This is a genomic window from Erwinia sp. AnSW2-5, assembly GCF_045107195.1.
Taxonomy (GTDB): Bacteria; Pseudomonadota; Gammaproteobacteria; order Enterobacterales; family Enterobacteriaceae; genus Erwinia.
In genome coordinates this window covers 286,700-344,370 of the sequence record NZ_JBJGXA010000002.1, presented here as the reverse complement: position 1 = coordinate 344,370, position 57,671 = coordinate 286,700, and the positions used below count along the sequence as shown (strand labels likewise).

Here is a 57,671-nt window from a genome sequence, read left to right as displayed (position 1 = left end):
TGCGACAGGTCAACATTGGAAGCATCTTCCATCGCCTGAACGAAGTCATCACAGGTCGCTGCGCTGCCATCATGGCGCTCGAAGTAGAGCTGCATGCCTTTCTGGAAGTTTTCTTCGCCAAGCAAGGTGTGCAGCATACGGATGACTTCAGAACCCTTCTCATACACCGTCAGGGTGTAGAAGTTGTTCATCTCGATCACCTGCTCCGGGCGGATCGGGTGTGCCATCGGGCTGGCATCTTCTGAGAACTGCGAACCGCGCATCACGCGCACGTTATCAATGCGGTTGACCGCACGCGAGCCGAGGTCAGAGCTGAACTCCTGATCGCGGAAGACTGTCAGTCCCTCTTTCAGGCTGAGCTGGAACCAGTCGCGGCAGGTGACGCGGTTACCGGTCCAGTTGTGGAAATATTCGTGGCCGATAACCGCTTCAATACCGAGATAATCTTTATCCGTGGCGGTTTCCGCTTTCGCCAGCACATATTTAGAGTTAAAGACGTTCAGTCCTTTATTCTCCATTGCGCCCATGTTGAAGAAGTCGACGGCGACAATCATAAAGATATCGAGATCGTACTCCAGGCCGAAACGCTCTTCATCCCACTTCATACTGTTTTTCAGCGAGGTCATCGCCCAGTCAGCACGGTCGAGGTTGCCCCGATCCACGAAGATTTCCAGCGCAACATCACGGCCAGAACGGGTAGTGAAGCTGTCGCGCAGCACGTCGAAATCACCCGCCACCACGGCAAACAGGTAGCAAGGTTTCGGGAACGGATCCTGCCACTTCATCCAGTGGCGGCCATCCTCCATCTGCCCGGCATCAATGCGGTTACCGTTAGAGAGCAGGAAGGGATAGAGCGTCTGCTCAGCAATAATGGTCGTGGTAAAACGCGCCAGCACGTCTGGGCGGTCGAGGTACCAGGTGATATGACGGAAGCCTTCTGCCTCACACTGGGTACACAATGCTTCGCCTGACTTGTACAAACCTTCCAGCGCGGTGTTTTTATCCGGGTGAATGTCGTTGACGATTTTCAACGTGAAAGACTCAGGCAGCTGTTGTAATACCAGCGCCCCTTCTTCCAGGCGGTAATGCGGCCAGGGCTGATCGTCAACATGCAGTGAGATCAGCGTCAAGTCTTCGCCGTCCAGGCGCAGGTCGGCATGACTGGCGCCCAACCGTTTAATCTGGCTGATGGCGGTAACCTGGGTGGTACTGGCATCGAGATTAAACGTCAGGTCGATGTCGGTAATAGTGTAATCAGGCGCACGATAATCATGGCGATTTTTGGCTTGTGGCAGTTGCGTCATAAGTCCTTCTCACGTCGATAATTAGTTAACCTTTTCAAGTCTATTCCTGTTATCACCAGGTTGCCACGTTGAATCACTGTCAATCGCTGCCTTTGCCATAAAAGAATACATTTCATTAACAATCGCACAGATTTACCTCGACCACCTGGTCTGAATTGTGCTGTGATCGGGTTCACTAAATATGTATTCGGGTTATACTCCTGCGACTTTTTCTTCATTTGAACCAGGGATAACGCTCTTCGCCAGAGGATGCTGAAACGCACCATGACACGACACGCTTCCCCGATTTTGACTACGCTTCTCGATACCGATGCCTACAAACTCCATATGCAGCAGGCGGTATTCCATCGTTATTACGATGTGACTGTTGCCGCCGAGTTCCGCTGCCGTGGTGACGATATGCTGGGTATTTATGTTGATGAAATACAGCAACAAATCGACACTATGTCTGCATTAACGCTGACCGAAGATGAATTCACTTATCTCTCTGGCCTGCCGTTTTTCACCGCGGATTACCTCAACTGGCTGCGCAGTTATCGCTATGACCCCGCTCATGTTCGCGTGCGCAATCACCAGGGAAAACTGGATATCCGCATCAGCGGGCCGTGGCGTGAAGTGATCATGTGGGAAGTGCCGCTGCTGGCACTGATCAGCGAAGTGGTGCATCGCCATCGCTCACCGCAGGTCACGCCGGAAATGGCGGTCAGCCAGTTGAAGAGTAAGCTGGCGCAGTTTACAGCGCTGACCGCCGATCTCGATATGTCGCGTTTTCGCCTGATGGATTTCGGCACGCGTCGTCGTTTCTCACACGATGTTCAGCTGGCGATTGTCACGACGCTGAAACAGGACTTCCCGTGGCTGGTCGGTTCCAGTAACTACGAAATGGCGCGTCAACTGGATATCATGCCGGTGGGTACCCAGGCTCATGAGTGGTTCCAGGCCCATCAGCAGATTAGCCCGGTGCTGGCCAACTGCCAGCGCGCCGCACTCCAATCCTGGCTGGAGGAGTACCCGGACCAGTTAGGTATCGCCCTGACAGACTGCATTACTATGGATGCCTTCCTGCGTGATTTCGGCCTAGAGCTTGCCAGCGCCTATCAAGGGCTGCGCCATGATTCTGGCGATCCGCTGGAATGGGGTGAAAAAGCCATCGCACATTATCAACAGTTGGGTATCGACCCGCTGAGTAAAACACTGGTATTTTCCGACAACCTCGATCTGGATAAGGCGGTGGAGCTTTACCGTCAGTTCGGTCAGCGTATTAATGTTATTTTCGGCATTGGTACTCGCCTGACCTGCGATATTCCGCAGGTTAAGCCGCTTAATATTGTGATTAAGCTGGTGGAGTGTAACGGCAAACCCGTTGCTAAACTGTCGGACAGTCCGGGTAAAACGATTTGCCAGGATAAAGCCTTTGTTCGCGCCCTGCGTAAAGCCTTCGACCTGCCGCTGGTTAAAAAAGCCAGTTAGCCGTTCAACAGGGGCCGGACCCGAATCGGCCCCTGATTCCCTTCCCTTCCAAGAAATCTGCCTTTATTGCCGGAATTTCGCTTGTTTATCATCGCCCGGCAAGTAACATAGCAAGACCCTAAATTCGGGGTAATTCATTCAGTTTAATAGTGAGAGACTTATATGAGCGTTGTGCCTGTAGCGGATGTACTGCACGGCCGGGTCGCGGTTGACAGTGAAGTCACCGTACGTGGTTGGGTGCGTACACGAAGAGATTCAAAAGCTGGTATTTCATTTATCGCCGTTTATGACGGTTCCTGCTTTAATCCCGTTCAGGCTGTCGTCAATAATTCTCTGAATAATTATCAGGAAGAAGTATTGCGCCTGACCACCGGTTGCTCGGTGGTGATTACCGGTAAAGTGGTTGAATCTCCTGGTGAAGGTCAGAGTTTTGAAATTCAGGCTACCCACGTTGAAGTCGCGGGTTGGGTCGATGACCCGGACACTTACCCGATGGCCGCTAAACGCCACAGTATTGAATACCTGCGTGAAGTGGCCCACTTGCGCCCGCGCACTAACCTGATTGGCGCCGTTGCCCGCGTACGTCATACGCTGGCACAGGCACTGCATCGTTTCTTCGATGAGCAGGGTTTCTTCTGGGTGTCCACGCCGCTTATCACTGCGTCCGATACCGAAGGTGCGGGCGAAATGTTCCGCGTATCCACCCTGGATCTGGAGAACCTGCCGCGTACACCGGAAGGCAAAGTCAATTTCGACGAAGACTTCTTCGGTAAAGAAGCGTTCCTGACCGTTTCAGGCCAGCTTAATGGTGAAACCTACGCCAGCGCGATTTCTAAAATCTACACCTTTGGCCCAACCTTCCGTGCTGAAAACTCCCACACCAGCCGTCACCTGGCGGAATTCTGGATGCTGGAGCCGGAAATGGCATTCGCCAACCTGGAAGATAACGCCGCCCTGGCAGAAGCCATGCTGAAGTACGCGTTTAAAGCCGTACTTGAAGAGCGTGCTGATGATATGGCCTTCTTCGCCGAGCGCGTAGACAAAGATGCCATTTCGCGCCTTGAGCGTTTTGTGACTACCGATTTCGCCCAGGTGGATTACACCGAAGCCGTTGAGATCCTGCTGGCGTCCGGCCAGACGTTTGAAAACGCCGTATCCTGGGGTATTGACCTCTCCTCTGAGCACGAGCGCTATCTGGCAGAGAAACACTTCAAAGCGCCTGTGGTGGTGAAGAACTACCCGAAAGATATCAAAGCTTTCTATATGCGTTTGAACGACGATGGCAAAACCGTCGCGGCAATGGATGTTCTTGCCCCGGGAATTGGTGAGATCATTGGCGGTTCACAACGTGAAGAGCGCCTGGATGTGCTGGATGCTCGCCTGGCAGAAATGGGCCTGAATAAAGAAGATTACTGGTGGTACCGCGACCTGCGTCGTTACGGTACTGTCCCACATTCAGGTTTTGGTTTAGGTTTCGAACGATTAATCGCCTATGTCACCGGCGTACAAAATGTAAGGGATGTTATCGCCTTCCCACGTACTCCACGTAACGCGACCTTCTGATTTCTGCATTAAATATAAGAAATTCATATATATACTAAGGCCAGCCTCGCTGGCCTTTTTTTATTTTTGTAAATTTAGAGATGTCTCACAAAGTTCCGTAAAATTTACATTTTGTAATACATATTTTCCTCTTGTTACCAGAATAAGAGATTAGTAGCATTTTCGGGCTAGATTAACCAGGCTGTGAATGGAAAGATGCGTGCAGACACAGGAAGACACCAAACTCTCATCTTGGTTCTGTAAAGAATTATTGACGGCAGTGGCAGGTGTCCAAATAACTCCAATGAGGGTAATAACAAAATGATGAAGCGCAACATTCTTGCATTAGTGATCCCAGCACTGTTGGCTGCCGGTGCCGCTAACGCAGCAGAAATCTATAACAAAGATGGCAATAAACTGGACCTGTACGGTAAAGTTGATGCGCGTCACACTTTCTCTGACAACGCTGGCGATGACGGCGATGCCACCTATGTTCGTTTTGGTTTCAAAGGTGAAACTCAGATTAACGACCAGCTGACCGGTTACGGTCAGTGGGAATACAACGTTCAGGCTAACGTTGCTGAAGCACAAGGCACTGAAGGTTCTAAAACTCGTGTTGGCTTCGCTGGTCTGAAATTTGCTGAGTTCGGTTCATTCGACTACGGCCGTAACTACGGTGTAGGTTATGATCCACTGGCATGGACTGATATTCTGCCGGTATTTGGTGGTGATTCAGGCTACAACGATAACGGCATGGTTGGTCGTTCTAACGGTCTGGCTACTTACCGTAACACCAACTTCTTCGGTCTGGTTGATGGTCTGGACTTCGCTCTTCAATACCAGGGCAAAAACGACGACAACGCAACAAAGCGTGACACCGCTCAAGCAAATGGCGACGGTTGGGGTTCTTCTGTAACTTACACCTCTCCAGTAGGCGTTGCGGTAACTGCAGCTTACACCAAATCTGACCGTACTAACGGCCAGCAGGCAGAATTCTTCGGTAACGACAGCAAAACTGCTGAAACCTGGTCTACCGCTGTTAAGTACGATGCGAACAACGTTTACCTGGCAGCAATGTACGGTGAAACTCGCAACTCGACTAACATCTCCGTGCCAATCCCTGACTCAGAAGATTCACTGAACGGTACAGTTAATAAAGAGCAGAAGTTTGAAGTTGTTGCTCAGTACCAGTTCGATTTCGGTCTGCGCCCATCCCTGGCTTATGTTCAGTCTAAAGGCAAGGACATTGAGGGTGGCTTTGGTGACCAGGATCTGTACAAATATGTTGAAGTCGGTACTTACTACTACTTCAACAAAAACATGTCCACCTATGTTGATTACAAAATCAACCTGCTGGACGAGAACGACTACACCCGTGCTACCGGCACGTCTACCGACGACGTTGTTGGTGTTGGCCTGGTGTACCAGTTCTAATTGCCATTTAATCGCGACTCCGGTCGCGATTAAAAGTGCATCAAAAAGGGGCCTTGGCCCCTTTTTTGTTTTTCTCCCTTCCCCGCTCTCTTTCTGCTGTTTTTTTGATGCAAACGGTTGGTAATTTGCCACTTGTGGCGGTAACCTGAGTCCTCACTTCGCTTTAGACTAAGCTAACGGACTTCGACTATGTTTGAACGTATTGCAGCTGCACCCGCCGACCCTATTCTTGGTTTAGCCGATCTGTTCCGCGCTGATGACCGCACAAATAAGATCAACCTCGGTATTGGCGTGTATAAAGATGAAACCGGCAAAACGCCGGTACTGACCAGCGTAAAAAAAGCTGAGCAGTATCTGCTGGAAAACGAAACCACCAAAAACTATCTCAGCATTGATGGTATTGCCGATTTTGGCCGCTGCACTCAGGAGCTGCTGTTTGGCGCAGACAGCGCGCTGATCAGCCACCACCGTGCACGCACCGCACAAACGCCTGGCGGTACTGGCGCACTGCGCGTAGCCGCCGATTTCATCGCCACGCAGACCAGCGCCAAACGCATCTGGGTGAGCAACCCAAGCTGGCCTAACCACAAAAACGTCTTTGCCGCTGCCGGCCTGGAAGTGTGTGAATACGACTACTACGATGCTGCACAGCATGCGCTGGACTTCGACGGCCTGCTGGACAGCCTGAGCGCCGCGCAGGCGGGTGATATCGTGTTGTTCCATGGTTGCTGCCACAACCCTACCGGCATTGACCCAACGGCCGCTCAGTGGGCCAGGCTGGCTGAATTGTCACTGGCGAAAGGCTGGTTGCCGCTGTTCGACTTTGCCTATCAGGGCTTTGCCCGTGGTCTGGAAGAAGATGCCGAAGGCCTGCGCGCTTTCGCCGCCAGCCATCAGGAGCTGATTGTTTGCAGCTCTTACTCTAAGAACTTCGGTCTGTACAATGAACGCGTTGGCGCTTTCACCCTGGTCGCTGCTGATGCAGCCATTGTGGATACGGCCTTCAGCCAGGTGAAAGCCACCATTCGTGCTAACTACTCTAACCCCCCTGCACACGGTGCAGCCGTGGTCGCCACGATTCTCGGCAACAGCGCCCTGCGTGCATTGTGGGAGCAGGAACTGACCAGCATGCGCGAACGTATCCAGCGTATGCGTCAGCTGTTTGTGAATACCCTGCAAGAGAAAGGCGCGAAAGGCGATTTCAGCTTTATCATCGATCAGAATGGGATGTTCTCATTCAGCGGCCTGACGAAAGATCAGGTGGTGCGTCTGCGTGATGAGTTTGGCGTGTACGCGGTGAATTCGGGCCGTGTGAACGTAGCGGGGATGACCCCGGACAATATGTCTCCACTGTGTGAGGCGATTGTCGCGGTACTGTAATCAGTCAGAGGCGGACCGGAAAAGAGGGTCCGCCACTGCAAAAGGGGTGACCATTTTTGTGGTCGCCCCTTTTTATTTGAGCTATTGCAAGAACGGGTTACTGATACGCTCACGCCCCAGCGTCGACATCGGTCCGTGACCGGGGATGAAGGTGACATCATCACCCAGCGGCAACAGTTTGTTATGAATAGAGGCTATCAGGTCGCTGTGGCTGCCCTGAGGGAAATCAGAACGCCCAACACCACCACTGAAAATAACATCGCCAGAGACCAGCAGGCGGCCTGCGCGGTCAAAGAACACAATGTGCCCCGGCGTATGCCCAGGGCAAAGCAGAACGTCCAGAGTCGTTTGCCCAACCTGCACCGTTTCCCCCTCTTCCAGCCAGCGATCGGGCGCCAGAGGAGGACATTCGGCAAAGCCGAACATCTGACTTTGCGTCGGCAGGCTATCTAGCCAGAATTTATCGGCTTTGTGTGGACCAACGACTGGCACAGCATAATGCACAGCCAGTTCGGCGGCAGCCCCCACATGATCAAGGTGGCCGTGCGTCAGCAATATTTGCGTCAGCGTAATACCTAAAGCTGCCACCTCATGCTTAATCGTCTCTGCGTCGCCACCCGGATCCACCAGCGCGGCCTCATTCGTTTCCGTACACCAAATCACCGAGCAATTCTGCGAGAACGCGGTGACCGGGATAATCTGATAATCCATAACTCTCCGTTACCGGTCACCACTGGGTGCCGGAATGTCGTTTTACCAGTTCCGAACCGGCCCGGTATCAATATGCACAAAGTTACTACTTGGGTAGTATCCTACACCACCCGCCCGCAGCGAAAGTGCGGCCTTGCGAATATTGCTTAACGAAATTCCTTCGATGTGGAAATCCATCGCCTGCCCCAGCGTGTGGTAGCTGTGTTTCGCTACGCCGCGAGTATGTGACCGCAATGAGTTGTTGGTACCCAGAGAACGGTAGCCAGAGATCAGCTGTATCGGTTTACGGCTGTCGAGTAGCGATTGCAGACGGAAAAGTTGGTCGAACAGATGGGGGTCGATGCTTTTACTTTTATTTGCCCGGTAGTCGCGGAAAAAATGATTCAGTCGTGCCAGTTCATCCCTGTCATAGCTTTTACCGTTAAAAAATTCCGTTTTGAGGTTTTCGCCGGTATTGAGATTGTTAAGCGTCAATACACGTGGGCGTGAGGTTGAAAGCGAGGCGAAAGCCTGCCCGGGGAGCAATGCCACACCGAGCGCCGCGCCGCCTAACGTCAGCCACTTACGGCGATGAGAGTCGAATTTATCCATGAATCAGTATTACCTAGCTAAAGAATTCGGAACAGTGCATTAATTACACCGTTTCGAACCTTACCGGGGGAGGATACCTACGTCAACCCAACAAAAGAAAAGCCGACGCAAAGAGTGGCAGAACACCCTTTGCGCCGGCTTTTACGCATCACCATTCCCTGCACGGGAACTGCTGATTAATCAACCATTAGAGCAATAACTGACCAGCCTGCGTTAGCGCCTGTGCGCCAGAACGCGCGGTACTGTCATAATTGTAAATATCTGTACGAAATTGCGGCTGACCGTCATCTGCCACCCAGGCAGTCAGATAATAGAGGTTAACCGGGATACGATGGCGGATGGATACATAGCGTGTATCTCCCTCTTTCAGGGTGCTGGAAATCCGCGTGTCGTTCCAGCCCACGTCCTGCAACAGCAGATTAGCCAGATCGGATGCACGATTCACACGCACGCAACCGGAACTGAGGGCGCGGATGTCTTTCTGGAACAGACCGTGATTCGGCGTGTCATGCAGATAGATCGCATCAGAACTCGGCATATTGAATTTATAGCGCCCCAGTGAATTTGTCGGGCCAGGAGCCTGACGAATACGGTACGGGAACGAGGCAGCAGAAACCATACTCCAGTCAATCATCGACGGATCAACCACCTGAGCATCACTGCTCCAACCCGACAGCAACGTATAGTTATGCTTGTACAGGTACATTGGGTCCTGCTTGACCTTCGGCACAATATCCTTGCGCACCAGCGTGGTCGGCACATTCCACGGCGGGTTGAGCACAACGTTATTGAGCGCACTGCGCATCAACGGCGTTTTACGGTCAGGACGGCCGACAATCACTCGGGAAGAGAGGATTTCATTACCGTTGACATAGTAGGCCAGTGAATAATTAGGAATGTTCACCATAATGCCATTATGCATATCATCCGGCAGCAGTCGCAGACGCTGGATATTCAATGCCAGCAGCGATGCACGACGTTGTGGGGAAACATTTAACCATTCACGCGTTCGGGCACCTATTGCGCCATCGGCTTCTAATCCCTGCCAGGTCTGGAAGCGTTTCAGCGCGGCGACCAGGTCCGGGGTATAAACATTGTCAGTATTGATGGGAGCGACAGTCCCCTGCACATTGCCGACATTTTGCGGAACAGAAGACTCGGGACGATTTTCTGACGGCATTGCAGACGGGCTGACCACGACATTGTTATCAACACTCGCCTGCACAGTAGCATCGGGCTGTGCGTTATCATCATCATGCACCAGCGGTGCATCAACAGGACCCACCACTTCTTCCGTAGGTTTTGGCTGCTCGATGTCTGCCGACATCATACCGGTACGTTGCAGAATATCGCGCAGCACAGGCATATCATTGCTGATCTGCCCAGGGCGCAGAGTCTGCTTGTCAATAAGCTGTGGCCAGGGGCGATTTTCTGCCAGAAGCGTTTTTAATGCCTGATGCATACGTACATACTGCGGATGCTGCGGTGCCAGTGAGAGAACAAAGCCATTGAGGCGGTTCTGTACTAACGCGTTTTGCCACAGGTTAATCACCGCGACAGACGGGGCTTCCATTTTATACGGCACATTGCTGTACAGCCAGGTTTCACCTTTGCTGGGGACGCCAGAAGTAAACTGCAGGTAACCCAGCATCGCATCAGACAACACCACATCACGCGCAAGGCCAGTAATACCCGGATCCGTCAGCTGTTTTACCCAGTGGACGAACTGCGGCTGAACACCGGAAATCGCGACTTCAGCCAGCTGTTGCTGGAACTGTTTTACCGCCTGCTCATCCTGCCACATCGGCTGCATACCACGACTGGCGTACAACGGAGCAAGATTTTTCAGATAGAACGGTGCTATCCCCTGCGGGAATAAGGCACTGATATGCGACGCACTCTGCGAAACACTGGTAGTTTGCACAATCGGAGCAGAGACGGGTGGAATACCCGCCACAGAAGAAGACACCGGCACCAGCCAGCACAAAAGACTACAACCCAATGCGACAGCGTGGGTGGAAAACGATTTCTGCAGCAACATCCCTTGCTCCCTGTTAAGACTGCCGGATGGGTAATCCGCAGCAATTAGTCGTTGTTATAAGTATAGAAACAGAAAACGGCATTTGCCTCTTACGTTGCAAATGCCGTTATGCAGAGTAATCTGGACACAGAAATTTTACCACTGCGTACCATTATTTTTTACAGAATTTCGTTAATCAGGCTCCCGCCTCAACATCTTTTGCCGTTATCGTCGGTTCCGCAGCAAAACCGCGCAGGCCAACAACGTGAACATGTTCCGTATTATTGAATACCTTACGAACCAGTTTGTAAGTGGTGCCTTTCTCAGGACTGATGTTTTCCGGTGCCGCGATAATCAGCTGCATTTCCAGACGATCGCAGAGTTCGAACAGCGTAGCGATAGATTTTGCATCCAGACGCGCGGCTTCATCAAGGAACAGCAGACGGCAAGGGGAAATATCTTTCCCGCGCAGACGACGCGACTCTTCCTCCCAGCTTTGCACCACCATCACCAGAATCGACATCCCGGTACCAATCGCTTCCCCTGTCGATAACGCGCCACTTTCCGCACGCAACCAGCCGTCAGAGCCACGATTAACTTCCACTTCCATCTCAAGATAGTTGCGGTAATCCAGCAGCTCCTCACCAATGGTTTGCGGTGTACGCTGGCCCATATCGATTTGCGGGTTCAGGCGCTGATAGAGTTTTGCCAGTGCTTCAGAGAAGGTCAGGCGATTGCTTTTAAACAGATCCTGATGCTGTTCATGCTGCTCAGAGAGCACATCGAGCAGCGTAGAGTGAGCTTCACGCACGTTAACGTTAAGGCGCACGCTCTTCACCTGGCCGAAACTCACGGCCTGTAAGCCCTGGTTCAACTGGCGAATACGATTCTGTTCGCGCTGAATGGTTTTACGAATAATGTTCGACACACTGCGTGAGCTGATGGCCAGCATATGCTCACGGGCGGTCAGCTCTTCCGTCAGGCGATTCAGCTCAATTTCCATCTGTTCGATGGCTTCAACCGGATCATCGGTGCGAATAATATCCTGACGGATACGCTCACGCAGATGCTGATAAACCGCAATGAAGAACTGGATTTTACGTTCTGGCCGCTTCGGATCTTCCGACAAACGCAGCACATCGCGCAGATGTTCGTTATCCGCCACCGCCAAACGCAGCGCGCCTAATGCCTTATCCGACATGGAACGCAGTTCATCACCACCGAGATACGCCAGCTCACGACGGTGCAGACGGCGCTCAACGCCATTGTCTTTCACCAGACGCAGCACAGCAACCCAGCCAGCCTTGGCACTCACCACCTGCTCGCGGCCGACCTGATACTCGCGCTCCAGACGGCGTAGTTTTTTCTGCAACGCATCAATTTCGGCTTCGCAGAAGGTCAGCTGTTTTTCCAGCTGATTGCGACGCAGACGGTTGTTGCTCAGGGCACTGTAAAGTTCGTCACGACGCAGTCGCGCTCGCTCTTCAGCGGAGGCATCCGCCTGCACGCCGATATCCAGCATCTCCTGCTGAAGCTCTTTCAACATGTCGCGTTTTGCGTCATAGGAACTTTTGAGCGAGGCCAGAACCTGTGAATACTGCGTTAACTGCGTTTGATGCTGACGTAACTGCTCACGGGCACGGGTACGTTCACCCTCCGCCTGCTCAAGGCGCTGGCGCAGCTTCTCATTGAGGTCGCTGGTGCCATTGAGCATCCCTGCGGAGTCTATGTAGCCAAAGTGCGCACGACGCTGCACCACTTCGGTCAGGGCAAAGGCCTGCTGACGCGCATCACGCTGCTGCTGCTGTGCCTGCTGGTAGTCCAGCTTCAGCTGCTCATGTTGCTCCGGATCGCTCTGCAAGACAGAAATAATAGGTTCCAGCTTCGTCAGCTGAGCGCCGTGCTGCTGTACAAAGCGCGCGGCTTCCTGCGCTTCATCCAGCTTTTCCTGAATCTCTTCATGACGATCCTGTAACGTATCGTCTAACAGCAGACTAACGCGAGGCAACAGGCGGTTAAGCTGGGCAACGCCCTCTTTCGCCTGCTCGAACTGCTGGCGCTGCTGCTGGTTTTCGCTTTCATGGTTCGTCAGCGCGCGCTCTACCTCATTACGACGAGTATTCAGCAGGCGCATTTCTGCTTCAGGATCGGACTCAAACACCACGCCAAGGTGGCTGCCGATAAAGCGGCTGAAGGACTGATGCAGACGCTGAGTTTTCTGTACATCAAATGACAACGTGGCGTAACGTTCGGCCAGCGCTTCGCGCTCGGCATGCAGAACTTCCAGCTGGTTTTCACGCGCAGCGCGGCCAAATAACGGCACTTTCGGGAAACGAGAATAACGCCACTGGCGATCTCCTGCCTTCACGACAACCGCTTTTTCCAGCTCTTCGACGTTAAATACGCTGTCATCAAATGACTGCGGATCCCCTTCGATCAGGTAGAGATCTTCCGGGCAATCGTCCAGGCCTTCAAGCTGATCGCGGATCAGCGAGAGGTCAGGCACCACAATCGCATGACGAGCCGGGCCGTACAATGCGGAGAAGTACGGCGCGTCATCAATAGTGACGTCATCATAAATTTCTGACAGCAGCACGCCGCCAAAACGTTCGGCGAGGTTGTTCAGGCGGGCATCGTCTGCCCCACCTGGCTGGCTGAGACGCTCAATCTGCTTCTCAATGTCGCGCTTGCGGGCTGATATTTCATCACGTTCTACCGTGGTTTCACGCTCACGCTCCAGCAGCTGTTGCATAAACTCAGTAACCTGCTGGCTGTTTTCCAGCGCCTGGCCCGTCTGTTCACTCAACTGCGAGAGGATCTCCTGCGCGGCCAGCCACTGCGGCGCCTGTTTGGTCAGGCGCGCAATGCGTTCACGTAGCTGCTCCAGCTCCTGGCGCAGCGTCATACGGCGCTCACCCGCATCCGCCACGCTTTCGCTCAGCAGTTCAATCTGTGCTTCCAGTTCAGCCTGTAAGGACTCTAACTCACTGGCATCATGCTGGCCGTGACGTTTGCAGAACTCACTCAGCAGGCGTTCGGCATCCTGCTGCTCACGCACACGCTGCGCCAGCTCGCTCAGGCGGCTGCGCAACGGTTGCAGTTGTTCGGCATGATAACGCTGGTTGCTGGCATCACGTAACAGATCGCGCCCCACCTGCCAGGCTTCGCTGCGGCTAACCGGGCCGGCGATTTTACTCACCAGCTCAAACGCCTGCTCAAACTGACTGTGCGCGGCCTGCGCCACGCTCATTTTTTGTTCCAGCATCAGCAACTTGTCGGTCGCTTCCTGCTCTTTCGCCTGGAAGGTTTCCTGCCATTCATCAGCATTATCTACGCTAAGGTCGCGTATCTGGCAGATTTCCTGAGCACGCTGAAGTGCCTGCAAAGCCTGCTGATACTGAATGGCACGCGTTTGCTGCACGTCCAGCGCCTGCTGGTAATCAGCCAGCTGATTTTTCAGTTCATCGACTTCCAGCTCGGCATTTTCACTACGTGCTTCATTTTCTTCATGCACTTCACGCGCTTCAGCGACTACCTCATTCTGCTCTTCCAGACGGAAGGTCAGCTCTTCGAGGTCAGCATCATAGCGATCAATTTTTTCCTGCTGACGCAGTGCAGTCTGAACCAGATTGAGATGGTCGCTGGCACCCTGATAATCCGTTTCCAGATCGCTTTCAGCGGCATTGTGCTCGCTCAGTTCTCGCGCCATCTCAATATGACGATACTGCTCTGCGGATAATTGCTTGCGACTGGTGAAAAGATCATGACGAACCTGCATCGCACCATCAAGGTGGATACGGCGCTCATTGGCATGACGCATATAGTCTGCCGACACATAGCTGGTCGCTTCTGAGATCAGATGCTTGAACAGGTCGCGGTCAGACTGGGTCACGCGGATCGCTTCCAGCGTCATGCGGTTCTCACGCAACGCGGCTTCCATATCCTGGAACGCTTTACGCACGCCGCTGTTTTCAGGCAGCAGGTAATCACGCAGTGAACGCGTGATCGCGCTGGAGATCCCGCCGTAGAGCGAGGCTTCAATCAGGCGGTAGTACTTGCTACGGTCAGCGGCAGAGCGTAAACGACGCGCTACAATACCGAGATCAAACATCACTGAGTGGTAATCCGTAATGGAGTTGTACTGTTTAAACTGCACACTCTCCATCGCTTCAAACCGCTCTTTCAGTTCGCTGATTGGCACCACGCGCGCCTGGCGTGCATTCACCGTCTCAGTCAGAATTTCGGTCGGGTTAATCGACGTCGGCAAGCCATGAATACTAAAAGGTTTGATATCCACTTTACGGTCACGGCCAGCAACCTGTTGCAATCGCACTCCGACAAGCACGCGCTGGTGCAGCGAGTTGACCACATCAAGCACCGCATAACAGACGCCTGGACGCAGCTTACCGTGCAGGCCTTTATCACGGGAGCCTGAGGTCGCTCCGGCTTCCGTGGTGTTACGGAAATGCAGTAATGTCAGGTCGGGGATGAGCGCAGTAACAAATGCTGCCATCGTGGTCGACTTACCGGCACCGTTCCCTCCTGACAGCGTTGTCACCAGCTCGTCGAGGTCAAAGGTACGGGCAAAAAATCCGTTCCAGTTAATCAGCGTCAGTGAGCGAAACTTTCCACGTTCAATCATTTATTCTTCCTCTCCGCTGCCCGGCACTCTGTTTTCAGCGTCACTTTCGCCGTCTTCGCTTTCATCATTCAGCGCCAGACCACCGTCAAGCTGCATCGCCTCACCGTCGCGGATCATACGCAGCTGCGCTTCACGCGCATCATCACCGCTGCGCACATCGGCACCAAAGCGAAACACGGATTCGGTGATACGGAATTTGCTGCTGTCATTTCCCATAAACCACACCATTCCCAGACGACGCAGGCGGTTTAACGACGCGCGCATCTTTTCCTGGAGCTTCTGGCGGTCAAGGTCTGAGCCGGTAGAACGCTGGTTAACCAGCTTCAGCAGTTTGCTTTCATCGGCCAGTGACATCAGCTCGTCGTGCAGTTCTTGCTGGGTGAAGATCCCTTCATTGGCCAGACGTTCCGGGCTGAGGTAGAGATAACACAAGATTTTACCCACCATCATATCCAGCTCGGACAATACCGAACGCGGGATCAGCGTGGTGGAGCGTGGTCGCAGGTAGAAAAACCCTTCCGGTGCGCGGATCAGCTCAACGTTGTAACGTGCATAGAACTCTTCCAGAAACTCCTGGTAATCCATCAGAAAGGCGTGTTGATCTAACTCTTCAATACCAATATGGCGCCCTGCGCGTAACTGGCTGTCCAGCGCCGGGAAAATCGGGTTGGCCAGTGCCTGCGCCAGTTTAACTGGCATCACTTGTTCAATATTTGTCGATGACATGTGCCTGCACCTTGGCTCCGTAATCATTAATCGCCTGCCATTTTGCAGCCAGGCCAGAGAAATCTGCTTCGGCCACGCCTAAGCGTACAGCCTGATCGACGACAATACGCGCTACATCAAAGTGACGTACGCGCGGGTATTGTGTCAGGTAATCGCGAATCACCGCCCCAAGATCCAGCGGTTTTTGCTGCGTTCTGTAGATGGCCAGCGCCTCTTCAATCATTGCCGCCAGCTGTTCACGAATGGCATTGAACTCTTCGTATTCCAGTTCAGAAGGCAGTTCACCTGTCACTTCTTCACTGCGCAGCGTCAGTTCTTCATCGCGCATATCGTACAGGCGGTCAGCATTGGCATAGGTTAGCGCCCACGGCTGATCAAAGTAATTCTGTACCGACTGACGTAAACGCTGGGCAAAGACGCGGTTTTTATCCATATCAATCGCGGTACGGATAAATTTATGTACGTGGCGGTCATAGCCTATCCACAGGTCAATCGCCTGTTGGCCCCAGCTGATAATGCGGTCGAGCTTGTTTTGCAGGTCATATACCAGCTTGTCGACGAAGCCCAGATCAGGACTGTTCATTGTGGCATCCTGGATGCGCAGCAGATTGGCCTGTAGCTTATCGCCTGCGGCCTCCAGGGTATCCTGCAGTTCACGCAGGGTGCCGGACGTTTCGTTCAACAGCAGTTCACAGCTGGATATCGCCGCACGCCAGTCTTTGTTGAGTAACTGGGCAATATCATCTTTAACGCCCTGCTGCTGCTCATCCATAATGCGCTGGGTGATATCAATGCTGTCGAAGATCTCTGCCACCGAGTATTTCAACGGAGCGAACACGTTGCGGTGCCAGTGAAATTCATCGCCATTTTCATCGGCAGCATCGGCGGCACGTTTCAGCTCACCCGCCACGATCGACAACTGCAATGAGAGGCGCAGCGTGGAGAATTCACGCTGGCGAATATAATAGTCGGTAATGCCAATGCCCAACGGCGTCAGACGATAGATGGCATTACCTTCAGCATGTTCGCTGGTAAAGCGATTGATCAAGCGCTGGCGCACCATATCGTTGATGGCATTATTGGCACGTACCACAACAGTTTCGCTGGTCTGTTCGAAGCCTTCACTGACATGGCGGAAGGCATCAATCAGTTCGCCTTCGCTCATTTCGCCATCCATGCGTTCCCCGTTCAGGGTGGCAATGGCCAGCAAAAAAGCCAGACGTTCGGTTGGTAGTGTGACGGAAAAATCATTTTTTCGCGCCCAGGCTACCAGCTCCGGTACAGTCTGGGAAAATTCACTCATAGTTCGTCTGCCTTATGGGTTTCCGCGCTGTAACGTGGATATAACGCCCTAAACTTAAAAACGGCTCCTGGCGGCAGTATTGCTTTTCCAGGGCCAGAACCTCATCAAACCGATCAACCTGCTTGGTTTTATCACGCAGGTAATCGTGAAAAACCCGGATGCCGGTTTTGTTCTCAATAGTAAAGCCACACTCTTGCAGCCAGCCATACACCTGGTCGGGATCCCGTGGGTAATCCGGAGACAGGGTTTTCTTTTTGCGCTTGGCCAGACCGGCTTGTAAATAACCGAAATTGCCCAGCACCATCGTCTGCATCAGCAAGCCATTCAGGTTATAGAACATGAGCGACAGAACGCCACCGGGCTTCAGTGCGTCATACAGCGCCGCCAGCACCTGCTGGGGTTCCGCGACCCATTCCAGCACCGCGTGAAACAATACCAGATCAACCGGTTTATCCAAATGTTGACCGACCTGCTGAGCGCTAATTTGTTCGAATTGCATGTTACTGCTCACACCTTTTTCATCGGCAAGGCGGCGAGCACGGGACAGCATCTCTTCGGAGACATCACACAGCAGCACCTGATGGCCCCGGGCGGCAATGCCGCAGCCGGTTTGCCCTTCTCCGCCACCCGCATCCAGCACCGACAGCGGACCGTCCGGGAACGTGGTCAATAGCGCATCAAGATCCTCCCAGAGAATGGCCTGGCGAATACGGCCTTTGGTGGTACCGTAAATATTCTGAGAAAATTTTTCTGCGATATCATCAAAGTTGCGATCCTGCATACAACGGCTCCGGCATTCTGGGCATGATTCTACGGGGATTACCCGGCTGTTTCGAGCGGCAGTCAGACGTTAAACTGCGTTTATTCACGTCAGCCTGTGAAGTGAAGAAAATGCGTCAGTGTGTCTGTGGCTTGAAAGATGCGGGGTATTTTGGCATACACTGGCAAATAATGAACCTTTCAGTCATCGCTTCGTGATTGTGTGATGTTTTTTCGGACAAAAGGAACCTTTTTTGATGTTTTTTGCACTGAAAAAAATTGTTGGCGGCCTGCTGCTTCCACTGCCAATGCTGCTGCTGATGATGGCACTAGGGATTATCTTACTCTGGTTCAGCCGCTGGCAGAAAAGCGGCAAAACACTCATCTCCGTTTCCTGGACCATTCTGCTGCTGATCAGCCTGCAACCTATTGCTGATCGGCTGCTCGCACCCATCGAAAATCGCTACCCCACCTGGCATAATCAGCATCCGGTGGAGTTCGTCGTGGTGCTCGGCGGTGGCTACACCTGGAATCCGCAATGGGCACCCAGCTCAAATATGCTGAATAACAGCCTGCCACGCCTCACTGAGGGTATTCGCATTTTGCAGGCAAATCCTGGGGCAAAACTGATCGTCACCGGCGGACGAGCGCAGGGTAATCCGATGAGTTCAGCGGCAGTGGCCTCATTGGTGGCACAATCACTGGGCGTACCGCAAAGCGCCATTATCACGCTGGATAAACCCAGCGATACCGAACAGGAAGCCCTGGAAGTGTCCCGGATTGTCGGGCAGCGCCCTTTTGCACTGGTGACATCCGCCAACCATCTGCCGCGAGCCATGATCTTCTTTCAGCGTCAGGGCCTGAATCCCTCGCCTGCGCCGGCCAACCAGTTGGCGGTCACATCTCCACTGAATTTCTGGGAGCGAGTGATGCCGTCATCATTCTGGCTGGGCCATAGCGAACGCGCGATCTACGAAACCCTGGGACGCTTGTGGCAATGGCTGAAACCTGCCACCAAACCGTCAGTCGAGCCAGGGAAGGAGTGACTGGCTGGCTGCCGTGAAACGCGCACGGTCAAACTGCGCGGTGTGAATGAGCCGCGCAATTTCCTCCCAAAGAATATAGAGCCAGCGGCGCGCGACAAACCCATCTGCTACGGGGGCACGCCGCAAATACTCACTGACGATGCCATCGCCTGCACCGGAGGCGCACAGCGGATGCAGCTCGAATTCTCGTGGTGCCCAAAGTATCGTACCGGGATTAATCATCGCCAGTAACTGGTCGCCCCAGGCTTCTTTCATTATGCTGCTGAGCACAAGATTGCCGTGAACCAGAACACAGGGATCGTCAAAATCTTTAAACAGTACAGGCAGACTCTGACGGCTGCGATAAAGCACACGCCGATCATCCATCGTCAGTAATGCAGGGCGCAGATAGTTGAGCGTCGCCCACAGGACTTCCACACGCTGCGCATACCAGGCGGGCCAACGGTTCTGCTGAGTACTGTCTACTGTTCCCACCATGCCATGACTGTCAATACGGTGCCAGCCGAGCATCCCCTCAACAATCTGTTCCTGCAGCTGATACCAGCGCTCAGGCGTACGTGTGGGCGCTTCAACGGAAACGCCGCCAATGCGCTCAATCAGTAACACTTCATGCAAGGGTGGCTGCTGGCTGATAACTAAGCCATACACGGCGGGAACGCGCACTTTCCCTTCACGCATCAGCATTGACAGCTTATGCGCTTCCTGGGAAGCAATGCCCTTCATGCTGAAGTATTTCGCCACTAATGGCAGTGAATGACCGCTGTCATCGTAAAGGGTATAGAGGCTGGCGTAAGGCTGCTGGCTGATACATTCAACCCGACTGACGGGTTCACCCAGCACCAGTGCCAGCTCAGATCGCAGTTGTTCCATCTGCCCTCCTTATCAGGCAAGAGGTCTTATGATGGTGCGAAAAAAGGAGATTTGCTCCGTACTGGATCAAATTAGTTGTATAAACTGCGGGGCCAGCGATGCGGCCCCGACGCGGATTTACTGCATGGCTGCGCGAACGCGTAGCAAATCCTCTGGCGTATCAACACCCACGCTGGGAATGGCTTTTGCCACATCCACATGGATTTTCTCGCCATACCAAAGAACACGCAACTGCTCCAGCAGTTCGATATGTTCCAGCGGGCTGGCTTCCCAACGAACATAACGGCGGATAAATCCGGCACGATAGGCGTAAATACCAATATGACGCAGGAAGTGGTCGCCGATAGTCTCACGGGAGACGGCAAAGCGCTCACGATCCCACGGAATAGTGGCACGTGAGAAGTACAGCGCATAGCCGTTAGCATCACGTACTACCTTCACCGCATTCGGGTTAAAGGCTTCTTCCGCAGAGTCAATCGGCACCGCCAGTGTCGCCATACCGGCGCTGCTGCTGGCCAGATTGTCCGCCACCTGACGAATAATAACCGGAGGGATCATGGGTTCATCACCCTGAACATTCACAATGACCGTGTCATCCGGGAACTGGTAGTGATCAATCACTTCTGCAAGGCGTTCAGTACCGGATTGATGGTCAGCGCGAGTCATACACACCTCACCACCGGCGGCTTCCACTGCGCGTGCCACATCCTGGTTATCCGTGGCCACAATAACGCGCTCAGCACCGGACTCCAGTGCACGCTCCATCACGTGAACCACCATCGGCTTGCCGTGAATATCAACCAGGGGTTTACCCGGCAGACGGGTGGAAGCAAAGCGGGCAGGAATAATGGCAACAAAACTCATGGATGGATCTCTTCAAGCGTCAGTGCACGTGCTTCAACTTCCAGCAGCACAGGAATACCGTCACGTACCGGATACGCCAGACCATCTGGTTTGCAGATGAGTTCCTGCTGCTCTTTGTTGTAATACAACTTGCCATGACAGACCGGACAAGCAACGATTTCGAGTAGACGATGATCCATAAATCCTCCGCGATAAATCCAATTTTGCAATGGGCTAAGAATACCATAGCTCTACTGGTGCAGTTACCCGCTCACCACGAAAAACATGTCCCATATTATATTTCCCAGCGAGCTGGCCAGCAGGAAAGCATGGCGTCAGGGAGTTTATTGACTTCGATCATTTCCGCCCCCTGCCAGCGGGCAAATTTTGTCAGAGCGCGCTGCACATCATTCACGAACTGCTGACTGACGCGCGTGTGCGGTTCCAGCCATAATTGTTTGACCTCCAGCACTTTTGTCTTACGCAGCATACGGGCATCCAGCCGTGCTTTTAATGCACCCCGGTGCAAAACAGGCAGGACAAAATACCCATACTGCCGCTTCTCCTCCGGCGTGTAACACTCCAGACGATAGTCAAAATCAAACAGTTCCAGCACACGTTTACGATCCCACACCAGCGGATCAAAGGGCGACAGAATAGCGGTATGTGTGGCGGCTTGCGGCTGAGCCAGCTGTGCAAACAGTGTGTGATGGAGATACATCGTGCCAAGCCCTTCCACCTGTACCTCACGCACTGTTCCCTGCTCCAGCCAGCCAGCGATGGCCTGGAGGACCGGTGCCCGCTTCAGACGGTAATAATCCGCCAGCCAGCCCGCACGAAATATCCCCAGGCTCGCCGCACTGTTATCCAGCATACGCTGGACAGCGTCAGCTTCGCTTAGTGCATGCTGCGCATCATCCCAATCGGGCATTACCCGCTGCCGCAGGTCATAAACACGCTGGAACTGACGGCGTTCACTGACCATCAGCTCACCCGTGGTAAACAGATTTTCCAGATGACGCTTATGAGGTTTCCACGCCCACCAGCCAGGCTTCTGCCCTGCCGGTGCCGTAAAATCAGCCGAGCGAACTGCGCCATTTTCACGGATATATGCCAGCAAACTGGCGATATCCTGCTGATGCTCATCCATCCACGCCTGGTTGTACTTCCAGCCTAATGCTGAGGGATTCAGCATGCGGTGACGCAACAGGGGATAATCTTCAACAGGAATAAAGCAGGCTTCATGTGCCCAGTATTCAAACAGGTTTCGCTGTGCCAGCGCCTGCTCAAGCCAGATGTGGGGATACTCGCCGAGGCGGCTGAATAACACAAGATAAGGACTTCGCGCCACCACGTGGATGGTGTCGATTTGCAGCAGTGACATTCGGCGTATCACCGACAGCAGATCGTCAAATCGGGCTTTATGTGAAGGTGGGCGCAACAGCCCCTGAGCCGCCAGCTGAAGCTGACGCGCCTGAACAAGAGAAAGAGTTACTGCCGTCATAATGCCACCCGTTAAGTTCAGATGGCTTCAGTGTAGCGCGATGTTACTGATTGTGGCCAAATTAGCGGGGAATTAATGCACTGATTTTGTTCAGCAATGCGCCGGACTGCTCATCGGGGAGCATGGCATCAACCGGTAGATACCACCAGTTGCCTGTCGCGAAAGCGCGCGCTTTGACCGCATCTTTCTCGGTCATCAACAATGTCTGCCCGTCCGTTATCAGGGCATTCAGGGTATCGGCACTGTAATTCTGATGGTCAGCGAAAGAGACCTCTTTTTGGGTCACTACACCTTGTTGACGCAGCGTATTGAAAAAACGTGGAGGGTGACCAATACCGGCCATCGCCACCACATTTTGTAGCTGTGCTGCCGGACGACGTTCCCCTGAAAGCAGGTTCACAGCCTGACCCGGCACCAATTGCATCGAGAGTTCGCCCGGCTGCGCCCGACCACCGTTAGTGATCACGGCAGTAACACTTTTCAGGCGGGCAGCGCGTTCACGCATTGGACCTGCGGGTAACCACCAGCCATTACCAAAGCGGCGTTCACCATCTATCACCACGATTTCAATATCACGCGCCAGTGCATAGTGCTGCAATCCATCATCAGTGATAATGACATCTACCCCACCATCGTTCACCAATGCTTCTACCGCCAGACGGCGCTGGGGGGCGACGGCGACGGCAGCACCGGTACGCTGATAGATCAGAACCGGCTCATCACCGGCTTCACGGGTCGTCGTATCTGCACCCAGCACCAGCGGGTAGCTTTCTGCTTTGCCGCCGTAACCACGAGACACCACGCCAACGCGAAACCCACGCTGTTGCAGCGCCTGTACCAGCCAGATGACCACCGGCGTTTTGCCATTCCCGCCCGCAGTAAGATTACCGACGATCACCACAGGAACAGGTGCGCGCCACGCTTTACGCCAGCCCCAACAATAGCTAAGGCGAAGCAGATTGCTGATCAGCCCATATAGCAGGCTGAAGGGTACCAGCAACAGATAAAGCGCAGAGCGGCCGCTCCAGATACGTTCAATCATTGGCCAAATTGCATCTTATGCAGTTGCGCATACACACCACGCTCTGCCAGCAACATCTCGTGGCTGCCACGCTCAACGATTTGACCATCTTCAACCACCACAATCTCATCCGCCTTTTCAATTGTAGAAAGACGGTGTGCAATCACCAGCGAAGTCCGGTTCTTTTGCAACTCGTCCAGGGCTGACTGAATAGCGCGCTCAGACTCGGTATCCAGAGCAGAGGTGGCTTCATCCAGGATCAGAATCGGGCTGTCACGCAGCAAGGCACGGGCAATGGCAATACGCTGACGCTGACCACCTGAGAGCAGAACACCATTCTCCCCGATCATTGTATCCAGGCCGTTTTCCATCTTGCCGATAAAGTCCATGGCATGGGCCATCGTTGCCGCTCTCTCAATATCTTCACGGCTGTACTGATCCTGCCGCGCATAGGCAATGTTGTTGGCGATAGTATCGTTGAACAAATGCACATTTTGCGACACCAGTGCCACCTGATTACGCAGTGAGGCAAGCGTGTATTCACGCAGGTCATATCCATCCATCAGGATCGTACCCTGCTGAACGTCATAGAAACGCGTTAGCAGACTCGCCAGAGTGGATTTACCTGAACCTGAACGTCCGACCAGAGCGACGGTTTTACCTGCAGGAATAGTCAGATTGATCTTTCGCAGTGCCGGTACTTCGCGACCAGGATAGGAAAATGTCACATCACGGAATTCAATGTCACCTTTTGCCCGCTCAACAGTGCGCTTGCCGGTGTCCACTTCCTGTTCGCTGTCGAGAATGGAGAACAACGTCTGACAGGCAGCCATACCGCGCTGAAACTGGGCATTGACGTTAGTCAGGGATTTCAGCGGACGCATCAGGGCAATCATGGATGAGAACACCACGGTGATCGTACCCGCCGTCAGGGTTTCCATCACACTCGGGAAGCTCGCGGCATACAGCACAAAAGCGAGGGCCAGCGAGGCGATCAGCTGAATAATCGGATCAGAAATAGAGGATGCTGAAACCAGTTTCATCCCCTGTTGACGCATACGATTACTCACGCGGTTAAAGCGCTCACTCTCAATATCCTGTCCACCAAAAATCAGCACTTCTTTATGCCCTTTCAGCATTTGTTCTGCGCTGGTGGTCACCTGCCCCATGGTGTTCTGCATGTTTTTACTTATATTGCGAAAACGCTTAGAGACCGTACGAATAGCAAAGGAGACGATCGGCGCCAGAACAATCAGGATCAGCGATAGCTGCCAGCTGTAGTAAAACATTAAAATAAACAGGCCAATAATCGACGCACCTTCACGTACCACGGTCACCAGTGCTCCGGAAGAGGATGACGCAACCTGCTCGGAGTCATAGGTAATGCGTGACAACAGCGTGCCGGTAGACTGCTGATCGAAGAAAGCGACAGGCATTCCCATCATATGGCTGAACAGGCGACGACGCATGCCCATAACCACATTGCCAGAAACCCATGAGATGCAGTAGCTGGAAGCGTAGCTGGTAACGCCGCGAACTAACATCAGACCCATTACGGCAAGCGGCATCCACAGCAAAACTGCGTTGTCCGCTTTACCAAAACCATCATCAAGTAAAGGCTTCAGCAGTGACAGCATGAGTGTATCGCCAGCCGCATTAAGAATTAGTGCGACTGCCGCCACAATCAACCCCGTCTTGTATGGCACGATCATCGGCCAGAGTCGACGGAATGTCTGCCAGGTGGAGAGATCTTTATCCAGATGCATTATTTAACCAGCTTTGAATGAAATAGCCGCTCATTCTACCTGGAATCCCTGACTACGCCAAACCACTGATGATACCAACGGTTCATTATTTGTTCTCTTAACCCCAAAAGTTGCCAGTTATCAACAAAAAAACGCGCGCTGATCTGTCCAGAAAGGGCCGTATCATGCCATTCCACGTGATTTTTATCGTAACGCTGAATAATCTTCGCAGCAGGTAGCCGCCATGCACTATAGCGTGCAGCAGATGCGACAGCTGCTGTCGCTGCCACTGCACGTAAGAAAGGGGGTGAAGAGGACGTACTGCTACCGTGATGTGGAACCTGCAACAAATCGGCCGCCAGGTTGGCGCGCTGTTCAGCGACCATTTTTAGTTCTGCCGGGGCCTCAATATCTCCTGTCAGCAGCACTCGCCATTTTCCGTCAGTGATGGCGACAACACAGGATTGGTTGTTTCCCTCCCCTTCTTCCTCTGCTGGTGGCCAGAGAACGCTGAACTGTAGATCCTGCCAGTACCAGCGGATCCCTTTGCGGCAGGGTAAGTGCCCCTGACGCGCCAGAGCGCTGCGCACGCGCGCCGCCGGGAACGCCGTCTGCATGCTTTCCAGCCCACCAATATGGTCAAGATGGCCATGGCTAACAACAATATCGGTAACATTTAATCCCTGCCAGGTAAGCCACGGTAGGATCTGGCTGCGGGCAGCATCTCCTCCAGGCCAGCGGTGACCCGTATCATATAAAGTGGCTTCTCCGTGACGAGAAACAACGACGGCCAACCCATGTCCAACATCCAGCATATCGACACGCCAGTGCGGGAGGGATCCCACTTCGCGCCAGCTACACAGCAGAAGAGCGGCACTCAACAGGCTGATCGGTGAGCTGCGCCACCAGCCGAAACGCAGACTCAACAGTATCAACCAACATAACAGGCTGGCAGCCCCCAGCGTTTGGTCCAGAGGAAACCAGCCACGAGGTAAATGTTGTAGAGGAATAAAAACCAGAGCAAGAGAGTGGTCAACCGATTGCCACAGTAACGTGCTGACCCAGGGCAACGGGTTGCAAACAATAGCCACCAGGATCAAAGGCACTGTCAGCATAGTGATTAGCGGAACGGCCCAGAGATTTGCCACCAACGAACTTAGGCTAACCCCATGAAAAAGCAGCGCTTGCAGTGGCATTAATAGCAGCAGCATTCCTATTTGCAGATGCAGTAATCGCAACAGCAGCCAGCGCTTACCACGGTTAAAACGTTGGGGAAGAGGAAAAAAGTGAAACCACAGCAACAGACCAGCTACTGCCATTGCTGATAGCCAAAGACTGTCAGAAAGTACGCTGATTGGGTCAAAAAAAAGGATCAATGCGATGCACAAGCACCACACCTGCCAACTATGGCAGTTGATGAAACGTAAGCGAAGCGTACTCCAGACCAGCAAAGAGAGTATTGCCCGCAGCGCAGGGGGATTACCACCTGATAACCAGCAATAGGTTAGTGCCACCAGCAGGCTGCAATACATTGGCAAGCGATAACCAATACACCAGGCAGGCAAAGCAAACTGAATACCACGCGACAACACCCATCCAAAACTTGCAGCAAGGGCAATATGCATACCTGAAATCGCCATCAGATGTGCAGTGCCGGTTTCACGCAGCAGCTGATTTCTCTCCCTATCTACATCCGCTCTTTCGCCAAAAGCCAGTGCGGAGATCAATGCATGCCACGTCAGATGTCCATAGTTCTTTTGCGTGGCATTTATTACTCTGGCACGCCAGCTGCATTGTGAATCAAGGGCTGATGCCGACATCACTCTGCCAGTGAGTGGCGTATGATTAGCCAGCGCAAAACGCTGGTGGTCAAACCCTCCTTCGTTGAGCTGAGCATGCACTGGGCGCAAAACCAAATCCATGTTCCAGTGCTGCCCGGCACAAAATGCTATCTCCTGCGGCTGCACTTTCAGGCTGGCATAAATCGGTGGGAATAGAATCCTGTCTTTGTAGCGCAGCAGCCGTACTTTAATCATCTTCCCATCTGGTAGTACGTTGTCCACGACAATTTCTGCATTCAATTGCCCGTGCGTCAGCTGTTCTATCTGATCCAACATTGCGCGCCCTGCGCTGACTGCCCAGAGGAACAAGACCAGGATCAGCGCGACTATTTTCGCTCGACGCCATCCGGACAGAGCTAATAGCAGGGCAAGGGACAAAATGGGCAGATCGTAGACAGCAGCGGGAAGCCTGGGCAGGAAACTCAGTGGTAGCGTTGCGGCAATGACGCTCCATGCCAGCCGATTCACAGTTATAAACATGACACCTCCCTGTATCAATGATCGCCAGTGTGCAGCAATCACTATCGGGTGTCAGGTGGACGGGAAAGGATTCTGAAAACGTCTCGCTAACAATTTTCGTTGTTTGCAAATTTCACAAAATTTTTGTGCATCAGCATGTAATTTTATTTAGGGCAAAAAAAACGACACCGAAGTGTCGTTTTATCGATTCATCGCAATACCCTAAGGTATTAGCCGCCGTAAATATTAGCGCGATCCCGCAACTCTTTACCTGGCTTGAAGTGTGGAACGTATTTACCTTCCAACTCCACTTTGTCACCCGTTTTCGGGTTACGGCCAGTGCGAGGTGCACGATAGTGTAAAGAGAAGCTGCCAAATCCCCGGATTTCAATGCGTTCGCCATCTGACAACGTTGTTGCCATATGCTCAAGCATCTCTTTTACCGCATCCTCAACGACTTTCGCCGGAATATGAGAGTGCTGGCCGGCAAGTCTTTCAATCAGTTCTGACTTGGTCATATAACCTCCGGTTAATCCTTGTTAGGAAAAGTTCTGACAGTAACGACGGCACAGGGCAGCTTACGCTGCCCTGAAAGCGATTACTCGCCTTTAGCTGCTTTGAAAGCTTCAGCCATTGCGCTAGAGAAGTTGCTTTCTTCCTGTTTGGTGTTAACAGTATTGATTGCTTCTTTCTCGTCAGCCTGGTCTTTTGCACGAACAGACAGGCTAACAACGCGGTTCTTACGGTCTACACCGGTGAACTTAGCTTCAACATCATCGCCAACATTCAGAACCAGAGTTGCGTCTTCTACGCGGTCCAGCGATGCTTCAGAAGCACGCAGGTAACCTTCAACGCCGTCTGCTAATTCAACTGTAGCACCTTTAGCGTCAACAGCAGTCACTTTACCGTTAACAATTGCACCTTTCTTGTTCAGAGAGATGTAGTTGTTGAACGGATCTTCTGCCAGCTGCTTAACGCCCAGGGAGATACGCTCGCGCTCTGCGTCAACTTGCAGAACAACAGCAGCGATTTCGTCGCCTTTCTTGTATTCACGAACTGCTTCTTCTCCGGTAGCGTTCCAGGAGATGTCAGACAGGTGAACCAGGCCGTCGATGCCGCCGTCCAGGCCGATGAAGATACCGAAGTCAGTGATTGACTTGATTTTACCTTCAACACGGTCGCCCTTGTTGTGGGTTTCTGCAAACTGCTGCCATGGGTTAGATTTGCACTGCTTCAGACCCAGGGAGATACGACGACGTTCTTCATCGATGTCCAGAACCATAACTTCAACAACATCACCAACGTTAACAACTTTAGATGGGTGAATGTTTTTGTTGGTCCAGTCCATTTCAGAAACGTGTACCAGGCCTTCAACGCCTTCTTCGATTTCAACGAAGCAGCCGTAGTCGGTCAGGTTAGTTACACGACCAGTCAGCTTGGTGCCTTCTGGGTAACGTTTCGCGATAGCAACCCATGGATCTTCGCCCAGCTGCTTCAGACCCAGAGAAACACGGGTACGCTCGCGGTCGAATTTCAGAACTTTAACGGTAATTTCATCGCCAACATTCACGATTTCGCTTGGATGCTTAACGCGTTTCCATGCCATATCAGTGATGTGCAGCAGGCCGTCAACGCCGCCCAGATCAACGAATGCACCGTAGTCAGTAAGGTTCTTAACGATACCTTTAACTTCCATGCCTTCCTGCAGGTTTTCCAGCAGCTGATCGCGCTCTGCGCTGTTTTCGGATTCGATAACCGCACGACGTGAAACTACAACGTTGTTACGTTTCTGATCCAGCTTGATGACTTTGAACTCAAGCTCTTTGCCTTCCAGGTGCAGTGTATCGCGCACTGGACGAACGTCTACCAGTGAACCTGGCAGGAACGCACGAATGCCATTCAGCTCAACTGTGAAGCCACCTTTAACTTTGCCGTTGATAACACCGGTAACAGTTTCAGCATCTTCGTAAGCTTTTTCCAGTGTAATCCATGCTTCGTGACGTTTAGCTTTCTCACGAGACAGCAGAGTTTCACCGAAGCCGTCTTCCACTGCATCCAGCGCAACGTCAACTTCGTCGCCTACCTGGATTTCCAGTTCGCCGGCTGCGTTCTTGAACTGCTCTGCAGGGATCGCAGATTCAGATTTCAGACCCGCATCAACCAGGACTACGTCTTTGTCGATAGAGACAACAACGCCACGAACGATGGAACCCGGACGGGTTTCGATTGTTTTTAGGGATTCTTCAAATAGTTCAGCAAAAGATTCAGTCATATTGATAATCTTCAGGATTCTTCAATTTAACGTCCACCTGACATCCTGCCGGGTGGGGTTGTTTCACATGCTCCATGACATCCATATCACAGAGTTAGATAAATCATTCTACAGGCCGCAGCTCATGTAGAGGTCACTAAGCGTAGTTGAAATTTACGCTAGCGCGAGTTTCTCACGCGCATATTTTAACGCAATCTCGATCACCTGCTCAATCGACATCGTCGTCGAATCAAGCACTAAGGCATCTTCAGCCGGCACCAACGGTGCAATGGCTCGATTACGGTCACGCTCATCGCGCTCTTTTATCTCAGATAAAAGGCGCTCAAAGTTAACACTAAAGCCCTTTTCCTGCAACTGTAGCATACGACGGTTAGCACGTTCTTCAGAGCTGGCATCAAGGAAGATTTTCACTGGCGCATCAGGGAAAACCACCGTGCCCATATCGCGACCATCGGCAATCAATCCGGGGAAATCCCGGAAACCACGTTGACGGCGCAACAATGCTTCACGCACACGAGGGAATGCGGCCACTTTGGAGGCGGTGTTACTGACATCCTGAGTACGGATTTCACCAGTAACATTTTCACCTTCCAGAATGACTTCCATTTCGCCATTGTTAGAAACAAAACGCACATCAAGATGGGCAGCGATAGGAACCAACGCTTCTTCAGACGCCATATCTACCTGATGATGCAGCGCAGCCAGGGCCAGAACGCGATAAATTGCGCCGGAATCCAACAGGTGCCAGTGCAACGCCTCGGCCATCGCTTTACACAATGTACCTTTCCCTGCACCACTTGGGCCATCAATGGTGATTACTGGGGCTATTGCCATCATGTCGTTCTCCTGTCGGTGGAATGCCTGAGCAGCAGATGCCCGGACAAATATCGACGCGCATTATACCCCTCGTGCATGAAGCTGCAACTGCGTTGGTTGCGCACCGTGCGCTGTTAAGAACGGTACGCATACATAACGAATATGCCCGTTACGCCAGTTGACTAATACGGGCGAGCTGTTCGAAGTAGTCAGGAAATGTTTTCGCCGTGCATTTAGGGTCAAGGATGGTCACTGGCGTTGAGGAAAGTGCCACCAGGGAGAAACACATCGCCATACGGTGATCGTTATACGTGCCAATTTCAGCAAACTTAACCTGGGCAGGGGGTGTAATGCGGATGAAGTCATGGCCCTCTTCAACTTCAGCGCCCACTTTACGCAGTTCAATGGCCATCGCCGCCAGACGGTCAGTCTCTTTCACACGCCAGTTATAGATATTGCGCATAACCGTCGTGCCTTTCGCAAACAGTGCAGCCGTTGCAATAGTCATGGCTGCATCAGGGATATGATTCATATCCAGGTCGATGGCATTGAGATCGCCACGCGTACAGGCAATAAAATCATCGCCCCACTCCACGCTGGCGCCCATTTTTTCCAGTACGTCCGCAAAGCGAATATCGCCCTGCATACTGTTACGGCCAATACCGGTCACTTTCACCGTCCCACCTTTGATGGCGGCAGCGGCAAGGAAGTAAGACGCAGAAGATGCATCACCTTCAACCAGGTAGTCGCCTGGAGCCTGATACTGCTGCTGGCCACGAATGTGAAACGCGCGGTAATCTTCATTCTCAACCTTAACGCCAAAGGTCGCCATCAGGTTGAGCGTGATATCAATATACGGTTTTGATACCAGATCGCCTTTAATCTCGATACGGGTATCGTTTTCTGCCAAAGGCGCAGTCATCAGCAATGCCGTCAGGAACTGGCTGGAAACGCTACCGTCGACGGCGACTTCGCCACCACGGAATCCCCCTTTCAGGCGCAACGGTGGATAGTCTTCCTGCTCAAGATATTCAACATCGGCCCCCCCCTGACGTAAAGCATCAACCAGGTGTCCGATCGGCCGTTCTTTCATGCGAGGCTCACCGGTCAGAACGATGTCATTGCTGCCCAGGCACAGTGCCGCTGCCAGAGGACGCATTGCCGTTCCGGCGTTGCCGAGGAACAGTTCCAGCGCGCCTTCTGCCTGAAGTGCACCGCCCTGACCTTCGACTTCACACACGGTGCGGTCGGCAGACAGCGTGAAATGAACACCCAGTGCCTGAAGTGCATTCAGCATATGGCGAACATCGTCGCTATCGAGCAGATTCGTCAGGCGGGTGGTGCCTTTTGCCAGTGCGGCCAGCAGCAGCGCGCGGTTAGACACGCTCTTAGAACCTGGAAGGTTAACGGTGCCGTCGACCAGGGCGATAGGTTGTAACGTCAGGGAATCCTGCATGTGAAACGTATTCTCCAAAATAATTACAATGAAACCCCGCTGGGCTGCGGGGTTTCAGATTCAAAACTTACTGCAAATACCGACGTACCTTAGCCGTGGCGACGTTCGAAGTCGACCATAAAGTCGGTGAGCGTTTTAACGCCCTGCAACGGCATGGCATTGTAAATCGAAGCACGCATACCGCCGACCACGCGGTGTCCTTTCAGAGCATGCAGGCCCGCCGCAAATGACTCTTCAAGGAACAGTTTGTCCAGCGCGGCATCAGCCAGCTGGAAGGGTACGTTCATACGTGAACGATTAGCGGCTACCACATCGTTGCGGTAGAAACTGCTGTTATCGATGGTGCTATAGAGCAGGTCGGCTTTTGCCTGGTTACGTTTATCCAGTTCCGCCACGCCACCCTGCTCTTTCAGCCACTTGAATACCAGGCCGGACAGATACCAGGCAAAGGTCGGTGGCGTATTGAACATAGATTCGTTATCCGCCAGAACCTTATAATCCAGGATGGAAGGCAGCTCTTTGCGCGCCTGCCCCAACAGATCTTCACGTACGACGACCAGCGTTAAACCGGCAGGGCCAATATTTTTCTGTGCACCGGCATACAGCACGCCGTAACGATTAACATCGATCGGGGACGACAGGATCGTTGAAGAAAGATCGGCCACCACAACTTTATCGCCAAAATCCGGAGTTTCCGGGATAGCGATACCGTCAATCGTTTCATTCGGGCAGTAATGCACGTAAGCAGCGTCATCAGACAACGCCCACTCGCTCATTGGAGTGATACCACGCAGACCATCAATCGTCGTTTTGGCATCGATCACGTTTGGCGTGCAATATTTCTGCGCCTCTTTTACTGCGCTGGCTGCCCAGTAACCACCATCAACATAGTCCGCCGTAGCATGTTGCCCCAACAGATTCATCGGGATGGCAGCGAACTGAGCGCGAGCACCGCCGTGGCAGAATAAAACTTTATAGTTGGAGGGGATTTTCAGCAGATCACGAAAATCTTTTTCAGCCTCTTCCGCGACCTGAATAAATTCCTTACTACGGTGGCTGATCTCCATTACGGAGGTTCCTAAACCCTGCCAGTTGCAGAGTTCCTGTTCAGCACGACGAAGCACTTCTACCGGCAACATAGCCGGGCCTGAGCTAAAATTGAAAACCTGACTCATTTCCCCTCACCACCTTCAGATCAATCGGTTTTGATTCCTCCATCGGTTTTATCATTGCCACCCCGTTGCTGCAATGATTTATCCGGTCAACCGACCAGTTCACCGCCCTGTGCCGCAACAGCTTGTAGGGGAAATGCAACAGCAGACGATATTTTGTGAGGTGTTTTCCTGTTTGAAAAACAGACCCGTTATCTTTTCATCGTAAAATGGCATTCTTCCTGTCATGAAATTACTGATGCCGGATAGCGGTTCCGCCGGAAACCCCGTATCATTGCGCGCTTTCCGTACAATCAATGACGAGTGGGCAAAATGACTCAAACTTATATCCCAGGCAAAGACGCCGCGCTGGAAGTTTCCATCGCACGCTTTCAGCAAAAACTGCAGGATCTTGGCTTCAACATCGAAGAAGCATCCTGGCTGAACCCTGTCCCGAATGTCTGGTCAGTTCATATCCGCGATCGCGACTGCCCACTGTGTTTTACCAATGGTAAAGGCGCGAGCAAAAAAGCGGCTCTGGCCTCTGCACTGGGCGAATACTTTGAACGCCTGTCCACCAACTATTTCTTCGCTGATTTCTGGTTAGGCGAGAAGATCGCCAATGGCGACTTCGTTCACTACCCTAACGAGAAGTGGTTCCCACTGCCGGAAGATGACCAGTTGCCAGAAGGCATCCTGGATCCGCGTCTGCGTAAATTCTACGACCCGGAAAATGAAGTCAGCGCCAGCGAACTGATTGATTTGCAGTCTGGCAATGCCGCACGCGGCATCTGTGGCCTGCCGTTTACTCGCCAGTCGGATCAGCAAACGGTTTACATCCCGATGAACATCATCGGCAACCTGTACGTATCAAACGGTATGTCTGCGGGTAATACAGCCAACGAAGCCCGCGTTCAGGGGCTTTCAGAAGTGTTCGAGCGCTATATTAAAAATCGCATTATCGCGGAATCAATCAGCCTGCCGACAATTCCACAGGATGTGTTAAATCGTTATCCGGGCGTCGTTGAAGCCATTGCCTCGCTGGAAGCAGAAGGTTTCCCAATTTTCTCCTACGACGCCTCACTGGGCGGCAAATATCCTGTCATCTGTGTCGTGCTGTTTAACCCTGCAAATGGCACGTGTTTCGCCTCCTTTGGTGCCCACCCTGACTTTGGCGTGGCGCTGGAGCGTACCGTCACCGAACTGCTGCAGGGCCGTGGCCTGAAAGATTTAGATGTGTTCACCCCGCCGACCTTCGACGATGAAGAAGTGGCAGAGCACGCCAATCTGGAAACACACTTTATCGATTCCAGCGGTCTGATCTCGTGGGATATGTTCAAGGATGATGCCGATTATCCATTCGTGGACTGGAGCTTCAAAGGCAGCACAGAAGAAGAGTTCTCGACGCTGATGGACATCTTCAAGTCAGAAGATCAGGAAGTTTACATCGCTGACTATGAGCATCTGGATGTTTACGCTTGCCGTATCATCGTGCCGGGCATGTCGGATATCTATCCGGCAGAAGACCTGCTGCTGGCTAACAACAGCATGGGCGCTTACCTGCGTGAGACGCTGCTCAGCCTGCCCGAAAGCAGCTGGGAGAAAGCAGACTATCTGTCCCTGCTGGAGCAGTTGGATGAAGACGGCCATGATGACTTCACCCGTGTACGCGAACTGCTGGGCCTTGCAACTGGTAAAGATAACGGCTGGTACACACTGCGCATTGGTGAACTGAAAGCGATGCTGGCATTGGCCGCAGGCGATCTGGAACAGGCATTGATTTGGACAGAATGGACCATGGAGTTCAATCAGTCGATCTTCAGCGCCGAACGCGCCAACTACTATCGCTGCCTGCAAACACTGCTGTTATTGAGCCAGGAAGAGGGCCGCGATCCCCTGCAGTACCATACGGCATTTGTCCGTATGTACGGTCAGGAAGCGGTAGACACCGCTTCTGCAGCTATCAGCGGTGAAGCACCGTTTTATGGCTTGCAGAGTGTTGATAGCGATCTGAAAGCGTTCCCGGCACATCAATCGCTGCTGGCCGCTTATGAAAAACTTCAGGTGGCTAAACGTCTTTACTGGAAATAACTGACTATAAAAATGGCACCACATTAAAGGTGTCATAAACAGACAGTATTATTTCATTTCTGCCGATCTCCACCGGCAGGTTAATAAAAGGTAACAGCGCAGGCTGTTACCTTTTTAATTGTTACAAGATTGCTATATATACTCTCATTTCTTCACCCGCCCCATCACGGAACACGTGCGAGACTCAAATATTTTTTTAAAAATTAAAAAAGTTTTAATTTATAAAAATCAATATCTTAACCACATAAACCACCAATACAGAAGGCCTTAAGCGCTAATTTGCCGGGGCTATATGATCCACATCAAATTCTTTCCTATACTCCTTTGTTAGACTTTCTTCGCTGATTACTTTTGGGAGAACGTTAGTGTGAAAACTGGCAACCCCTTTGACTTATTATTACCGTCAGAAATGGCGAAAGTTGCTGAAGATGCAGGTGTCTATAAAGCAACGAAACACCCCTTCACCACATTTTTTCTGGCAATTACCGCTGGAGTTTTCATCTCCATCGCCTTTGCTTTCTATATCACTGCCACGACGGGTACGTCTGCTGTCCCCTGGGGGCTGGCAAAGCTGGTTGGTGGTATCTGCTTTTCACTGGGTTTGATGTTGGTTGTGGTTTGCGGTGCTGACCTGTTTACTTCCACTGTTCTTACCGTGGTCGCTAAAGCCAGCGGCCGTATTACCTGGGCGCAGCTCGCCCGCAACTGGATCATCGTCTATGTAGGCAACTTTATCGGTGCCATCTTCTTTGTTGCTCTGATTTGGTTTGCCGGGCAGTACATGGCGGCCAACGGTGCCTGGGGACTGAATGTCCTGCAAACCGCTGACCATAAAATGCACCATACTTTCACGGAAGCTGTCTGCCTTGGCATTTTGGCGAATCTGATGGTGTGCATGGCTGTATGGATGAGTTACTCCGGGCGCAGTCTGATGGACAAAATGTTTGCCATGGTGCTGCCAGTTGCGATGTTTGTTGCCAGTGGATTTGAGCACAGCATCGCCAACATGTTTCTCGTCCCGATGGCGATCATCATTAAAGACTTTGCGACTCCCGAGTTCTGGCAAGCTACCGGAGCAAGTGCAGAGCAGTTTTCGCACCTCACCGTTGGCCATTTTATTACCGATAACCTGATCCCGGTGACACTGGGCAATATCATCGGTGGTGGTTTGCTGGTTGGTTTAACGTACTGGGTAATTTATCTGCGTGATGGCGACCATCACTGATTGGCCCACTAACACAATATTGCAACCGTCGGTGTGATGTCACCCGGCGGGAACGTACATCGAACTTCACGTTATAAGGTAGGTATCAAATGACCGAGCTTAATCAAAAAATGGCGGCAGCCTGGGAAAGCTTTGCACAGGGCGAATGGCAGACCAGCGTTAACGTCCGTGACTTCATCCAGAAAAACTACACACCGTATGAAGGCGACGAAGCGTTCCTGGCCGGTGCCACTGAGGCAACGACGGCTCTGTGGGACAAAGTGATGGAAGGCATCAAACAAGAAAACCGCACGCATGCGCCGGTTGACTTTGATACCGACCTGCCATCAACCATCACCTCTCACGATGCGGGCTATATCAATAAAAGCCTGGAACAAATCGTTGGCCTGCAGACAGAAGCCCCACTGAAACGTGCGCTGATCCCTTTCGGCGGCATTAAAATGGTTGAAGGTTCGTGCAAAGTGTATGGCCGCGAACTTGATCCGACAGTGAAAAAAATCTTCTCCGAATACCGTAAAACCCATAACCAGGGTGTATTCGATGTGTACACTCCCGATATTATGCGTTGTCGTAAATCAGGTGTGCTGACTGGTCTGCCTGACGCATACGGTCGTGGTCGTATCATTGGTGACTACCGCCGCGTAGCGCTGTACGGTATTGACGCACTGATGAAAGACAAATTCGCTCAGTTCACTTCACTGCAGAGCGATATGGAAAATGGCGTTAATCTGGAAGCAACTATTCGCCTGCGCGAAGAAATTGCCGACCAGCATCACGCACTTCAGCAGATTAAAGAGATGGCAGCGAAATATGGCTGTGATATCTCTGGCCCGGCAACTAACGCAAAAGAAGCGGTACAGTGGACCTACTTCGGTTACCTGGCTGCGGTGAAATCTCAAAATGGTGCTGCGATGTCCTTTGGACGCGTATCTACCTTCCTGGATATCTACTTTGAACGCGACCTGAAAGCAGGCGTGATCAACGAACTGGAAGCACAGGAACTGATTGACCACCTGGTGATGAAACTGCGTATGGTGCGCTTCCTGCGTACTCCTGAGTACGATGAACTGTTCTCAGGTGACCCAATCTGGGCGACTGAATCACTGGCAGGCATGGGCGTTGACGGCCGTACCATGGTGACTAAAAACACCTACCGTTTCCTGAATACCCTTTACACCATGGGTCCTTCACCGGAACCAAACATGACCATCCTGTGGTCTGAAAAACTGCCACTGAACTTCAAAAAATACGCGGCAAAAGTGTCCATCGATACCTCATCTCTGCAGTACGAGAATGATGATCTGATGCGCCCTGACTTTGACAATGATGACTACGCCATTGCCTGCTGCGTGAGCCCGATGATCGTCGGCAAACAAATGCAGTTCTTCGGTGCGCGTGCCAACCTGGCAAAAACCATGCTGTATGCGATTAACGGCGGCGTGGATGAAAAAATGAAAATGCAGGTTGGCCCGAAAGAAGCGCCAATGATGGATGACGTGCTGGACTACGATAAAGTGATGAACCGGATGGATCACTTTATGGACTGGCTGGCAAAACAGTACGTCACTGCACTGAACGTTATCCACTACATGCATGATAAATACAGCTATGAAGCGTCACTGATGGCCCTGCATGACCGTGATGTTTACCGTACTATGGCTTGTGGTATCGCAGGTCTGTCCGTTGCGGCTGACTCCCTGTCTGCTATCAAATACGCCAAAGTATCCACCATTCGTGATGAAGATGGCCTGGCCGTAGACTTCAAAATCGAAGGTGAATACCCGCAGTTTGGTAACAACGATTCACGCGTTGATGACATTGCCTGCGACCTGGTTGAACGTTTCATGAAGAAAATTCAGAAACTGCAAACTTACCGTAATGCGGTGCCAACTCAATCCGTACTGACCATTACCTCTAACGTGGTGTATGGTAAGAAAACGGGCAACACTCCGGACGGACGCCGTGCTGGCGCACCATTTGGACCAGGCGCAAACCCAATGCATGGTCGCGATCAGAAAGGTGCGGTTGCCTCTCTGACCTCCGTTGCTAAACTGCCGTTTGCTTACGCGAAAGATGGTATCTCTTATACCTTCTCCATCGTGCCAAACGCGCTGGGCAAAAACGACGACGTGCGCAAAACCAACCTTGCCGGTCTGATGGATGGTTACTTCCATCACGAAGCCAGCATCGAAGGTGGTCAGCACCTGAACGTCAACGTGATGAACCGTGAAATGCTGCTGGAAGCAATGGAGAACCCGGAAAAATATCCGCAGCTCACCATTCGCGTATCAGGTTATGCAGTTCGCTTCAACTCACTGACTAAAGAGCAGCAGCAGGACGTGATTACACGTACCTTTACACAGTCGATGTAAGCAGCCGCACTCTACAGGCTCCCGTAAGGGGGCCTGTTCACCACCAGCCGGTTTTGTCAGTCGCCTGATACGGACGCCTGCCAAAACAGACTTAACACAGCTAAAGACTGTGTCACCGTGGAGAATTCATCGCAATGTCAGTACTCGGTCGCATCCACTCTTTTGAATCCTGCGGGACCGTTGACGGCCCCGGCATCCGCTTTATCACCTTCTTCCAGGGCTGCCTGATGCGCTGCCTGTATTGCCATAACCGTGATACCTGGGATACGCACGGCGGCAAAGAGATCACCGTAGAAGAACTCATGAAAGACGTGGTGTCATATCGCCACTTTATGAATGCCTCTGGTGGTGGTGTTACCGCGTCCGGCGGAGAAGCTATCCTGCAAGCCGAATTCGTACGTGACTGGTTCCGTGCCTGTAAAGCTGAAGGGATTAACACCTGTCTGGATACCAACGGTTTTGTTCGCCGCTATGACCCGGTGATTGACGAACTGCTGGACGTCACCGATCTGGTGATGCTCGACCTTAAGCAGATTAATGATGATGTCCACCAGATTCTGGTCGGCGTCTCTAACCACCGCACACTTGATTTTGCCCGTTATCTGTCCAAACGTAATATCCGCACCTGGATCCGCTATGTTGTGGTGCCAGGCTACTCTGACGATGATGAATCAGCTCATCGTTTGGGCGAGTTCACGCGTGATATGGGCAATGTGGAGAAAATCGAATTGCTGCCGTATCACGAACTTGGCAAGCATAAGTGGGTAGCGATGGGGGAAGAGTACAAGCTGGATGGTGTTCATCCACCGAAAGCCGACACGATGGATCGGGTTAAAAGTATTCTTGAAAGCTATGGCCACCACGTGATGTATTAAGCCGCGTACGGGCTAACGATAATGGTAGAGGCTGACCTTCTGGTCAGCCTTTTTTATGCGTGCGCGACCGGATTGGCATGATGATCCGCTTTACGCAGCAGCATCACCAGATACACCATCGCCACTCCGGCAATCATCACAAACAGCAGCCGGTCTGAGTAGCTTTGCATCAGCATTGAGGTCATCGTCGGCCCCACCAGACTGCCGACGGTGTAACTCAGCAGCAGCGCCTGATTCATCGCCACCAGTTCATGGTGCGCCACGGTTTCACACGCCCAGGACATCGCCACCGGATAAAGGGTAAAGCCCGCACAGCCGAGAATAAATAGCGCAGGTGCCATCGCCGCATTACTCAACATTGCCAGAGCGCCGAGGATCACCACAAACACTTGCACCCGCAGCACCAGCAGACGCCCGTAACGATCGGCAAGACGGCCTATTGGCCACTGGCCAATGATGCCCGCACTCACCAGCAATGCCATCCAGTAACCCACGGTTGAGTCACTCATTCCCTGATGCGAAAGGTAAAGGGGCATCAGGCCATATAACGACCCCAGAACAATGCCTGAAATAATACAGCCATTGATGCCAAGACGGGCATTTCGGCGGCGCAGCATTGACCAAAGCCGCCCGGCTGGGGCTTCTTCTCCCCCTTCCTGGCTGGCGGTGACACGGCAAAAGACCAGTGGCAGAACCGCAGCCAGTATCACACTGCTGACCCAGGGGAGGACGTGCATCAATTCAGTCGACACTTTGCTGACCAGCAACTGCCCGATCACCGTGCCAATATAATAAATGATCATATAGGCAGCCAGCAGCCGCCCACGGTTGCGCAGCGTCCCGTTACACAGCAGCGCACTTTCCACCACAACCCAAATCAGCGCACAACCAATACCGGCCACAAAGCGCCACAGCGTCCACGACCAGAAGCCCGTCCCCAGCGCCAGTGCCAGCGTCGCCAGAGCGAAGACCAGTGAAGCAAGGTAATAGCTGCGGTTGAAGCCGTAGCGTTTGATTACCCAGCCAGCAATCAGCGTCCCAAGCAGGTTTCCGCAGTAGTATGACGAGCTGACCATTCCCACCTGCCAGGTCGGCAGTGCATCATGCGTGAGCCAGAGTGGCACCAGCGTATTGAGCACAGCAATAGAGACCGTTAGCAGCAGCAGACCGCACAGCAGCACCAGAACAGGACGTGACCAGGTGGACATAGTAGTTGGGGGACCGAAAACGAGGGAGATTTTGCTCGCATCATGCCACTGAGCAGACGATTGGAAAAGCACAATAAAAAACAAATAGCACGATTTGTAGATACGCGATTTAAAATTCTTATCTTCAATGGCTTAGAGGCATTAAGCGGAAGGCTGCAGACGAAATTATCTCATTGAATTCACATGCATTAAGTAAAAATAACATCACGAGTATCCATAACCATTTTTGCTCAATCTCAGGCAATAAAAAACCCGCCAGTGGCGGGTTTTTAAAACAGGTTTCAGGGCGACTGGCATGCTTGCACACCCTACGAATCTGTCTGTGGATCAGCCAATAAATTCCAGGCCTTTCATATACGGACGAAGAACATCAGGCACAGCGATACGGCCATCAGCCTGCTGGTAGTTTTCCAGCACCGCAACCAGAGTACGGCCCACTGCCAGGCCGGAGCCATTCAGGGTGTGTACCAGACGTGTTGCTTTCTCACCACGTGGACGGCAACGCGCTTTCATACGACGCGCCTGGAAATCACCCATGTTCGAGCAGGACGAAATTTCGCGATAGGTATCCTGCGCGGGCAACCACACTTCCAGATCGTAAGTTTTGTGCGAACCGAAGCCCATGTCACCGGTGCAGAGCAGCACTTTACGATATGGCAGGTTCAGCAGTTGCAGCACTTTCTCTGCGTGGCCAACCAGTTCTTCCAGCGCATCCATTGAGTCTTCAGGACGCGTGATCTGCACCATTTCAACTTTATCAAACTGGTGCATACGGATCAGACCGCGAGTATCGCGACCATATGCCCCAGCTTCTGAGCGGAAACACGGCGTGTGCGCGGTCATTTTAATCGGCAGCGACTCTTCTTCCAGAATCTCATCGCGTACCAGGTTGGTCAGCGGAACTTCGGAAGTCGGGATCAGCGCATAGTTACTGCTGGAAGCTTCTTCTTCCAACGGACGCGTATGGAACAGATCTTCACCAAACTTAGGCAACTGTCCCGTGCCGTACAGGCTGGCATGGTTCACCAGGTAAGGTACGTAGGTTTCCAGGTAGCCATGCTGTTCAGTATGCAGATCGAGCATGAACTGGCTCAGCGCACGATGCATCAGTGCAATCTGGCCTTTCATTACGATAAAACGCGAACCGGTCAGTTTAACTGCGGCGGCAAAATCGAGGCCTGCGGCCATTTCGCCCAGCTCAACGTGGTCACGCACCGCGAAGTCAAACTTACGCGGCTCACCCCAGCGACTGATTTCCTGGTTTTCACTGTCATCTTTGCCCAGTGGAACCACATCCGCAGGGATATTGGGAATAGCCATTGAAAAGTCATTGATGCTGGTCAACAGTGCATCCAGCTCTGCTTTTGCAGCGTCCAGGCGTTCGCCCAGTACGTTCACTTCCTGACGCAATGGCTCGATATCTTCCCCACGTGCTTTGGCCTGCCCGATGGATTTGGATCGCGAGTTACGCTCTGCCTGCAGATTTTCGGTTTCGACCTGCAGTACTTTACGACGCTCTTCATGTGCGCGCAGCGTATCAACGTCCAGCTTATAGCCACGGCGTGCCAGTTTTTCAGCGACTGCGTCTGGCTCAGTACGCAGTAGATTGGGATCGAGCATGCTTGTCCTGTGATGATTGATTGAGTTAAAAAAGAAGGGGCGCACCGATATATCGAATGCGTTGAATTCATTGCTAACCTTACCGCAACGTCACTGTCAGCGGTAGCGTTTTGTCGGGCTATTTTGATCCTGTTCAATCAACCAGGCGAGCTTTTCACCAATCTTCCCTTCCAGCCCACGCGTGGTTGGATGGTAATAACGGGTTTGTGCCATTTGCGCCGGGAAATAGTCCTCACCGGCGGCATAGGCGTTAGGTTCATCGTGGGCATAACGGTATTCCGCTCCCAGCCCCATTTCTTTCATCAGCTTGGTTGGCGCGTTACGCAAATGTTCAGGTACATCATAATCCGGGCTTTCACGCGCATCACGCATGGCCGCTTTGAAAGCGGTATACACCGCGTTACTTTTTGGCGCGCAGGCCAGGTAAACAATCGCCTGTGCGATCGCCCGCTCCCCTTCAGCCGGGCCGACACGGGTAAAACAATCCCAGGCGGAGATCGCCACTTGCATACCGCGAGGATCCGCGTTGCCAACATCTTCCGAGGCGATTGCCAGCAAACGTCGCGCAACATACAGCGGGTCACCGCCTGCAGTAATGATCCGTGCATACCAGTAAAGTGCCGCATCCGGCGCCGAACCCCGCACTGATTTGTGCAGGGCAGAAATCAGATCGTAGAAACGGTCACCTTTATTATCAAAGCGAGCGCTACGTTCACCGGACACTTCATTGAGCAACTGCGGCGTCAGTTCACGCTTGCCTTTGCTATTCACTTCAGCCATATCGGCCATCATTTCCAGCGTATTCAGCGCACGGCGCGCATCACCGTTGACCAGCTCAGCAATCATATTACGGGTATTTTCTGGCAAGATGATGTTGTCATTACCGTAGCCACGCTCACCGTCTTGCATCGCCTGGTCTAGCACGGCAGCAATGTCTTCCGTAGTCAGGGATTTCAACAGATAGACGCGAGCACGCGATAACAGCGCTGAGTTCAGCTCAAAAGAGGGATTTTCCGTCGTTGCACCGATAAAGGTAATGGTGCCATCTTCAATATGGGGCAGGAAAGCATCCTGCTGGCTTTTATTAAAACGGTGGACTTCATCAACAAACAGGATGGTACGCCTGCCCGCATTGCGGTTTTGCCGCGCACGTTCAATTGCCTCACGGATCTCTTTCACCCCCGAGGTGACAGCAGAAATACGTTCGACGTCTGCCTGACCGTAGTGACCAATAATCTCGGCTAGCGTCGTTTTCCCCGTCCCCGGCGGTCCCCATAGAATCATCGAGTGAAGATGACCGGCCTCAATAGCACGTGGCAGCGGTTTACCCGCTGCCAGCAGATGTTGCTGGCCAATATACTCGGCCAGCGTGCGTGGCCGCATACGCGCGGCCAGAGGCTGAAACTCATTACGGGAAAAGTCGAGGGACAGGTTACTCACGCAGACCTCACTGGCGCTGGTCGTCCACAGTCACACCCTGAGGTGGCGTGAACGTGAACTTATCGGCACTGATGCTGCCATTTTGCTGGCTTTTCAGCGTATAACTGCTGCGCTGCCCATCCTGCTCTACCGCGCTGAACTGATTGATGGTGCCGTTGGTCGCCACATTGATGGTGAACTGCTTCAGGTTGCCATCGGCATTTTTTGGCGTCAGAGAGAAGTCATCTCCTTTTTGCGCAACGTTGTATTGTTTCCAGTCACTCGCCTGGTTACGTGCAATCAGCATAAATGGCGTATTGCTGGTGGCATCTTTCACCCAGCTGGCGCTGACCTGCTCAACAAACGGATTGTAGAACCACAACGTTTTACCATCGGAAATCAGGGTGCTTTCATCCGGCGCAGTCATATGCCAGTTGAACAGGTTCGGGCGCTGAACCCACATTTCGCCTTCGCCATCCTGCACCGATGCGCCGCTGCTGTCGGTCACTTTCTGATTAAACGTGGCATGGAAACTTTTCACCTTATCCAGGCGCTGTTGCAAATCACCGGATGCATCAGCCCAGGCGGTAACAGAGGAAAAAGCAGCCAGCAGACAGCAGGAAATCATTAATTTTTTCATTACGGCATCCTTATTGAAACTCTTGTATCCCGTTCGGGTTAAGCGTGACGTGGATAACTTTAGCCAGGCGTTGATAACAACAACAGGAGAAAAAACTGAATTCTCCTGGCCGTATCATGCAAATATTGGGACTGCTGTCAGGAATTCAACGGGCCAGGCAATGCCTGACCCATTGACGATTAGCGAAAAAGAATACTTAACGCTCATGCGGCGGTGGCGCCAGCACCTCGCGGTTACCGTTATGCCCCGGTGATGAGACAATCCCCTGCGCTTCCATCTGTTCAATGATACGCGCGGCGCGGTTATAGCCGATACGGAACTGCCGCTGCACGCCGGAAATAGAGGCGCGACGTTTGTCGACGACGAACTCAACCGCCTGGTCAAACAGTTGGTCCAGCTCTTCGTCACCGTCGACGCCACCCGCGCCAGACTCAGTGTCGTCGCCGCCGCTCAGGATACCTTCTTTATACTGAGGGCGTTCGCGCGCCTTCCAGTCTTTCACTACGGCATGCACTTCCTGGTCACGAACAAAGGCGCCATGAACACGAACCGGAATAGAAGAGTTCGGTGCCAGATACAGCATATCCCCCATACCCAGCAAAGATTCTGCACCCGACTGATCGAGGATGGTACGGGAGTCAATTTTACTTGATACGGTAAAGGCAATACGTGTCGGAATGTTGGCCTTAATCAGACCGGTGATCACATCCACCGATGGTCGCTGTGTGGCCAGTACCAGGTGAATCCCTGCTGCACGGGCTTTCTGAGCCAGACGCGCGATCAGCTCTTCCACCTTTTTACCGACGGTCATGATCAGGTCAGCAAACTCATCCACCATCACCACGATATAAGGCTCTTTTTCCAGTACCGGTGGCGTCATATCCATGCTGTCGGTTGGCTTCCAGAACGGATCAGGGATTGGACGCCCCATCGCCTCAGCCATATCCACCTTCTCGTTATAGCCCGCAATGTTACGCACACCCAGGGCAGACATCAGCTTGTAACGACGCTCCATCTCAACCACGCACCAGCGCAAAGCATTGGCCGCATCTTTCATGTCGGTGACGACGTCGGTTAACAGATGTGGAATACCTTCATACACCGACAATTCGAGCATTTTCGGGTCGATCATAATAAAGCGCACTTCTTTTGGCGTGGCTTTATACAGGATGCTGAGGATCATGGCGTTTACGCCGACCGACTTACCGGAACCGGTAGTACCGGCAACCAGCAAGTGAGGCATTTTGCCCAAATCAGCCACCACCGGATCACCGGAAATATCTTTGCCCAGCACAATCGACAGCGGTGATGGATTATCACGAAATGCCGGGCAATCCAGCACTTCTCGCAGATACACCGTCTGGCGATTCAGGTTAGGCAACTCCAGCCCCACATAAGGACGGCCAGGGATGACTTCCACCACACGTACGGCAACGGCTGATAATGAGCGAGCCAGGTCGCGCGACAGGTTAGAAATGCGCGCAGCTTTCACGCCCGGTGCCAGATCCAGTTCAAATCGGGTGATGACAGGACCTGGTGAGTACCCCACCACTTCAGCCTTGACGCGATAGTCGGCCAGGCGCGCCTCAATCAGACGTGCTGTCTGTTCAAGCGCAAACTGGTCTACCGGCTCCGTTTCAGCTGGCGGTGACGCTAACAGATCGAGCGTCGGCAGCGGTGTGGTCGGTTTGTACGTTGGCTGCTCATGACGCATCAGGAACGGATGGATCAAACTGTCCATATCCGGCTCTTGTGGCTTCACTGGCTGGGCCACCACAGGCCGTGCGACAGGTGCAACGGTGGGTTGCCAGGCGGGAGGTGCCTGTACAACGGGAGCCTGCGGTTGTGGTTGTACAGGTACTTCTTCAGGCTGCTGCCACTGCGGCTGTACGGGGGCAACGGGTTCTGCTTCCGGTGCTGCAGACAGCGTAAACAACGGCTCAGTTGGGCCGTCATTGACCAGGTCGTCCATCGGTGAGAAGTCGAAAGCACTGGCGGTATCCAGCGTAAAGGTCGTGCTGTGGCCTGGCTTTTCGGCTGCATAACGTTGTTGCTGTTGCTCAGCAAACTGACGTGCCAGCGCCGCCTGTTGCAGCGCTTCTTCATCTTCGGCTGCAAACTCTTCGCCATAGCGCTGCTGTTCCCGTGCGAGGAAAGCCTCACGTAGCTGCGCCTGCTCTGCATCATCCTGCTCGTCAGACGTCACCGCCTGCCAGGTATCCGCTTCAGCAACTTCCGGTTGCAGTAATTCCTGCTCTTTGGCTTTCTCTTCCGCCATCCGCTGCGAAGGCAGTTTGATGCCGTAAGAAGCCAATTCACGACGTGTAGGCAGCTTAACCGGGTTCGGGCGTGGCAGTTCAGGGCCAATCCCCTGCTTTACCTGTGGATTAAGATCGTCACCGCTGGTTGCCGTAAAGCCCGGCATAAACGGCGTATTACTGCTGGCAGATTGTGCAACTGCACCAATCGCAGCACCGGTTGCCGCAGCAGCGACAGATGCAGGATGAGAGACATGTGGCGTGGAGAAATCAAACGGTGAAGCCGCTGATGTATCCTGCCAGTTGCCCATCTTCGGACCGTCATCTTCTTCCACCGGGAGCGAAGGTGCTGGGGTCTGGACATCCGCTGGCACTTCAAAGCGATACAGCGAAGGTTGAGGTGCCGCTACAGGTGTGGGAACCTGCGCCTCAACCTGGGCTACGTATTCCTGTACGGGAACAGTCACTGGCGCAACGGGGGCAATCGCAGGTTGCTGTGCAGGAGCCGGGACAACATCACTGGCTACAGGCTTCAATAGCAGCGGATCGTCCTGCTCGTCCTCCGCTGTTACGTAAACAGGCTGCGGTTTCGTCAGCAGTACGTCGTCGTGATCGTCCGCACGTACCGGCGTGCTGCGCACAGCCACCGGCACATCCACTTCATCTTCCTCGTCTTCTTCATGCCATTTTTCATCGGCACGTGAACGATTACTGGCGAAAGTCAGGATCCCCATCACCACGCCACCGATTTTTTCGGCAATCGTCAGCCATGACCAGCCGGTATAGAGCGTCAGCCCCGCAGCCCAGATACACAGCAGCGTCAGCGTACCGCCAGGGCCGCTAAAGTAGGCTGCCATTGCACTGCTTAACAGGCTGCCAATCACCCCGCCAGAGGCGAAGTACCAGATATCATCGGCATTCAACGCGGCCAGGCCACAGGATGTGACCACCAGAGCCAGCACGCCAATCATGCGCAAAGCAACGGCAAAATAGTCGATGTAATCCTGGAAATGGCGTCGGCTGAAAGTGATCCAGCACAGGCCTAAAATCACAGGAGGAAGCGCGTAGGCCATCACGCCAAAGATGAAAAATAGCGTATCTGCGAGCCAGGCCCCAACGCCACCACCTATGTTGTGGATAGGTTCGTGCCAGGCGGTTTGTGACCAACTGGGATCGGAAGGATTGAAGCTCACCAGCGCCACCATCAGATAGATGGCGAAAAGAGCAACAACAATTAATAATGCTTCCAGCAGGCGACGCCCGCTGCTCAACGGTTCTAATGAAACGTCTTTATCTTCTGTGTATTCCTGGCTCAAGAGTACTCTCCAGGTGCCTGTAAACTATGGAGGTAACAGCGCCGGGCATGCCCGGCGCTGAACCTGTATGAATTCACAGGAGTGTACCGAAAACTAACAGGTTTTGCACCTGCCCTGTGTTACCGGGTTTTAATCACTAACCGGTTACTTTGTTTCACTTCTTCCATGACCACATAAGTACGGGTATCGTTCACACCCGGCAGACGCAGCAAGGTTTCGCCCAGCAATTTACGGTACGCAGACATATCTGGCACACGCGTTTTCAGCAGATAGTCGAAATCACCGGAAACGAGGTGACACTCTTGAGTTTCCTCAAGTTTTTGTACAGCAGCGTTAAACTGCTCAAACACATCCGGCGCACCACGATTCAGAGTAATCTCAACGAATACCAGCAGTGATGCATCCAGGTAGTGCGGGTTTAGCTGGGCGGTGTAGCCGAGAATAAAGCCCTGTCGCTCCAGACGGCGAACACGCTCAAGACACGGTGTAGGTGATAAGCCTACTCGCTTGGAAAGCTCGACGTTAGAAATACGCCCATCTTTCTGCAGCTCATTCAGGATATTGCGGTCAATTCTGTCGAGGTCTTTACCCGGTCGTTTTTTATTGTCTACCATTATTATTGTCTCTCTTAAATTCCTTCCCTTTACCTGCCATACCCTGAACGACTCAATGTAACAGGGTTGATCTAAGTGAAGACATAGAGCCTGTAGCGGTATTAAACGCCCTATCTGCATGACGCATGTTGTCTGTCCACACCATGCGTCATTCCAAATAACAGGCTGAGTATATCGGGCGATAAACGCAAAATCCGGGATGAAACCCTGACTGGCGTAACCAAATACACTCTGCTTCCCATAATGTTTTCGCAAAAGCGCAGCCGATTGTCAAAGCAAAACAAAAAAAATCAGTACAACATGCCAAAGGGAAGGCTGTCTCTCTGTTTTTCAATGACAATTTTGTCGCTAAAATGACAAAAAGTGGATGAAATGCCATTTTTTTCTCCCTCCCCAATCCCAAATCCGTGCAACGATTGGCGAAACCTTTTTCATTAATTGTTAACAAAATCGCAGAATACTTTTTTTGCCTCGCTAAATTCCCTACAATCCGGGTATAGGTTTGCCAGTCAATTAATGAGGGTTTCATGGGTACGGCTAAACACAGTAAATTACTGATTCTTGGCTCGGGTCCGGCAGGTTATACCGCTGCCGTGTATGCAGCCCGCGCTAACCTGAACCCAGTGCTGATTACCGGCCTGGAAAAAGGAGGTCAGCTGACCACCACCACCGACGTGGAAAATTGGCCAGGCGATCCAAACGAGTTAACCGGGCCACTGTTGATGGAACGTATGCACGAGCATGCGGTGAAATTTAACACCGAGATCATTTTCGATCATATTCACAGCGTGGATCTGCAAAACCGTCCTTTCCGGTTGACCGGCGATGAAGGCGAGTACACTGCTGATGCACTGATTATCGCCACCGGCGCCTCGGCCCGTTACCTGGGGCTGCCTTCAGAGGAAGAGTTCAAAGGTCGCGGTGTTTCAGCCTGTGCCACCTGCGACGGTTTCTTCTACCGTAATCAGAAAGTCGCGGTGATTGGTGGTGGTAACACCGCAGTGGAAGAAGCGCTTTACCTGGCGAACATCGCCGCCGAAGTGCATCTGATCCACCGCCGCGACAGCTTCCGCGCAGAGAAAATCCTGATTGACCGTCTGAATGAAAAGGTCAAAAACGGCAATATCGTGTTGCATACCGACCACACGCTGGATGAAGTGCTGGGCGATCAGATGGGCGTCAGCTCATTGCGTCTGCGCTCGACCAAAGACGACCAGACCAAAACACTGGAAGTCGCCGGCCTGTTCGTTGCTATCGGTCACAGCCCGAATACCGCTATCTTTAACGGTCAGTTAGCTCTGGAAAATGGTTATATCAAAGTCCAGTCTGGGCTCCAGGGTAACGCCACGCAAACCAGCATCCCGGGCGTATTCGCTGCGGGTGATGTGATGGACCATATTTACCGCCAGGCGATTACTTCAGCCGGAACGGGTTGTATGGCCGCACTGGACGCAGAGCGTTATCTTGACGGTTTAGTTAAAAATAATCAGTAAGTTGTTAAAACTCTGAGCTAATCTTGCCTGAGGCGACGAGCAATTGTCGCCTTTTTACCCTCCGCATTGTAACATTGCCGCGCTTGACACCTATCTTCCTGGGGCCTTTGCCTCACTACTGTTTACGTCAGGGCAATACGGCAACAGATGAATAAAACACGACAACAACAACTCACCCGCTGGCTGAAAAGTCAGAGTGTGCATGGCCATCGCTGGCTGCGCCTCTCATACTTGCTGGGCACATTAAGCGCTCTGCTGATCCTCGCCCAGGCCTGGTTTCTGGCCTCGCTGCTCCAGGCTCTGCTGATTGACCATCAGCCGCGTGACGGTCAGCTGCTGCATTTTATTCTGCTGCTGGCCTGCTTTGCGGGTCGTGCCTTGCTGGCATGGCTACGCGAAAAAATCGGTTTCAAAACCGGCCAGGCTATCCGCCAGACCCTGCGCCGTCAGGTGCTGAACCGTCTGTCCGAGCTGGGGCCTGCCTGGATTCAAGGTAAACCCGCCGGGAGCTGGGCTACGCTGCTGCTGGAGCAGATTGAGGAGATGCAGGATTACTACGCGCGCTATCTGCCGCAGATGATGCTGGCTGGGATCATCCCGTTGCTGGTGCTGATCCTGCTATTCCCAGTGAACTGGGCAGCCTCGCTGATCCTGCTGGCTACCGCGCCATTGATCCCCTTATTTATGGCGATGGTAGGAATGGGCGCAGCCGATGCTAACCGCCGTAACTTTCAGGCGCTGGCACGACTGAGTGGTCAGTTCCTCGACCGCCTGCGCGGGCTGGAAACGCTGCGTCTGTTTCACCGCGCACAGGCTGAAACCGCCACTATTGCAGAAGCGTCCGAACAGTTCCGTCAGCGCACGATGGAAGTCCTGCGCATGGCGTTTCTGTCCTCAGCGGTGCTGGAATTCTTCGCCTCAATCTCCATTGCCCTGATCGCGGTCTATTTCGGTTTCTCTTATCTTGGCGTCTTCAATTTTGGTCACTACAGCGGCCCGGTTACGCTGTTTGCCGGGTTCCTGGTGCTGATACTCGCGCCTGAATTTTACCAGCCATTGCGTGACCTTGGGGCTTACTACCACGCCAAAGCCCAGGCGATTGGTGCCGCCGATGCGCTGCAAACCTTCCTGGAAGAGAGTGAGACGGCCTCCGTTGAACGCGGATCGCAGACCCCGGAACTGCGCAACGGGTTTAGTCTTGTGGCTCAGGACCTGGTGATCACCACGGCAGAAGGCACAGCGCTTGCTGGCCCACTGCATTTCACGTTACAGCCAGGACAACGTGTGGCGCTGGTCGGGCAAAGCGGTGCGGGGAAAACCTCACTGATGAATGTGCTGCTCGGCTACCTGCCCTATCGCGGTTCGCTGCTGATCAATGGCGTTGAGCTGCGCGATATCGCGTTGCCACACTGGCAGCAGCAGCTGGCCTGGGTGGGGCAAAACCCGCATCTTCCCGCGGGGACTCTGCGGCAGAATATTTTGCTGAGCGGCAATAACGATGAAGCCCGGCTGCAACAAGTGCTGGCACTCGCTGGCGTTAGTGAATTCCTGCCGCAGTTGCCGGCAGGTCTTGACAGTGAAACGGGTGACCAGGCCGCCGGCCTGTCCGTCGGCCAGGCACAGCGTGTTGCCGTTGCGCGTGCGCTGATGAAGCCCTGCCAGCTACTGCTGCTGGATGAACCTGATGCCAGCCTCGATGCACACAGTGAGCAGCATGTTAACCACGCGCTGTTACAGGCCTCGCATGCGCAGAGCACTTTGCTGATCACCCACCAGCTTGATCGTCTTGACCAGTGGGATGAAATCTGGCTGATGCGTAAAGGCGAAATTGTTCAGACAGGACGCTGGGAAGCGCTGGCTCAGCAGCCTGGACCGTTTGCCGACCTGATGGCCCAGCGAGGAGGATCGCTCGAATGAAAACTCTGCTGCCGTTTTTAGCACTCTATCGTCGCCATATTCTGCGCTTACTGGCGGGCATTGTTCTGGCGGTGCTGACGCTGCTGGCCAGCATCGGCCTGCTGACGCTGTCGGGCTGGTTCCTGGCTGCCACCTCGCTGGCGGGTGTCGCCGGGATTTACAGCTTTAACTATATGCTTCCTGCCGCCGGGGTTCGCGGCGCGGCGATCAGCCGTACTGTGGCGCGCTACCTGGAGCGCCTGGTTAGTCACGACACCACCTTCCGCGTGCTTCAGCATCTGCGGGTATTTACCTTCAGCAAACTGCTGCCGCTCTCTCCTGCTGGTATCGCCCGTTTCCGTGAAGGCGAGTTGCTCAATCGTCTGGTAGCCGATGTAGATACGCTGGACCATCTCTATCTGCGGGTCATTTCACCGCTGGTGGGGGCGCTGGCGGTCATCGTGGTGGTGACAGTCGGCCTGAGCTGGCTGGATAGCAGTCTGGCGCTGACCCTCGGCGCACTGATGTTGCTGACGTTGATTGTTATCCCGCCCGTGTTTTACCGTGCCGGGCTGCCGGTAGGCACTGATTTGACCCGCCTGCGTGGCGAATATCGCAGCGGCCTGACCCGCTGGCTTCAGGGGCAAGCTGAATTAAGTCTGTATGGGGCTGCCAGCACATTCCGCAGCACCATGGATGCCACCGAGCAGGCCTGGCTGACAGCGCAACAGCGGCAGGCCAGTCTGACCGGGATGTCTCAGGGCCTGGTGATGTTGATGGGCGGCATCGCCGTCACACTGCTGCTGTGGTTAAGTGCTGATGGCATCGGCGGTGATCCTTATCCAGGGGCTTATATTGCGCTGTTTGTCTTCTGTGGGCTGGCCGCTTTTGAAGCCCTGGCACCGGTCGGTACTGCATTCCAGCATCTCGGCCACGTCATTGCCTCAGCAAAACGCGTTTCACAGATTATCGAACAACGCCCGGCTGTGAACTTCGCAACAGACAGTGAAGCCTCACATGGTGCAGGTGCGGCGCTAAGCCTGAACGATGTCAGTTTCCGTTATGGCGAAGGCCCGTTCGCCATCGCCGGGCTGACGCTTGAGATTGGTGCTGGTGAACATATCGCCCTGCTTGGCCGTACCGGCTGCGGCAAGTCCACGCTGTTACAACTGCTCACCCGCGCCTGGGACCCGCAACAAGGGTCTATCCTGCTAAATGGCCAACCGCTGACTGACTGGAGTGAAGCCGATTTACGCGCCCGCACCAGCGTGGTTACCCAGCGCGTGCATCTGTTCAGCGCCAGCCTGCGTGACAACCTGCTACTGGCCGCACCGGCATGCCGCGATGAGCAACTGTGTGATGCACTCCATCAGGTCGGGCTGGAGACACTGCTGGACAATGATCAGGGGCTGAATGCCTGGCTGGGTGAAGGCGGTCGTCAGCTTTCTGGCGGCGAGCTGCGCCGGTTAGGCCTGGCGCGTGCGCTGCTGCACGGTGGCGATTTGATGTTACTGGATGAACCGACAGAAGGTCTGGATGCAGAAACCGAACAGCAGATCCTCGCTCTGCTGCGCCGGGTCGCCAGCGGGAAAACCCTGATTATGGTGACTCACCGTCTGCGAGGCCTGGCACATTTCGATCGCGTTTGTGTTATGGACAGCGGCCAAATCATTGAACAAGGCAATCACCAGGAATTAGTCTCAAAACAGGGCCGATACTGGACATTTCTGCAGCGCTTTGCGCTATAGTCAATACCTCTCGTGCTAAAGAGTATTGCCCGATGCGTCTGATCCAGCTCTCACGTGAATCGCTTAATTTCCCGCCGCCAGAAATGGCGTTGCGGGAACCCAATGGCCTGCTGGCAATGGGGGGTGATCTCAGTCCACAGCGTTTGCTTAACGCCTATCATCGGGGCATTTTTCCGTGGTTTTCCCCTGGCGATCCGATCCTCTGGTGGTCACCTGATCCACGCGCTGTCTTGCTGCCCGAGCATTTCCACCTCAGCCGCAGCATGAAACGCTTTCATCAAAAATCGCCTTATCAGGTCACACTCAATCAGCAGTTTCAGCAGGTGATAGAAGGCTGCGCCAGCGATCGCAATGAAGGGACCTGGATCACCCATGAGGTTAAGCGTGCCTGGCAAAAGTTGCATGAGCTGGGCCATGCACAATCGATAGAAGTCTGGCGGGGTGAAGAACTGGTGGGCGGTATGTACGGACTGGAGCTGGGCCAGATTTTTTGTGGTGAGTCGATGTTCAGCCGCAGCGAAAATGCCTCAAAAACGGCGTTGCTGGTCTTCAGTGATTACTTTCAGCAACAGGGTGGCAAGTTAATCGACTGCCAGGTGCTTAATCCTCACACCCTCTCTCTGGGCGCACAGGAAATCCCGCGCGTAACCTACCTGCAATATGTGCATTCTCTGGCGCATCACCCGCTTTCTGTAGACTGCTGGCAGCCACGCCGGCTTTTTTAATGCATTCGTTCGATGTTTTGCACGCAACACCGCAAGAACAGTGATATAATATGCGCGTTTGGTATGTCGTCCGCCTTTCACCGGTACAAGATGGTGATGCGGAATACCAGGCTGGGAATCTCAACGCACCTTTTCAGAACTGTTTTAATCGTGCGACCAAAGCATATTTTAACAGATTCTTAGCCCGCTGTTCCCCCACGCTGACGTCATTGACTCCAGATTAATTCGTAATCCGTCTGCGCCAGGTGCGCGTGAGAGGGATTGATGTGGATGAATTCATCCGCAATTCTTTACTTAATACGTGAAATTCGGCATTATCTCGCCGGTTCAAAACTAAGGTAGTCCACCTAGAGGATTCGATGGCCAAAGAAGACAATATTGAAATGCAGGGTACCGTACTCGATACGTTACCTAACACCATGTTCCGCGTTGAATTGGAAAACGGTCACGTGGTTACCGCTCATATCTCCGGTAAAATGCGCAAAAACTATATCCGCATCCTGACGGGCGACAAAGTCACTGTAGAGCTGACCCCGTACGACCTGAGCAAAGGCCGCATTGTCTTCCGTAGTCGCTAAGTGACCCATTCTGAGGTGCTGCCGCGTTAATCGCCCGCAGTACCGATAAGCCAAACCGGACTGCTTTCAGTCCGGTTTTTTTATGCCTGAAATATATTGATAAAACAGCGCTAACGAACTGATTACCCAACCGATAAGCATCAGTGGAAACTATCATCAGACTGCTGCTATCCTCAATATAATCACAGCAGTGGAGGTGGCAAGACGCCAAACCCAACCAAACCGTTGCCAACTACCGGCAATGCCATCTCCTCACTGAATGGGCTGTCCAGCTACAGCGGTATCTCTTCCTCTGCACTGCTGAATCTGTTTAACGCCTCAAAAACCATCACCATCGAAGCGGAAGCCAACCATATGGGCGAGCAACTTTCTCCAGGCCAGAACAGCATGACGTCCGCAACCACTTCAGCAGCATCAATGGATGGCCTACGCATCACCCCAGCCGCCAGCGCAAGGGGTAGCGCCACCGGTTGGGTCAGATCGTCCGCCTGCAACTCCATAAGCTTTTCTAAGTCACAGATGAAACTGATACCCCTTAGCATTGGACTACTGTGGTGCAGCCTGCTGAGCGGCTGCGCCACCGATAACCGTGTTGCCACCGCCGACGCCATTGCGCGTGCAGCGGGCTTACAGCCGGGTGAAATCAACGCCGCCCCCTTTGTTCTCAGCTGGTGGGGGCGCATTCGCGATCCCCGGCAGCCTGTGCATCTCTACATTGAAGGTGATGGTTTTGCCTGGGTTACTCCCAGCCAACCCTCACGCGATCCCACACCGTTTAACCCGACTGCGCTCAAGCTTGCCGCTACCGACCCTGCCGTAAATGTGGCGTATCTGGCACGTCCCTGCCAGTACATTCCACTGACGCGCAATCCCGTCTGTAACAAGAGCTGGTGGACCGACCGCCGCTTCGCCCCGGGGGTGATTAACGCAATGAATGAAGCCATCACACAGATTGCCCGCCAGGCCCCCGGTCAGCCATTAGTGCTGGTGGGCTACTCGGGCGGTGGCGCGGTGGCAGCGTTAGTCGCGGCGCGGCGCCATGATGTGCAGTCGCTGCGAACGGTGGCAGGTAATCTGGATATGGATGAGGTGAATCGTCTGCATCAGGCCAGCACGATGCCAGAGTCGCTGAATGCGAAAGACGTTGCCCCTAAGCTGGCCGCGCTACCGCAGATCCACTTCTCTGGCAGTGAGGATCGGGTGGTGCCGTATAGCGTGGCACAAGGGTATGCCGATGCCAGTCACTCTTCCTGCGTAAAAGTTGTCAGCGTTCCGGGGCTGACGCACGGTGGCCATTGGGAAGCGCACTGGTCCGTGCTACTGAAGCAGCAGCCCGCCTGCAGATAGATAAAAAAAAGCCTGATGAATCATCATCAGGCTTTTTTATTCACGCAGGTCCGGCAAATTAATGCACGGTCCCTTCCGCTTTACGCTTCTCAGCGCTCAGGAAGTGATAGGTCAGCTGGTTTTTATCTTTATCCAGCGCCACCGATACCGATCCCCCATCAACCAGTGAACCAAACAGCAGCTCATTCGCTAACGGTTTCTTCAGGCTTTCCTGAACGGTACGGGCCATTGGGCGTGCGCCCATTGCCTTGTCGTAGCCTTTCTCTGCCAGCCAGTCACGGGCATCATCACTGACTTCCAGCGAGACGCCTTTGGCATCCAGCTGGGCCTGGAGTTCGACGATAAACTTGTCGACGACCTGATGGATCACTGCCTGATCGAGATGTTTGAACCAAATAATGTTATCGAGACGGTTACGGAACTCTGGCGTAAAGATCTTTTTGATCTCTTCCATCGCATCGGTGCTGTTGTCCTGCTGGATCAGGCCGATAGATTTACGTTCCGTTTCACGTACCCCGGCGTTCGTGGTCATCACAACCACCACATTACGGAAGTCCGCTTTACGGCCGTTATTATCCGTCAGCATGCCGTTATCCATCACCTGTAACAACAGGTTGAAGACATCCGGATGCGCTTTCTCAATTTCATCCAGCAACACGACGGCATGTGGATGCTTGATTACCGCGTCCGTTAACAAGCCGCCCTGGTCGAAACCAACATAACCCGGAGGCGCACCAATCAGACGACTGACTGTGTGGCGCTCCATGTACTCAGACATATCAAAACGCAGCAGTTCAATGCCCAGCGCCTTGGCCAACTGAACCGTCACCTCGGTTTTCCCGACACCGGTCGGGCCAGCAAACAGGAAGGAACCCACAGGTTTACGATCCTGGCCCAAACCTGCACGGCTCATTTTGATCGCTTCGGTCAGCACTTCAATGGCATTATCCTGGCCGAATACCAGCATTCTCAGACGGTCGCCCAGTGTTTTCAGTGAATCACGGTCGGAAGCCGACACACTCTTCTCTGGAATACGGGCAATACGCGCCACCACCGTTTCGATATCCGACACGTTGACGGTTTTTTTGCGTTTGCTGACCGGCATCAGACGTGCACGGGCACCGGCTTCATCAATCACGTCAATGGCCTTATCGGGCAGATGACGATCGTTGATGTATTTCACCGCCAGCTCCACCGCAGCTCGCACCGCTTTTGCGGTATAACGAACATCGTGATGCGCTTCGTATTTCGGCTTCAGACCATTGATGATCTGCACCGTTTCTTCGACCGTTGGTTCAGTAATATCGATTTTCTGGAAGCGACGTGCCAGTGCACGATCT

At 53.1% G+C, this 57,671-nt stretch carries 43 protein-coding genes (2 of these 43 running past the window's edge); 15 read left to right on the top strand and 28 right to left on the bottom strand.

Annotated features, from left to right (window positions below; all coding sequences use genetic code 11):
* Nucleotides 1–1,304: the 5' end (the start) of an aminopeptidase N gene (gene pepN, locus ACFL9S_RS03180; RefSeq protein ID WP_405260247.1), read on the bottom strand. Its footprint begins 1,312 nt before the window's first position; the window shows 1,304 of its 2,616 coding nt (coding positions 1–1,304); the start codon lies at nt 1,302–1,304; its stop codon lies beyond the left edge, outside the window.
* A 264-nt stretch (nt 1,305–1,568) separates the two neighbouring features.
* Here pepN and pncB point away from each other — a divergent pair, with 264 nt between their 5' ends.
* From pncB to ACFL9S_RS03160, 4 genes are all read left to right on the top strand, one after another.
* Complete coding sequence (gene pncB / locus ACFL9S_RS03175; RefSeq protein WP_405260246.1) at nt 1,569–2,774, top strand: nicotinate phosphoribosyltransferase; 1,206 nt, start codon at nt 1,569–1,571, stop codon at nt 2,772–2,774.
* A 162-nt stretch (nt 2,775–2,936) separates the two neighbouring features.
* Complete coding sequence (gene asnS, locus ACFL9S_RS03170; protein ID WP_405260245.1) at nt 2,937–4,337, top strand: asparagine--tRNA ligase; 1,401 nt, start codon at nt 2,937–2,939, stop codon at nt 4,335–4,337.
* A 300-nt stretch (nt 4,338–4,637) separates the two neighbouring features.
* Nucleotides 4,638–5,750: a porin OmpC gene (ompC, locus tag ACFL9S_RS03165; RefSeq protein ID WP_405260244.1), complete on the top strand. Its 1,113-nt coding sequence runs from the start codon at nt 4,638–4,640 to the stop codon at nt 5,748–5,750.
* A gap of 189 nt (nt 5,751–5,939) precedes the next feature.
* On the top strand, nt 5,940–7,130 hold the full coding sequence (locus ACFL9S_RS03160) for an amino acid aminotransferase (RefSeq protein WP_405260243.1): 1,191 nt from the start codon (nt 5,940–5,942) through the stop codon (nt 7,128–7,130).
* An 81-nt stretch (nt 7,131–7,211) separates the two neighbouring features.
* Here ACFL9S_RS03160 and ACFL9S_RS03155 read toward each other — a convergent pair whose 3' ends face one another.
* The 7 genes from ACFL9S_RS03155 to cmoM form a co-directional block, all read right to left on the bottom strand.
* Complete coding sequence (locus ACFL9S_RS03155; RefSeq protein WP_405260242.1) at nt 7,212–7,841, bottom strand: MBL fold metallo-hydrolase; 630 nt, start codon at nt 7,839–7,841, stop codon at nt 7,212–7,214.
* A gap of 42 nt (nt 7,842–7,883) precedes the next feature.
* Entirely contained in the window at nt 7,884–8,432 is a 549-nt protein-coding gene (locus tag ACFL9S_RS03150) for a DUF882 domain-containing protein (protein WP_405260241.1), read from the bottom strand.
* A 187-nt stretch (nt 8,433–8,619) separates the two neighbouring features.
* A complete protein-coding gene (ldtD, locus tag ACFL9S_RS03145) occupies nt 8,620–10,473 on the bottom strand; it encodes a L,D-transpeptidase (protein WP_405260240.1) in 1,854 nt (617 codons plus the stop codon).
* A 175-nt stretch (nt 10,474–10,648) separates the two neighbouring features.
* The gene (gene mukB, locus ACFL9S_RS03140; RefSeq protein WP_405260239.1) at nt 10,649–15,094 is read right to left on the bottom strand and encodes a chromosome partition protein MukB; all 4,446 of its coding nucleotides are present in this window, start codon (nt 15,092–15,094) and stop codon (nt 10,649–10,651) included.
* Complete coding sequence (gene mukE / locus ACFL9S_RS03135; RefSeq protein WP_405260238.1) at nt 15,095–15,820, bottom strand: chromosome partition protein MukE; 726 nt, start codon at nt 15,818–15,820, stop codon at nt 15,095–15,097.
* The gene (mukF, locus tag ACFL9S_RS03130) at nt 15,801–17,123 is read right to left on the bottom strand and encodes a chromosome partition protein MukF (protein WP_405260237.1); all 1,323 of its coding nucleotides are present in this window, start codon (nt 17,121–17,123) and stop codon (nt 15,801–15,803) included. The genes mukE and mukF overlap by 20 nt, the downstream gene beginning before the upstream one ends.
* Nucleotides 17,116–17,904 (bottom strand): tRNA uridine 5-oxyacetic acid(34) methyltransferase CmoM, encoded by a 789-nt coding sequence (gene cmoM, locus ACFL9S_RS03125; protein ID WP_405260236.1) that lies wholly within the window; start codon nt 17,902–17,904, stop codon nt 17,116–17,118. Before cmoM ends, mukF begins: the two co-directional genes overlap by 8 nt.
* Before the next feature lie 235 nt (nt 17,905–18,139).
* On the opposite strand from cmoM, the gene elyC reads away from it, so the two are divergent.
* Nucleotides 18,140–18,928, top strand: a complete 789-nt coding sequence (gene elyC / locus ACFL9S_RS03120; protein ID WP_405260235.1) for an envelope biogenesis factor ElyC — start codon at nt 18,140–18,142, stop codon at nt 18,926–18,928.
* Here elyC and ACFL9S_RS03115 read toward each other — a convergent pair.
* From ACFL9S_RS03115 to serC, 12 genes are all read right to left on the bottom strand, one after another.
* Nucleotides 18,905–19,798: a YcbJ family phosphotransferase gene (locus ACFL9S_RS03115; RefSeq protein ID WP_405260234.1), complete on the bottom strand. Its 894-nt coding sequence runs from the start codon at nt 19,796–19,798 to the stop codon at nt 18,905–18,907. The genes elyC and ACFL9S_RS03115 overlap by 24 nt on opposite strands.
* 117 nt (nt 19,799–19,915) lie before the next feature.
* The gene (gene kdsB / locus ACFL9S_RS03110; protein WP_405260233.1) at nt 19,916–20,662 is read right to left on the bottom strand and encodes a 3-deoxy-manno-octulosonate cytidylyltransferase; all 747 of its coding nucleotides are present in this window, start codon (nt 20,660–20,662) and stop codon (nt 19,916–19,918) included.
* On the bottom strand, nt 20,659–20,841 hold the full coding sequence (locus ACFL9S_RS03105; protein WP_405260232.1) for a Trm112 family protein: 183 nt from the start codon (nt 20,839–20,841) through the stop codon (nt 20,659–20,661). Before ACFL9S_RS03105 ends, kdsB begins: the two co-directional genes overlap by 4 nt.
* A 95-nt stretch (nt 20,842–20,936) precedes the next feature.
* Nucleotides 20,937–22,145 (bottom strand): winged helix-turn-helix domain-containing protein, encoded by a 1,209-nt coding sequence (locus ACFL9S_RS03100; RefSeq protein WP_405260231.1) that lies wholly within the window; start codon nt 22,143–22,145, stop codon nt 20,937–20,939.
* A gap of 61 nt (nt 22,146–22,206) precedes the next feature.
* Nucleotides 22,207–23,187 (bottom strand): tetraacyldisaccharide 4'-kinase, encoded by a 981-nt coding sequence (lpxK, locus tag ACFL9S_RS03095; protein WP_405260230.1) that lies wholly within the window; start codon nt 23,185–23,187, stop codon nt 22,207–22,209.
* Nucleotides 23,184–24,932, bottom strand: a complete 1,749-nt coding sequence (msbA, locus tag ACFL9S_RS03090; RefSeq protein ID WP_405260229.1) for a lipid A ABC transporter ATP-binding protein/permease MsbA — start codon at nt 24,930–24,932, stop codon at nt 23,184–23,186. The genes lpxK and msbA overlap by 4 nt, the downstream gene beginning before the upstream one ends.
* A gap of 35 nt (nt 24,933–24,967) precedes the next feature.
* Entirely contained in the window at nt 24,968–27,232 is a 2,265-nt protein-coding gene (locus tag ACFL9S_RS03085; protein ID WP_405260228.1) for a ComEC family protein, read from the bottom strand.
* 209 nt (nt 27,233–27,441) lie between these two features.
* Nucleotides 27,442–27,729, bottom strand: coding sequence for an integration host factor subunit beta (gene ihfB, locus ACFL9S_RS03080; RefSeq protein ID WP_062743871.1), 288 nt, complete (start codon nt 27,727–27,729; stop codon nt 27,442–27,444).
* Nucleotides 27,730–27,809: 80 nt separating this feature from the next.
* Nucleotides 27,810–29,483, bottom strand: coding sequence for a 30S ribosomal protein S1 (gene rpsA, locus ACFL9S_RS03075; protein ID WP_133841034.1), 1,674 nt, complete (start codon nt 29,481–29,483; stop codon nt 27,810–27,812).
* Nucleotides 29,484–29,636: 153 nt separating this feature from the next.
* Nucleotides 29,637–30,320, bottom strand: a complete 684-nt coding sequence (gene cmk / locus ACFL9S_RS03070; protein ID WP_405260227.1) for a (d)CMP kinase — start codon at nt 30,318–30,320, stop codon at nt 29,637–29,639.
* Nucleotides 30,321–30,468: 148 nt separating this feature from the next.
* Nucleotides 30,469–31,755, bottom strand: a complete 1,287-nt coding sequence (gene aroA, locus ACFL9S_RS03065) for a 3-phosphoshikimate 1-carboxyvinyltransferase (RefSeq protein WP_405260226.1) — start codon at nt 31,753–31,755, stop codon at nt 30,469–30,471.
* 89 nt (nt 31,756–31,844) lie between these two features.
* The gene (gene serC / locus ACFL9S_RS03060; RefSeq protein ID WP_405260225.1) at nt 31,845–32,930 is read right to left on the bottom strand and encodes a 3-phosphoserine/phosphohydroxythreonine transaminase; all 1,086 of its coding nucleotides are present in this window, start codon (nt 32,928–32,930) and stop codon (nt 31,845–31,847) included.
* Nucleotides 32,931–33,239: 309 nt separating this feature from the next.
* Between serC and ycaO the strand changes: the two genes are divergently transcribed.
* The 4 genes from ycaO to pflA all read left to right on the top strand — a co-directional run bounded on the left by ycaO (nt 33,240) and on the right by pflA (nt 39,469).
* The gene (gene ycaO / locus ACFL9S_RS03055; protein WP_405260224.1) at nt 33,240–34,997 is read left to right on the top strand and encodes a 30S ribosomal protein S12 methylthiotransferase accessory factor YcaO; all 1,758 of its coding nucleotides are present in this window, start codon (nt 33,240–33,242) and stop codon (nt 34,995–34,997) included.
* 367 nt (nt 34,998–35,364) lie between these two features.
* Entirely contained in the window at nt 35,365–36,222 is an 858-nt protein-coding gene (focA, locus tag ACFL9S_RS03050) for a formate transporter FocA (RefSeq protein ID WP_405260223.1), read from the top strand.
* 89 nt (nt 36,223–36,311) lie between these two features.
* Nucleotides 36,312–38,594 (top strand): formate C-acetyltransferase, encoded by a 2,283-nt coding sequence (pflB, locus tag ACFL9S_RS03045; protein ID WP_405260222.1) that lies wholly within the window; start codon nt 36,312–36,314, stop codon nt 38,592–38,594.
* A gap of 134 nt (nt 38,595–38,728) precedes the next feature.
* Nucleotides 38,729–39,469: a pyruvate formate lyase 1-activating protein gene (gene pflA, locus ACFL9S_RS03040; protein ID WP_405260221.1), complete on the top strand. Its 741-nt coding sequence runs from the start codon at nt 38,729–38,731 to the stop codon at nt 39,467–39,469.
* A gap of 53 nt (nt 39,470–39,522) precedes the next feature.
* Here pflA and ACFL9S_RS03035 read toward each other — a convergent pair whose 3' ends face one another.
* From ACFL9S_RS03035 to ACFL9S_RS03005, 7 genes are all read right to left on the bottom strand, one after another.
* Entirely contained in the window at nt 39,523–40,677 is a 1,155-nt protein-coding gene (locus tag ACFL9S_RS03035) for an MFS transporter (RefSeq protein WP_405260220.1), read from the bottom strand.
* A 327-nt stretch (nt 40,678–41,004) separates the two neighbouring features.
* The gene (gene serS / locus ACFL9S_RS03030) at nt 41,005–42,297 is read right to left on the bottom strand and encodes a serine--tRNA ligase (protein ID WP_405260219.1); all 1,293 of its coding nucleotides are present in this window, start codon (nt 42,295–42,297) and stop codon (nt 41,005–41,007) included.
* A gap of 96 nt (nt 42,298–42,393) precedes the next feature.
* Nucleotides 42,394–43,737, bottom strand: coding sequence for a replication-associated recombination protein A (locus ACFL9S_RS03025; protein WP_405260218.1), 1,344 nt, complete (start codon nt 43,735–43,737; stop codon nt 42,394–42,396).
* Between the two features lie 7 nt (nt 43,738–43,744).
* Nucleotides 43,745–44,356, bottom strand: coding sequence for an outer membrane lipoprotein chaperone LolA (gene lolA, locus ACFL9S_RS03020; RefSeq protein ID WP_405260217.1), 612 nt, complete (start codon nt 44,354–44,356; stop codon nt 43,745–43,747).
* A 196-nt stretch (nt 44,357–44,552) separates the two neighbouring features.
* Nucleotides 44,553–47,930: a DNA translocase FtsK 4TM domain-containing protein gene (locus ACFL9S_RS03015; protein WP_405260216.1), complete on the bottom strand. Its 3,378-nt coding sequence runs from the start codon at nt 47,928–47,930 to the stop codon at nt 44,553–44,555.
* A 119-nt stretch (nt 47,931–48,049) separates the two neighbouring features.
* Nucleotides 48,050–48,544 (bottom strand): leucine-responsive transcriptional regulator Lrp, encoded by a 495-nt coding sequence (lrp, locus tag ACFL9S_RS03010; protein ID WP_006118610.1) that lies wholly within the window; start codon nt 48,542–48,544, stop codon nt 48,050–48,052.
* A gap of 148 nt (nt 48,545–48,692) precedes the next feature.
* Nucleotides 48,693–49,073 (bottom strand): hypothetical protein, encoded by a 381-nt coding sequence (locus ACFL9S_RS03005; RefSeq protein WP_405260215.1) that lies wholly within the window; start codon nt 49,071–49,073, stop codon nt 48,693–48,695.
* Between ACFL9S_RS03005 and trxB the strand changes: the two genes are divergently transcribed.
* The 6 genes from trxB (at nt 49,072) to ACFL9S_RS02975 (ending at nt 56,331) form a co-directional block, all read left to right on the top strand.
* Nucleotides 49,072–50,037: a thioredoxin-disulfide reductase gene (gene trxB / locus ACFL9S_RS03000; RefSeq protein WP_405260214.1), complete on the top strand. Its 966-nt coding sequence runs from the start codon at nt 49,072–49,074 to the stop codon at nt 50,035–50,037. The genes ACFL9S_RS03005 and trxB overlap by 2 nt on opposite strands.
* A 147-nt stretch (nt 50,038–50,184) precedes the next feature.
* Complete coding sequence (gene cydD, locus ACFL9S_RS02995) at nt 50,185–51,954, top strand: heme ABC transporter permease/ATP-binding protein CydD (RefSeq protein WP_405260213.1); 1,770 nt, start codon at nt 50,185–50,187, stop codon at nt 51,952–51,954.
* Nucleotides 51,951–53,681, top strand: a complete 1,731-nt coding sequence (gene cydC / locus ACFL9S_RS02990; RefSeq protein WP_405260212.1) for a heme ABC transporter ATP-binding protein/permease CydC — start codon at nt 51,951–51,953, stop codon at nt 53,679–53,681. Before cydD ends, cydC begins: the two co-directional genes overlap by 4 nt.
* 32 nt (nt 53,682–53,713) lie before the next feature.
* Nucleotides 53,714–54,406: a leucyl/phenylalanyl-tRNA--protein transferase gene (aat, locus tag ACFL9S_RS02985; protein ID WP_405260211.1), complete on the top strand. Its 693-nt coding sequence runs from the start codon at nt 53,714–53,716 to the stop codon at nt 54,404–54,406.
* Between the two features lie 359 nt (nt 54,407–54,765).
* On the top strand, nt 54,766–54,984 hold the full coding sequence (gene infA / locus ACFL9S_RS02980) for a translation initiation factor IF-1 (RefSeq protein WP_002211347.1): 219 nt from the start codon (nt 54,766–54,768) through the stop codon (nt 54,982–54,984).
* 225 nt (nt 54,985–55,209) lie between these two features.
* On the top strand, nt 55,210–56,331 hold the full coding sequence (locus tag ACFL9S_RS02975) for an alpha/beta hydrolase (RefSeq protein ID WP_405260210.1): 1,122 nt from the start codon (nt 55,210–55,212) through the stop codon (nt 56,329–56,331).
* Nucleotides 56,332–56,389: 58 nt separating this feature from the next.
* On the opposite strand, the gene clpA is transcribed toward ACFL9S_RS02975, so the two are convergent.
* Nucleotides 56,390–57,671 carry the 3' portion of an ATP-dependent Clp protease ATP-binding subunit ClpA gene (gene clpA, locus ACFL9S_RS02970; protein ID WP_405260209.1) on the bottom strand. Its footprint extends 995 nt past the window's final position, so only the last 1,282 of its 2,277 coding nucleotides appear in the window; its start codon lies off the right edge, out of view — the gene reads right to left on this strand; the stop codon is at nt 56,390–56,392.

What these genes read in the sequence shown, in the direction of transcription:
- kdsB (WP_405260233.1), bottom strand. Translation starts at nt 20,662, where the DNA reads ATGAGTTTTGTTGCCATTATTCCTGCCCGCTTTGCTTCCACCCGTCTG.
- ihfB (WP_062743871.1), bottom strand. Translation starts at nt 27,729, where the DNA reads ATGACCAAGTCAGAACTGATTGAAAGACTTGCCGGCCAGCACTCTCAT.
- serS (WP_405260219.1), bottom strand. Translation starts at nt 42,297, where the DNA reads ATGCTCGATCCCAATCTACTGCGTACTGAGCCAGACGCAGTCGCTGAA.
- elyC (WP_405260235.1), top strand. Translation starts at nt 18,140, where the DNA reads ATGTTTTTTGCACTGAAAAAAATTGTTGGCGGCCTGCTGCTTCCACTG.
- ACFL9S_RS03105 (WP_405260232.1), bottom strand. Translation starts at nt 20,841, where the DNA reads ATGGATCATCGTCTACTCGAAATCGTTGCTTGTCCGGTCTGTCATGGC.
- ACFL9S_RS03005 (WP_405260215.1), bottom strand. Translation starts at nt 49,073, where the DNA reads ATGAAACCCTCATTAATTGACTGGCAAACCTATACCCGGATTGTAGGG.
- ACFL9S_RS03150 (WP_405260241.1), bottom strand. Translation starts at nt 8,432, where the DNA reads ATGGATAAATTCGACTCTCATCGCCGTAAGTGGCTGACGTTAGGCGGC.
- ACFL9S_RS03085 (WP_405260228.1), bottom strand. Translation starts at nt 27,232, where the DNA reads ATGTTTATAACTGTGAATCGGCTGGCATGGAGCGTCATTGCCGCAACG.
- aat (WP_405260211.1), top strand. Translation starts at nt 53,714, where the DNA reads ATGCGTCTGATCCAGCTCTCACGTGAATCGCTTAATTTCCCGCCGCCA.
- rpsA (WP_133841034.1), bottom strand. Translation starts at nt 29,483, where the DNA reads ATGACTGAATCTTTTGCTGAACTATTTGAAGAATCCCTAAAAACAATC.
- asnS (WP_405260245.1), top strand. Translation starts at nt 2,937, where the DNA reads ATGAGCGTTGTGCCTGTAGCGGATGTACTGCACGGCCGGGTCGCGGTT.
- aroA (WP_405260226.1), bottom strand. Translation starts at nt 31,755, where the DNA reads ATGCAGGATTCCCTGACGTTACAACCTATCGCCCTGGTCGACGGCACC.
- ACFL9S_RS03155 (WP_405260242.1), bottom strand. Translation starts at nt 7,841, where the DNA reads ATGGATTATCAGATTATCCCGGTCACCGCGTTCTCGCAGAATTGCTCG.
- ACFL9S_RS03160 (WP_405260243.1), top strand. Translation starts at nt 5,940, where the DNA reads ATGTTTGAACGTATTGCAGCTGCACCCGCCGACCCTATTCTTGGTTTA.
- msbA (WP_405260229.1), bottom strand. Translation starts at nt 24,932, where the DNA reads ATGCATCTGGATAAAGATCTCTCCACCTGGCAGACATTCCGTCGACTC.
- mukF (WP_405260237.1), bottom strand. Translation starts at nt 17,123, where the DNA reads ATGAGTGAATTTTCCCAGACTGTACCGGAGCTGGTAGCCTGGGCGCGA.
- trxB (WP_405260214.1), top strand. Translation starts at nt 49,072, where the DNA reads ATGGGTACGGCTAAACACAGTAAATTACTGATTCTTGGCTCGGGTCCG.
- lolA (WP_405260217.1), bottom strand. Translation starts at nt 44,356, where the DNA reads ATGAAAAAATTAATGATTTCCTGCTGTCTGCTGGCTGCTTTTTCCTCT.
- lrp (WP_006118610.1), bottom strand. Translation starts at nt 48,544, where the DNA reads ATGGTAGACAATAAAAAACGACCGGGTAAAGACCTCGACAGAATTGAC.
- ACFL9S_RS03035 (WP_405260220.1), bottom strand. Translation starts at nt 40,677, where the DNA reads ATGTCCACCTGGTCACGTCCTGTTCTGGTGCTGCTGTGCGGTCTGCTG.
- cydC (WP_405260212.1), top strand. Translation starts at nt 51,951, where the DNA reads ATGAAAACTCTGCTGCCGTTTTTAGCACTCTATCGTCGCCATATTCTG.
- ACFL9S_RS03100 (WP_405260231.1), bottom strand. Translation starts at nt 22,145, where the DNA reads ATGACGGCAGTAACTCTTTCTCTTGTTCAGGCGCGTCAGCTTCAGCTG.
- pflA (WP_405260221.1), top strand. Translation starts at nt 38,729, where the DNA reads ATGTCAGTACTCGGTCGCATCCACTCTTTTGAATCCTGCGGGACCGTT.
- lpxK (WP_405260230.1), bottom strand. Translation starts at nt 23,187, where the DNA reads ATGATTGAACGTATCTGGAGCGGCCGCTCTGCGCTTTATCTGTTGCTG.
- serC (WP_405260225.1), bottom strand. Translation starts at nt 32,930, where the DNA reads ATGAGTCAGGTTTTCAATTTTAGCTCAGGCCCGGCTATGTTGCCGGTA.
- ompC (WP_405260244.1), top strand. Translation starts at nt 4,638, where the DNA reads ATGATGAAGCGCAACATTCTTGCATTAGTGATCCCAGCACTGTTGGCT.
- ldtD (WP_405260240.1), bottom strand. Translation starts at nt 10,473, where the DNA reads ATGTTGCTGCAGAAATCGTTTTCCACCCACGCTGTCGCATTGGGTTGT.
- cmoM (WP_405260236.1), bottom strand. Translation starts at nt 17,904, where the DNA reads ATGCAGGATCGCAACTTTGATGATATCGCAGAAAAATTTTCTCAGAAT.
- mukE (WP_405260238.1), bottom strand. Translation starts at nt 15,820, where the DNA reads ATGTCATCGACAAATATTGAACAAGTGATGCCAGTTAAACTGGCGCAG.
- ycaO (WP_405260224.1), top strand. Translation starts at nt 33,240, where the DNA reads ATGACTCAAACTTATATCCCAGGCAAAGACGCCGCGCTGGAAGTTTCC.
- cydD (WP_405260213.1), top strand. Translation starts at nt 50,185, where the DNA reads ATGAATAAAACACGACAACAACAACTCACCCGCTGGCTGAAAAGTCAG.
- infA (WP_002211347.1), top strand. Translation starts at nt 54,766, where the DNA reads ATGGCCAAAGAAGACAATATTGAAATGCAGGGTACCGTACTCGATACG.
- ACFL9S_RS03115 (WP_405260234.1), bottom strand. Translation starts at nt 19,798, where the DNA reads ATGGAACAACTGCGATCTGAGCTGGCACTGGTGCTGGGTGAACCCGTC.
- mukB (WP_405260239.1), bottom strand. Translation starts at nt 15,094, where the DNA reads ATGATTGAACGTGGAAAGTTTCGCTCACTGACGCTGATTAACTGGAAC.
- pflB (WP_405260222.1), top strand. Translation starts at nt 36,312, where the DNA reads ATGACCGAGCTTAATCAAAAAATGGCGGCAGCCTGGGAAAGCTTTGCA.
- cmk (WP_405260227.1), bottom strand. Translation starts at nt 30,320, where the DNA reads ATGATGGCAATAGCCCCAGTAATCACCATTGATGGCCCAAGTGGTGCA.
- pncB (WP_405260246.1), top strand. Translation starts at nt 1,569, where the DNA reads ATGACACGACACGCTTCCCCGATTTTGACTACGCTTCTCGATACCGAT.